Source organism: Pseudotabrizicola sp. (genome assembly GCF_030656345.1).
Classification (GTDB): domain Bacteria; phylum Pseudomonadota; class Alphaproteobacteria; order Rhodobacterales; family Rhodobacteraceae; genus Pseudotabrizicola.
On sequence record NZ_JAUSNR010000010.1, the window covers coordinates 336,689 to 391,776 of the forward strand.

Below are 55,088 nucleotides of genomic sequence, written 5' to 3' on the forward strand. Positions count from 1 at the left end.
TGGAAGGCGTGATCGACATTGCCGAGGAAAAGGCGCGGCTGCAAAAGACCCTCGACAAGCTGGCCAAGGAAATCGGCGGGCTCAAGGGCCGCCTGAACAACCCCGCCTTTGCCGCCTCCGCACCGGAAGAGGTGGTCGAGGAATGCCGCACCAATCTGGACGCCCGCGAGGATGAGGCCGCCAAACTGTCCGCCGCCATGGCCCGTCTGGCCGAAATCGGCTGACCGGAACGCCCCGGACGGGCGGGGGATGCCTCCGGCGGGGATATTTAAGAACAGATGAAATCATCGGCTTTCATCTGTTCACAAATATCCTCGGGGGGATGAGGAGCGAAGCGACGAAGGGGGGCAGACAGCCCCCCTTTACAACACTGACCATGAGGCGCTGACAGACCAAATGTGTTAAGACCACCTCAAGATATAAACCTAACTCATTGATATCATTATGAACATTCCCCTACAACACAGGGGGAAGCCCCCTTGCCCCGCGCCGCATTTCCAGCCACTCTGCCGCGATGATGACCCGCTTTCTCACCCCCCTCGCCACCAGCCTGCCCGCCACCGTCCCCTTCACCGGGCCCGAGACGATGGAGCGGCAGCAAGGCCAGCCCTTCCGCGCCCGGCTGGGGGCCAATGAAAGCCTGTTCGGCCCCTCTCCCCGCGCCATCGCCGCGATGACGGCGGCGGTGGAGGGGGTCTGGATGTATGCCGACCCCGAAAGCCATGACCTGAAACAGGCGCTGGCCCACCACCACGGCGTGACCCCAGCCCATATCGTGGTGGGCGGCGGGATCGACGGGTTGCTGGGTCTGCTCTGCCGGTTGACGCTGGAGCCGGGGGTGCCTGTGGTGACCTCGCTTGGGGCCTATCCGACGTTCAGTTTCCACGTGGCAGGTTTCGGCGGGGCGCTGCACCGCGTGCCCTATCGGGGCGATCATGAAGACCCGCAGGCCCTGCTTGACACCGCCCGCCAGACAGGGGCGCGGCTGATCTATCTGGCCAACCCCGACAACCCGATGGGCAGCCACCACGCAGGCGCGGTGATCGAGGCGATGGTGGCCGACCTGCCCGACCACTGCCTGCTGGTGCTGGACGAGGCCTACGCCGATCTGGCCCCCGAAGGCAGCCTGCCGCATATTCCGGCGGATCATCCGCAAGTCATCCGCCTGCGCACGTTTTCCAAAGGCTATGGCATGGCGGGCGCACGGGTCGGCTATGCCATCACCGAGCCCGGTCTGGCGCGGGCGTTTGACAAGGTGCGGGATCATTTCGGCATGGGCCGGGTGGCGCAGATCGGAGCATTGGCAGCGCTGGCTGATCAGGACTGGCTGGACCAAGTGCGCCTTCGCGTCATCGCCGCCCGCGCCCGCGTGACCGCCATTGCGGCGGCCAACGGGCTGCGCGCCCTGCCCTCGGCCACCAATTTCGTGACGGTAGATTGCGGACGCGACGGTGACCACGCCCGCGCCATCCTGCGCGAGACGGTGGCGCGGGGGGTGTTCATCCGGATGCCGGGGGTGGCCCCGCTGGACCGCTGCATCCGCATCAGCCTTGGCGACGATGCGGCGCTGGATGTGCTGGAAGAGGTGCTGCCGCAGGCCATCGCTGCGGCAGGCTGATCATTCCGCCGCGATTTCCGGCTTTGCCGAACCGATTGCCGGGGCAGGCCCGGGCGGCACCTGCGCGGAGCCAAGTTTCAGCGCGGGCGGCTCTGCCTCGGGCAGCGCGCGCAGGGGGCTGAGGGCGGCCGGTGCCTCTGCCACCGTTGCACTGGCAAGGGTGCGGCGGAACACCAGCATGTTCTGATAGGTGGTTCTGGTTCCGGTCAGGCCCGCGCGTTCGTCGCAGGGCAAGGTATCGGCGCGCACATAATCCCACCCCTCGGCCCCCAGAGCGTTCATCAACTCGGTCAGGGTCAGGGCAAACCGGCCTTCGGTCGTTTTGACACCACGGAGCTTCTCGCCCCGTTTAGGTGCCGGTATGACCTTGTATTCAAAGCGCTGCATGATGGCTCCCGCAGAATTTCCAATGGGCAGAATAGCCGGTTTTAGCGGCAAGGGCCAAGCTTTGGGCGCACTTTTTCGGCATCACCGGCAGTCACGCCACATACACCATATCTGGTTGGGTCTGCCAGTCAAAGCACACTAAATGGTGGGTGCGCCACCGGGTGTGTCGGAAAGCAGCTTCTGCACAGCGGCGTCCAGCGCGTCAGCGGTGCCTGTTTCCTCGGCATCGGGGGCAAGGCTGCGGGCGGCCTGCAGGTGTTGCCGCAGGGTCATCGCAAGTCTGCGCGCGTCAGGGCACAAGGGGGATCGGCACAGGGCCAGCACAATTTCGGCCATTCCCAGATGCGCGGCGGCAGAGGGCAGGACCAGCGCTTCGGTCTGCGCCTCTTGCGCGCGGAGCAGCTGGCGGTAGCTGAGGTCAGCGTCCCCGGCATCCTCGGGCAGCGGCAGCCAGGCTTGTGCGAGGGCCGCCCAAAGGGTTGCCCGTTCGGTCGCGGTGGTTTGCGGGGCCTCGATCATCGTCCGCAGCTTGGCGACAGACCGCGCCCGCAGGTCGCGCGCGGGTTTGCCGGTCAGAACCTGTGCCTTGGCGCGCAAGGCCCGGCCCAGAAGCAGCGCCACCTCTGGCGTGTTCGGCAGGCGTTCCAGCGCGGCAATCGCGCGGTTCAGCGGCGCAAGACAGGCCGGCGGGTTCAGCGCCAGCCCCATCCGCACATCGCCCCGCGCCCGCGCCAGAAGCGAGGCATCGTCACGGCCAAGGGCCGCGCGAATGCGGCCCGGCAATGTCACAGCCCCAGTTTCTGCGCCACCATGGCATTCACGACAGCAGGGTTGGCCTTGCCGCCGGTGGCTTTGAGCACCTGTCCGGTGAACCAGCCTGCCAGCTTTGCATTGAGTTTGGCCTTTTCCACCTGTTCCGGGTTGGCGGCGATAAGGGCGTCAAGCGCGCGTTCGATCTCTCCGGTATCGGTCACGGCCTTCATGCCGTGTTTTGCGGCCTGCTCGGCAGGGTCGCCGCCTTCGGTCCACAGGATTTCAAACAGGTCCTTGGCCATTTTGCCGGTGATCTCGCCCTTGGCCAGCAGGTCCAGCATGCCACCAAGCTGCGCGGCAGAAACCGGGCTGTCGGCAATCGCAAGGCCAACCTTGTTCAGACGGCCAAACAGCTCGTTGATGACCCAGTTGGCAGCGGTCTTGCCGTCGCGCCCCTGCGCGACCGTCTCGAAGAACCCGGCGGAATCCAGATCGGCGGTCAGCACATTGGCGTCGTAATCGGTCAGGCCAAAATCACCCATGAAGCGGGCTTTCTTGGCGTCGGGCAACTCAGGCATCGATGCCGCAATGTCATCGACCCAGGCCTGTTCAATCTCCAGCGGCAAAAGGTCGGGGTCGGGGAAGTAGCGGTAGTCGAACGCCTCTTCCTTGGACCGCATCGAGCGGGTTTCGTTGCGGTCAGGGTCATACAGCCGGGTTTCCTGATCGACCTTGCCGCCGTCTTCCAGAATCGCAATCTGCCGCCGCGCCTCGACATCAATGGCCAGTTGGATGAACCGCATCGAGTTCATGTTCTTGATCTCGCAGCGGGTGCCCAGATGCGAGAAATCCTGCGTGGCCTGATACTTTTCATACTGGCCGGGGCGGCACACGCTTACGTTCACGTCTGCCCGCAGGTTGCCGTTCTGCATGTTGCCGTCGCAGGTGCCCAAGTAGCGCAGGATCTGGCGCAGCTTGGCGACATAGGCCGCCGCTTCCTCTGGCCCGCGTATATCGGGGCGGCTGACGATTTCCATCAGCGCGACGCCGGTGCGGTTCAGGTCAACAAAAGACATCGCCGGGTCCATGTCATGAATCGACTTGCCCGCGTCCTGTTCAAGGTGGATGCGTTCAATCCGCACCAGACGGGCCACACCGGGCGACAGTTCCACCAGCACTTCGCCTTCACCGACGATGGGGTGATAGAGCTGGCTGATCTGATAGCCCTGCGGCAGGTCGGGGTAGAAATAATTCTTGCGGTCAAAGGCCGAGAACAGGTTGATCTGCGCCTTCAGCCCCAGCCCGGTGCGCACCGCCTGTTCAACACAGAAATCGTTGATCACCGGCAGCATGCCCGGCATGGCGGCATCGACGAAGGCGACGTTGGAGTTCGGCTCTGCCCCGAATGTGGTGGAGGCCCCGGAAAACAGCTTGGCGTTGGACGCAACCTGCGCATGGATTTCCATTCCGATGACAAGTTCCCAATCGTGCTTTGCCCCGGCAATCACCTTGGGCGTCGGCGCGGTATAGGTCAGGTCCAGCATGGCGAACTCCTTCACAGCCCCCTCCATGGGGCGTTTGCCCCGTGTTTAGGCGGCGAAGCGCCGTGGAGCAAGGGGTGGTGCGGGCGGATTGACGCCGATCAGCCGGGGCCGGGGTTGCCGCCCCCCGGTCAGACGGCTTAACGCCACAGGGCCGTGCACAAAGGTGCGGTGCTGCCCATGGTCCTATTGATGCGTTTCCCAATCTCGCTTGTTGTCGTTTCGGCCCTTGCTCTTGCCGGCTGTGTGGCCGGGGCCACCGGAAAGGATACAGGCGACCAGCCGGCAATGCGCTGGGACCACCGGCCCGAGGCGGCGACATGGACCCAGACCTCGATGAACATGATTGCCGCCAATGATGCGGTTCTTGCGGCCAAGGTGCCTGCCGATATCGAAGGCTGGTGCCCCGGCTATGATGACGCGACGATGACCGAACGCCGGGCGTTCTGGGCGGGCCTTCTGTCCGCGACCGCCAAGCATGAAAGCACGTGGAACCCCAAAGCCTCGGGCGGGGGCGGGCGCTATATCGGCTTGATGCAGATCTCGCCGCAGACTGCGCGCGCTTATGGGTGTGCCGCCACCAACCCGTCGGACCTGAAGAACGGCGAGGCCAATCTGGCCTGCGCGATCCGGATCATGTCGAAACAGGTCGGACGTGACGGGGTGGTCGCGGGCGGCGGCAACAAGGGTATCGGGCGTGACTGGGGGCCGTTCCGGTCGGCTGCGAAACGGTCAGACATCGCCGGTTGGACCAAGTCACAATCCTATTGCACAAGCTGAGCGTCTTGTCGGGGCCTCCCTCAGGTTCTATGTCACTACAATGTTCGAACGTCTCCTCTCCGGCCTTCTGGCCCCCGTCCCCGCGCGCCTGCCAGAGCCGGATGCGCAGCTTGCCCTTGCGGCGCTGATGGTGCGCGTTGCGCGGTCTGACGGCATTTATGCCGATGACGAGATCGCGCAGATCGACCGGGTGCTTGCCTGTCTGCATGGTCTGTCGCCCTTTGCCGCCGCCGACCTGCGCGCGCGGGCCGAGGTGCTGGAGGCCGAAGCCCCCGACACCGTGCGCTTTACCCGCGCCATCAAGGCCGCCACCGCACAGGAAGACCGCGCAGGTCTGTTGCAGGCGCTGTGGTCGGTTGCGCTGTCCGATGGCGCGCGCGATGCCGAGGAAGACCGGCTGTTGCGGCTGGTGACCAATCTGCTGGGTCTGACGGATGTTGACTCGGCCCTGGCGCGGCAGCGGGCGGCCAAGGCGTGATCGCCTCACTCGGCATGTATGACCTGCCACCGATGATGGCAGCAAATGATGCGCTGTGGTCCCTGATCCGCGACGGCGCACGGGCGCGCGGGATCGCGGTGCCGGATGCACTGACGCGCGGCGATGGGGCCTATTGGCCGGCGTGGCAGTCGCCTGATCTGCTGCTGTCCCAGACCTGTGGCCTGCCGTTCCGGGCAAAGCTGCACCCCCATGTCACGCTGATCGGCACGCCTGACTATGGGGTGGAAGGTTGCCCGCCCGGGTTTTACCGCTCTGTCCTGATTGCCCGCGAAGATAACCCGCGCGCCTCTGAGCCGGATTTCGCACCCGCGCGGCTGGCGATCAACGAGCCTTTGTCGCAATCGGGCTGGGCGGCGGTGTATCAGCACTTTCACGATCTGGGCCTCAGCGTGGCACCCACTCTCCAGACCGGAGGGCATCGGGCCAGCGCTTTGGCGGTGGCCGAGGGACGGGCCGACTTTGCCGCTGTGGATGCCGTGACATGGGCGCTTTTGACCCGGCACACCGATGTCACCCGCAGCCTGCGCGTCTTTGGCCAGACCGCGCCGACGCCGGGCCTGCCCCTGATCACCGCGCAAGTGGCACAGGCCGCTGCGTTGTTCGACTGTGTGGCAGAGGCGATTGCGGCGCTTGATGACGATCAGCGACACACGCTGTGCTTGCATGGGCTGGTCCGTATTCCCGCAAACGCCTACCTTGCCCTGCCCGTCCCGCCCCCGCCTGCCCAATTTGGCGGCACTGTCTGACCAAAGCAGCGGCAAATGCCGCAGGGTTTGTCAGAAAGGGCGTTGCAATGGCGCGGAACTTGCGCCCTATTTGATCAACCTTAATTCCAAGCGAGGCCCAGTGACCGCTGCCCCCCTGCCCCCCAGTCCGGCCATGCAAGACACTCCGGTGATTGATATCCATGGCCTGCACAAAGCCTATGGCTCGCTGGAGGTGCTCAAGGGCGTCGATCTGACAGCCCCCCGCGGCCATGTGATCAGCCTGATCGGATCATCGGGTTCGGGCAAATCCACCCTGCTGCGCTGCTGCAACCTGCTGGAGGACAGCCAGCAAGGCGAGATCCGGTTTGAAGGCGAATCCGTACGCTGGAAGGGTCAAGGGCTGAACCGCCACCCGGCAGACCGGGCGCAGGTCACCCGCATCCGCACCAACCTGTCGATGGTGTTCCAGCAGTTCAACCTGTGGTCCCACATGACCATTCTGCAAAACGTGATGGAGGCCCCCATCACCGTTCTGAAACGCAATCCGGCCGAGGTGGAAGCCAAGGCGCGCGAATATCTGGCCAAGGTCGGCATCGCCGACAAGGCCGATGCCTGGCCTGCGATGCTGTCGGGTGGCCAGCAACAGCGCGCCGCCATCGCGCGGGCGCTGTGCATGGAACCGCGCGCGCTGCTGTTTGACGAGCCGACCTCTGCGCTGGACCCGGAGCTGGAGCAAGAGGTGGTCCGCGTGATCAAGGCGCTGGCCGAAGAAGGGCGCACGATGATTCTGGTGACGCATGACATGAAGCTTGCCGCCGATTGTTCAGACCACGTCATTTTCCTGCATCAGGGGCTGATTGCCGAACAGGGGCCACCCTCGGCACTGTTCACAAACCCGCAAACCACCCGCTTGCGTGGCTTTCTTTCTGCCACAGCCTGAGGTTACACTTGAACCATAACAACAGCTTACCAATGGGGAGACACATATGAAAAAGCTGCTGATCGCAACCGCGCTTGTCGCGCTGACGGCGGGAGGTGCCCTTGCACAACAAACCGTCCGCATGGGGACCGAAGGGGCCTATCCGCCCTTCAACTTCATCAATGACAACGGCCAGGTTGACGGGTTTGAACGCGAGCTGGGCGACGAGCTGTGCGCCCGCGCCGAGCTGACCTGTGAATGGGTCACGACCGACTGGGATTCGATCATCCCGAACCTGCAGTCCGGCAACTATGACACCATCATCGCCGGGATGAACATCAACGAGGAACGGTCCAAGGTGATCTCGTTCACCCAGAACTACACCCCACCGGCCCCGTCGGCCTATGTCGGGCTGACGGCAGATGTTGATATTGAAGGCGGCGTGATTGCGGCGCAGGTCAACACCATCCAGTCCGGCTATCTGGCATCCACCAGCGCCACCTTGCTGGAATTCGCGACCCCGGATGAAACGGTCGCTGCCGTGCGCAACGGCGAGGCAGATGCGGTGTTTGCCGACAAGGACTATCTGGCACCCATCGTGGCCGAATCAGGCGACGCGCTGGTGTTTGTCGGCGAAGACGTGGTGCTGGGTGGCGGTGTCGGCATGGGCCTGCGCCAGTCGGACACCGAGCTGCGCGGCAAGTTTGATGCCGCCATCACCTCGATGAAGGAAGACGGCACGCTGAACACCCTGATCACCAAGTGGTTCGGCGACGACGCGGACGTATTCTGATGACAATGCCCCCGCGCTTTTGCGGTGCGGGGGCAAATCCCCATGTTTGAAATCTGCGCTGATCCCAAATCGCTGGAAGGCCTGACATGGCTGTCGTGCTACCTGACCTCAGGCAAGCACATGAACATGTATTGGGCCTTTGGCACCGTGCTGTTGTTGCTGGCGGTCACCGCACCCATTGCCATGCTGTTCGGCTTTGTCGGGGCGATGGCGGCGCGCAGCCAGTTCTTTGTGCTGCGCCTGATCGGCAAGGGCTATACCGGCATGGTGCGCGGTGTGCCCGATATCGTGTTTTTCCTGTTCTTCGTCATCGCGCTGGATCAGGGCATCGAATACCTGATGCATATTGTCCGCTGCCCGGACTGGACCGACCCTGTGCGCAACGGGCTGGAATTCCGGGTCTGCCCGCAGGCGAAGGTGCCGCTGAATTCCGCGCCGCAGGTGGTGCATCAGTTTTACGGCTTCATGCTGGCGGTGCTGACATTCGCGCTGGTGTTCGGGGCCTTTGCCGCCAACGTGCTTTATGGGGCCATGCAGGCGGTGCCGCGCGCGCAGCTGGAGACCGCCGAGGCCTATGGCCTGTCGCCCGCGCAGGTGTTCCGCCGGGTTCTGGTGCCGCAGATGTGGGTCTATGCCCTGCCCGGGCTGTCGAACCTGTGGCTGATCCTGATCAAGGCGACGCCCTTGCTGTTCCTGCTGGGCGTGCAGGATATCGTCTATTGGGCGCGCGAGTTGGGCAGCGCCAAAACGCAGGCCTTTGACTATCCGCACCCCGACTGGCGGCTGTACTACTTCCTTGCGCTTCTGGTGTTCTACCTCGCCTTCACCCGTGTGTCTGAAATCGTGCTGAACCGGGTGTCGGCCCGTCTGTCCAAGGGGCAGGCCACCGCAGCGGGCGAAGCGATGCGGAAGGCCGGCATATGACCTGTTGGGAAACAATCGGGGCCTATGCCTTCCGCTCGCTCGGCTACGGTGAACGCCTGCTGCCGCGCACCGATTTCACCCTGTGCCAGCAGTTCACGCTGATCGGGTCGGGGATGATCTGGAATGTGTATTTCGGCGTGGTGGCGCTGGCGTTCGGGTTCCTTCTGGCCAATGCCATCGCATTCGCCAAGGCATCGCACAGCCCCTTGGTGCGCAAGCCTGCGGAATGGTTCATCTTTCTGTTCCGCGGATCGCCTTTGTTCATCCAGTTCTTTCTGGCCTATGAGGCGCTGCAGATGCTGCCCCGCGCCGGGATCGACGTGTTCGGCATCACGGTGCAGACCGCATGGACGACGAAAGCCTGGGCCGGGGCGCTGTTTGTGCTGTTCCTCAACACCGCCGCCTATTCGGCCGAGATTTTCCACGGCGCGCTGCGGTCGATCCCCAAGGGCGATCTGGAGGCGGCCGACGCCTATGGCCTGTCAGGTTTTGCCAAATTCCGCCGCATTCAATGGCCGACCATGCTGCGGCTGGCATGGCCCGCCTATACCAATGAGGCGATCTTTCTGTTCCATTCCACCACGCTGGTGTTTTTCTCAGGCTTTCCGGCGTTTCAGCAACGGGGGGATGCGCTGTATTACGCCAGCTATTTTGCAGACAAAACCTTTAACCCCTTTGTGTCATATCCGATCGTGGCCGGTTACTTCATCCTGCTGACATTGCTGTTGATCTGGCTGTTCAGCGCCATCAACACCCGGCTTAACCGGCATTTGCCATCTAATATGGGGGGTAAAATTCGCTTGCGTCCTCAGGTGATCAGATAGTAGCGTCTATTTGATCAAATTATTCGGGCACCCGTCCGGACCCGTGCCCTGCACGGGAGGAAAGATCACAAACCAAGGATGGAACAAGGGCCGCGCCCGGTGCTAGGCCCCGACCAACAATCATGATGAAGGACTACCTGCGTAAACACCCGCAAGTGCGCACGATCCGCGTCGCCGCCGCCGACCTGAACGGTCAGGCCCGTGGCAAACGGATCCCCTCCCGCTATGCCGACAAGGCGGTCAAGGAAGGCACCCGTTTCCCGTTCTCGATCCTGTCGCTGGATATCTGGGGCGAAGATATTGACGACAGCCCGATGGTCTTTGAACAGGGCGATCAGGATGGCGTGCTCAAACCCACCGAACGCGGCTTCATGCCGATGCCATGGCTGGAGGCACCAACCGCGCTGCTGCCAATCTGGATGTTCCGCGAAAACGGCACCCCCTATGACGGCGACCCCCGCCACGCGCTGAATGCGGTGGTCAAGCAATACAAGAAGCGCGGGCTGACCCCCGTGGTGGCGATGGAGCTGGAGTTTTTCCTGATCGACGATTCCGGCAAGACGCTGCAAGTGCCGTCCTCGCCCCGGTCGGGCAAGCGCCGCAAGGCGGCGGAAACCATGTCGATCCGGGCGCTAGACGCGTTTGATACGTTCTTCACCGACCTGTACGACGCGTGTGAGGCGATGGACATTCCCGCCGATACCAGCACATCCGAAACCGGCCTCGGCCAGTTCGAAGTGAACCTGATGCATTGCGACGACGCCCTGCGCGCCGCCGATGATGCGTGGTTGTTCAAGCTGCTGGTAAAGGGTCTGGCGCGCCGCCATGGCTTTGCCGCCAGCTTCATGGCCAAACCCTATGCCGAGTATTCCGGATCGGGCCTGCACACGCATTTTTCCGTGCTGGATGCCAATGGCGACAATATCTTTGACTCTGGCGGGCCCAAGGGCACGGCGGCGCTGAAGCAGGCGGTTGCCGGCTGTCTGGCCGCGATGTCCGATTCCACGCTGGTCTTTGCGCCGCATGAAAACAGCTATGAACGTCTGGTGCCCGACAAGCACGCCCCCACCGCGATCTGCTGGGGCTATGAAAACCGCACCGCAGCTGTGCGTATTCCGGCAGGCAACCCGGCAGCGCGGCGGATCGAACACCGCGTCGCGGGCGGCGATGTGAACCCGTATCTGATGCTGGCCACCATCCTTGGTGCCGCGCTGATGGGGATGGAGGACGAGATGGAGCCGCCATCGCCTGTCAGCGGCAACGCCTATGCGATGGAACTGCCGCAGATTCCCGCCACATGGGAAGCGGCGATTGATGCGTTTGAGAACAGCGATATGCTGTCGCGGTTCCTGCCCAAAGAGCTGATCCGCAATTTCGTGCTGACCAAGCGGCAGGAAATGCACTACATCGCGGAACTGACCCCGGAAGAGCGGATCGAGCTTTATCTCGATACGGTCTGACGCCAGACCTTCCGCGCCCCCTTGACCTGACAGGGGGGCGCGGCACAAAGCTTTCACACCCTTAACTTCGGACAGGTCATGCTGATCGGCATTCTGCAAACCGGGCTCGCCCCCGATGCTCTGGCCCCCGCCATGGGCGATTACCCTGACATGTTCGCCCGCCTGCTGGACGGGCACGGCTTTGCCTTCCGCACCTTTCCGGTGGTCAACGGGGTGTTTCCGGGTGGCGTGCACGACTGCGACGGCTGGCTGATCACCGGGTCCAAACACGGGGCCTATGAGGATCATCCGTGGATACCCCCGCTGGAAGATTTCATCAGGCAAGCCTTTGCCGCCCGCGTGCCGGTGGTGGGCATCTGCTTTGGCCATCAGATCATCGCGCAGGCGATGGGGGGCCGCGTTGAGAAATATGCCGGTGGCTGGTCGGTCGGCCCCACCGAGTATGATTTTGACGGTCAGACCCTGACCCTGAACGCCTGGCATCAGGATCAGGTGGTCAAACGCCCCGAAGGTGCCACGGTGATTGCCAGCAACGGATTCTGCGAAAACGCCGCGCTTTTGTATGACGACCGGGCGCTGACCATTCAGGCGCATCCCGAGTTTCAGGCCGATTTTGTCGACGGGCTGATGAAAACCCGTGCCATCGGCGTGGTGCCCGACCCGCTGTTGCAGACAGCCGCGACAAAACTGGGTACACCCTTGGACGATACCTCTGTCGCCGCCAGGATCGCGGCCTTTTTCAAAGCGCCCCGGACCTGACGTCCGGGGGCAAACACACGGACCAACCCCATGTCCAAATGGACCGAAAAACTGCCCGAAGCCGCGCGTGACTTTATCGGCGACCGCCGCGTGGATGAGGTGGAATGCATCATCGGCGATATCGCCGGGGTCGCACGGGGCAAAGCCATGCCCGCCGCCAAATTCGCCACTCAGAAAAGCTATTTCCTGCCGAATTCGATCTTTTTGCAGACGATCACCGGCGAATGGGCGGACAACCCGTTCGACGCCTTCACCGAACCCGACATGATCCTTGAGCCGGACTTCACCACCGCCACTGCCGCGCCGTGGACGGCAGATGTGACCTTGCAGGTGATCCACGACGCCAAGGATCAGAACGGCGTGCTGATCCCCTATGCGCCGCGCAATGTGCTGCGCCGGATTGTCGATCTCTATGCCGAACAGGGCTGGCAGGCCGTGGTCGCGCCGGAAATGGAATTCTTCCTGACCGCCCGCAACATTGACCCCAACATGCCGGTGTTGCCGCCCATGGGCCGCTCTGGCAGGCGCGCGGCGGGCAAGCAGGCATATTCGATGTCGGCGGTCGATGAATATGGCAAGGTGATCGACGACATCTATGATTTCGCCGAAGCCCAGGGGCTGGAGATTGACGGGATTTTGCAGGAAGGCGGCGCGGGTCAGATCGAGCTGAACCTCGCCCATGGCGATCCGGTGCGGCTGGCCGATGATGTGTTCTTCTTCAAACGCCTGATCCGCGAAGCCGCCCTGCGCCATGATTGCTTTGCCACCTTCATGGCGAAGCCGATTGCAGGCGAACCGGGGTCGGCGATGCACATCCACACCTCGGTGGTGGACAGCAAATCCGGCAAGAACATCTTTTCCGGCCCCAAGGGGGTGGAGACAGAGGCATTTCTGCACTTCATCGGCGGCTTGCAGAACCATCTGGGTGCGGGCATCGCGCTGCTGGCGCCTTATGTGAACAGCTATCGCCGCTATGTCCCCGACTTTGCCGCCCCGATCAATCTGGAATGGGGCCGCGACAACCGCACCACCGGCTTGCGGGTGCCGATCTCGACCCCCGGCGGGCGCCGGGTCGAAAACCGGCTGCCGGGGATGGATTGCAACCCATACCTTGGCATCGCAGCCACCCTCGCCTGCGGCTACCTTGGCCTGATGGAAAAACGCAATCCCCGGCCGGAGTTCATCGGATCAGCCTACATCGACAGTGACGAGATTCCGGTCAACATGGGCGATGCGCTGGATCTGCTGGATGAGGATGCAGCGCTGAAAGCGGTGCTTGGCGACGGGTTCTGCAAGGTCTACGATTCCGTCAAGCGCAACGAATACAAAGAGTTCCTGCAGGTGATCAGCCCGTGGGAGCGTGAACACCTGCTGCTGAACGTATGAACCTTTTGCACGCCAACGACCGGGCTGGGGAGTATCCGCCGTCTTATTACGCGGCGACCGCCACGCCGCTGGACCCCTTCCCCACGCTGCAGGGCCAGACCCGCGCCGATGTCTGCATCATCGGTGGCGGCTATACCGGGTTGTCGGCGGCGCTGCATCTGGCGCAGGCGGGGCTGGACGTGGTGCTGCTGGAGGCGCACCGGATGGGTTTTGGCGCCTCAGGCCGCAACGGCGGGCAGGTCGGCTCCGGCCAGCGGCAGGATCAGGACTGGCTTGAGGCAGCCGTGGGTCGTGAAGATGCGCACCGGCTGTGGGACATGGGCGAAGACGCCAAGACGCTGGTGCGTGGGCTGATCGACCGCCACGCGATGCCGGTCACCTTCCACCCCGGCATCGCCCACGCCTGCCGCTCTGCCGCCGAAGTGCACCACGCCCATGCCTATGCCGAGAAACTGGCGCGCGATTATGGTTACACCCAGATCGAGCCGCTGGACCGCGAAGAAATGCGCGCCATCATCGGATCAGACGCCTATCACGGCGGCGATCTGGATAGGGGCGCGGGCCATCTGCACCCGCTGAACTTCGCGCTTGGGCTGGCAAAAGCCGCAGCCGATGCGGGCGCGCGGCTGTTTGAGCGTGCAGAAGTGCATCACCTCACCCACGGCGACAAGCCGGTGGTGCAAACCGCCAGCGGGCAGGTCACTTGCGACCATGTGATCCTCGCGGGCAACGGCTATCTGGGCGGGCTGGACCGCAAGGTGGCGGCCCGCGTCATGCCGATCAACAATTTCATTCTGGCGACCGAGCCTTTGGGCGACCGCGCCGCCGGTATTCTGTCGCGCCCGATTGCCGTGGCCGATACCAAATTCGTCGTCAACTACTGGCGGCTGTCGGAAGATAACCGGCTGCTGTTCGGCGGGGGCGAAAGCTATGGCTACCGCTTTCCAGATGTCGCGCGCACGGTGATGAAACCGATGCTTGAGGTCTATCCACAGCTGCGCGATGTGCGGGTCGATTATGCCTGGGGTGGCACGCTGGCCATCACCATGAACCGGATGCCCTGCTTTGCAAAGGTCGCGCCGAATGTGCTGTCGGCGTCGGGCTATTCCGGGCACGGCGTGGCGATGGCGACGCTGGCGGGCAAGATGATGGCACAGGCCGTGCAGGGACAGGCTGGCGGCTTTGACCTGATGGCGCGCCTGCCACAACGCCGCTTTCCGGGGGGGGCAGCCCTGCGCTGGCCCCTGCTGGTCGCCGCGATGACATGGTATTCGCTGCGCGACCGGCTGGGCATATAGGCAAACCGCCGCCACGTCATGGATTTGTCACTGGCTTTGAGGGCTGCCAAAGATTAAGCAATGCTTAAACTGACTTTAAGGATTGCCACATGGCGCATGACGGCCAGACCCTGCCCCCGAACGTTTACGACGCCGAACCGATCCCCGACGCCGCCCGCGCCGAGATTGACCGGCTGTTAAGCTCGGGCGATCTGTTCCGCTATACCGCTGCCAAGGATTCGCCGGTCAGCCTGCTGGAACAGGAATTTGCCGATCTGCTGGGCAGCCGCTATGCGCTGGCGGTATCGTCCTGTTCCGCTGCCCTTTTCCTGTCGCTCAAGGCGCTGGACCTGCCACGCGGGGCACGCGTTCTGATCCCTGCCTTCACCTTTGCCGCCGTCCCCTCTGCCGTGGTCCACGCCGATTGCGTGCCGGTGCTGGTCGAGGTTGGCGACAGCTACCGCATTGATATGGATGACTTCGCCGCCAAACTGCCGGGGGCTGCGGCGGTGCTGGTCAGCCATATGCGCGGCCACACGTCTGACATGGATGCGATCATGGCGTTGTGTGATGCCGCAGGCATCCCGGTGATCGAGGATGCGGCGCACTCGCTGGGCACGCTCTGGGCCGGGCGCAATATTGGCACCATCGGCAAGGTGGGCTGCTTCAGCTTTCAGTCCTACAAGATGGTGAACGCAGGCGAAGGCGGGATCATGGTCACCGACGATCCGGAAATCGCGGCGCGGGCGGTGATCATGTCGGGCGCCTATGAGGAGAACTGGAAAAAGCACCCCGGTTTTCAGAACAGCTACTGCGACTGGCAGAACAAGCTGCCGCTGTATAACTTGCGGATGCAGAACCTGTCGGCGGCGGTGATCCGGCCACAGCTGCCGCTGATCGCCCGGCGGGTGGCGGACGGGCGGTGCAATCATGATCATGTGGCAGCGGCGCTGAACGCTTGCGGGCTGCTGCAGGTGCCCCCTGCCCTGCCACCCGAACTGCGCGCCCCGGATTCGATCCAGTTCACGCTGGTGAGCGGATGGACCGATGCACAGGCGCTGCGGTTTCAGGTCGAGGCGAAGGCGCGCGGCGTGTCGGTGCAAATCTTTGGCCTGTCCGAGGGGAATGCGCGTGCGTTCTGGAACTGGCAGTTTCTCGGCGATGCGCCCGACCTGCCGCTGACCCGCGCCATGCTGATGCGGGCCTGCGATGTGCGGCTGCCCGCCCGGCTGACGCTGCCGGAACTGGACTACATCGCCGACGCCTTGACCGATGCTGCACGGGCCGCTCATCCGGCGTGACCGCCGTCTTCGCTCCGAAGCCCGCCACAGCTCAGCGATGACAGCCGTCAGGCTGGAAGAGCGACGCGTCAGGACAGATGCAGATCCGGCCCCAGCCAGGGCCAGAGGCTGACGGCAGGCGTCACGATCGAGGCACCGATCAGGCGGCGCAGATCCTGCGCTACCCGCTCCGGCACATCTCCCATCACCCCGGCGCGGGCGGACAGTGAAATGCTGCGGGCAAGCGGCGCGCCGGGCAGCGGCAGCACCTCGACCTCACCCAGAAACCGGGCGGCGTGGTGCAGCGCCAGCGGGGTCAGGATTGTCCAGCCCGCACCCTGTGCCACCAGCGCCAGAATGGCGTGATAGCTGTCGAGTTCAAACCGGACCTGCGGGCGTTGGTTGGCGCGGGCCAGATGGCCGGCGATCTGACGGCCCATCAGATGGCGGGCGGAATAGAGGATCAGCGGCACCTCGGCACTGGATTTCGGGCCTGCCGTCTTGGGCCGCACCGCGACAAAGGGTTCGGTCAGGATCGGATGCACCTCGCGCCAGCCGGCGTCAGACCCCTCAGACCCCAGCTCCGCCGCGACCGCCAGATCCAGCGCCCGCGCTTCCAGCTTATCCAGCAGCCGGTGGCTGGCCCCGGTTTCCAACAAAAAGCGGCAGTCGGTCATGTCCTGCGCGAGGCCGGACAGCAGGGCGGGGGTCACTTCGGCATCGAAATCTTCGATCATCCCCAGTCGCAGGGTGCTGAGCCGGGCCATGTCGGCGCGGGCAAGGTCGGCGCGGGCTTCGGCTTCGGTGTTCAGGATCACCTGCGCATGGCGGCGGAACAGGTGGCCCCCCGGGGTCAGCACAAAGGGGCGGGCGGTGCGGTCGAACAGGACCGCGCCCAGCGTGGCCTCTGTCGACGCAAGCTGCTGGCTGACCGCCGGGGGCGACACGCCCAGCCGCCGGGCGGCGGCTGAAATCGTGCCTTCTTCCGCGACGGCCAGAAAGACCTCTATCCCCCACAGGGTGACGCGGGTCTGCGGATCGGCCATGATGGCTTACAGCTTGGAGAGTTTCTTTTGCAGCTCGGCCAGCTGCTTCTTGATCTGGGCCAGATCCTCGGCGCTGGTGGCGTCCTCCTTGTCCGGCTCGGGGCCAGAGCCGGACCAGCCCGGAACACCGCTCATCATCGTCTTCATGAAGGCTTCCTGCTGCTTGCGCATCAGATCGAACCCCGGCATTGCGGCCATCGGGTTCGGCAGCACGCCAAGGTTGCCCATCATCTTGGACTGGCCTTCGCGCAGCATCTCGAAGCTGGCGGCGAGGAATTGCGGCACCACCGAATGGACGTTGGTGGTGTAGCTGCGGACCAGGTCGGTCAGCACGGCAATGGGCAGGACGTTTTCGCCCTTGGATTCATGCTCGGCCACGATCTGCAGCAAGTACTGGCGGGTCAGGTCGTCGCCGGACTTTAGGTCGACGATCTGAACCTCGCGGCCTGCGCGGATGAAGCCTGCGATATCCTCCAGGGTCACGTAATCGGAGGTCTCGGTGTTGTACAGGCGGCGGCTGGCGTAGCGTTTGATCAGCAGCGGCTTGTCGGTGTCGGCCATGGCCACCCTCCCCTTCGGTTGTGCACGTGCAGAGAAGCTTATCAGGCCCCGGACAAAAGGGAAGCCTGACTGGTGGGCCTGACGGGGGCAGCCGGGCTTCCCCCTGTGTTACAGAGGGCGATAGTGTTTTAATTCAATGGCTTGGATTTTTCGTTTTGGTGAAAAATTAACGAATGGCGGGATGGTGGAGGGTGCGCAGGAGACAAGCCCCCGCCGCGGCGCGGCTCCTCGCGGGATCCCTCGGGACGGAGAATGCTGCAGGGCGCAGCTTGTGCCGCCTTCGGGACAAGCAAAAAGGCGGGCCCCGGAGGACCCGCCTTTCGCCGATTTGCGCCGAGGGAGGAGGAGAGCGCAAATCAGCAGTGATCAAACACGATCCGAACTGGCACAACACAAGTAACCCGGTCCGACAGGCCGGATCAGGCCCTGATGATCACTTGGCAGCGGTGGAGGTGGCTTTTTTGGCGGCAACGGTCACGTCGTTGGTCGCTTTTTTCACGGCGGCGGTCGCGTCTTCCGACATGTCCTTGCCGGCAGCCAGCATCAGCTCGACGGTTTCCATCTGCACTTTTTTCGCAACTTCTGCGAAAGCGGCCAGATTTTCAGCAGCCATTTCAGCCGCAGCCGATGCAAAATCGGTGACCGATTTGGTGTAATCGGTCGGTTCGGTTTTGGCTTTGGACACGTCGCTCATTTTGGCGATGGTGTCTTTGGTCCATTTGGCGGTGATTTCGGTCGACTTTTCAGCAGCTTCCAGAGCCACTTTCGACATTTTTTCGGCCAGAGCAGCCTGAGTCTTGAACGCGTTCTGCATCGCGGACGAGTCAACCGGGAAGGAAGCCATCATGTCCTGCATCACTTTTGCGAAATCCGGGGTCTTGGTCATAGGTCTTCTCCTGCTTGGCCGGAGGGTCCGACCTGTTTTCCATGAACGCAATATAGATGCTGCACTGCAGCATTTCAACCATTTTTCTGCAATGCAGCATTTATTCCGGAAGGCAAGGCCTAACCCCTTGGCGCTTAATCATTTCCCGCAATCACCGTTGCCGTTACGTAAGTTCCCGGGGCGTCACACAGCACCGGATTGGTGGAATCGCCCGGAATTCTGGCGGGAATCATCTTGCCTGATCTGCCCTTCAGCCAGTCATTCCAGCGCGGCCACCAGCTGCCTTTGTTAAAGCTGGTCGTGGCCTTCCACTCTTCGGGCACGCCTTCAACGGGCGCGTCAGAGGTGTAATGGCCGTATTTGTCCTTTGACGGAGGATTGATGATCCCGGCGATATGGCCGGATTCCGACAGGATGAAGGTTTTGTCCTTCGACCCCATCTGTTTGATGCTGTTGAAGCTGCCGCGCCAATGCGCGATGTGATCGGTCTCGCAGGCAATGGCGCAGAGCGGCACCTTGACGCCGGACAGGCTGACCGGCTCGCCAAATACCGGGAAGGTGCCGCGCGCAAAGCCGTTGCCCTGGCACAGGCCCCGCAGGTATTCGACTGCCATGGTGGCCGGCAGGTTGGTGCCATCGCCATTCCAGAACAACAGATCAAAGGCGGGCGGCGCTTCGCCCATCATGTAGCTTTTGATCGCCGGTTGATAGATCAGATCGTTGGAGCGCAAAAAGCTGAAGGTGCGGCCCATGAAGAATTTCGACAAGATGCCATCGCGCGCTGATTGCCGCTCGATGCCATCGACGAAATCATCTTCCAGAAACACGCCCACTTCGCCCGGATCAGAGAAATCGGCGAGGGTGGTGAAGAAGCTGGCGGATTTAACCGAAGTATCGCCCACCCGGTCCAGATGCGCCAGCGTCAGGCCCAGCGTGGTGCCCGCGATGCAATAGCCGACCGCGTTGATCTGCTTCTGTTCGGTGATCCGCCGCACCTCTGCCATGGCGCGCAAAAACCCGTCGCGGATGTAGTCGTCCATGCTGACATCGGCATAGGACGCGTCGGGGTTGACCCAGGATACGACAAACAAGGTGTACCCCTGATTGACGATCCATTTGATCAACGAATTGGCGGGCTTCATATCCATGATGTAGAATTTGTTGATCCACGGCGGGAAGATCAGCAAGGGCGTCGCATGCACCTTTTCGGTGGTGGGCGCGTATTGGATCAGCTCCATCATCCGGTTGCGGTAGACAACAGAGCCCGGCGTGGTGGCGATGTTCTGGCCGACGTGAAACGCCGCCGGATCGGCCAGCGTGACCAGCACGTCGCCATTGTTCGCCTCGATGTCACGGACAAGGTTCTCCAAGCCCTGCACCAGACTTTCGCCATCGGTCGCCACGGCCTTTTCCAGCGCATCGGGATTGGTGCCCAGAAAGTTGGTGGGTGAGAACATGTCGATGATCTGCTTGGTGAAGTATTCGACCCGGCGACGGTCTGTCGGTTCCAGCTTTTCCAGATCGCCGATGGCATTGGTCATCGCCTCGGCGTTCATCAGATATTGCTGTTTGATGTAGTTGAAGGCCGGGTGAGTCTCCCACAGCGGGTTGGAGAATCGGCGGTCTTTCGGGGTGGGATCGGCGGGGGCCTTCAACTCGCCCGACAAAAGCGCCTGCTGGGCATCGACATAATGCTTTAAACTTTTGCCCCAGAAACTGATCTGCTGTTCCAGGATCTTGGACGGATTTTGCATCATTTCGGCCACATAAGCGGCCGCAGCCTTCATATACACCTCATTCGAGGGGCCGGAGAGTGCATTATCGGCCTGTTTGCGATGCGCCAATGCGGCGAGCAGACGTTGAGAAAGTTCCTCCACCCGTGCCAGATTGGCTTGCATTCTCTGCAACTTTAGTCCCGCGTCGCTGTCGTCAGTTGTCATGATACCAAATCCCCCCTAACCTGCCCACGTGCAGCATAACGTCGCCGGACTGGGGGGGAAAGCGACGAATTGCCGGGGCACCATGGCCCGGAATGGAGATGCAGATGAAATACATGACCACTTACGACATGATGGAAACCGCGCGCAACACCAATGCCTGGATGGGGGCAACCGCGCGGGCGATGGCATCCTATCCGGTGTTTGCGTTGTCGATGAACCCGATGCTGCCGCTGATGGCCGCCTGGGGTGAGGTGACGGAACGGACGTTCGACCGCATGGTCGCCAAGCCCGACTGGGGCATCCGCTCGATCGTCGGGGCCGATGGCACCGACCATCTGGTCGATGTGGTCCCGGTGGTGGAACGGCCCTTTGGCAGCCTGATGAAATTCGACGTGCGTCGGCGGGAGCCGATGAAGCGCCGGGTGCTGATGGTGGCGCCGATGTCAGGGCACTATGCCACGCTGCTGCGCTCTACCGTGCTGTCGCTGCTGCCCGACTGTGATGTCTATATCACCGACTGGCACAATGCGCGCGACATTCCGGTCAGCGCCGGCAAGTTCGATATTGAGGATTATACGCTGTATCTGGCCGAATTCATGCGCGAGCTTGGGTCGGATATCCATGTGATCGCGGTCTGTCAGCCGGTGCCGCTGGCGCTGGCCGCCACCGCCTATCTGGCGGCGGAAGACCCCAGCGCGCAGCCGCGCAGCCTGACGCTGATCGGCGGGCCGGTCGACCCGGATGCCGCCGCGACCGAGGTGACCGATTTCGGCCGCCGGGTGACGATGGGCCAGCTGGAACAGCTGGCGATCCAGCGCGTCGGCTTCAAGTTCAAGGGCGCGGGGCGGCTGGTCTATCCGGGGCTGTTGCAGTTGCAGAGCTTTATCTCGATGAACGGCGAGCGGCATTCCAAGGCGTTCAGCGAACAGATCATGCGGGTCGCGCGCGGCGAAGCGTCGGATCACGACGGGCACAACCGGTTCTACGATGAATATCTGGCCGTGATGGACATGACGGCGGAATTTTATCTTTCGACAGTGGAGCGGATCTTCAAGAACCGTGAAATTGCGAAGAACGAATTCGTGGTTGCCGGTCGCAAGGTGGATTTCGGCGCGATCACCGATGTGGCGGTCAAGATCGTCGAAGGGGCCAATGATGATATTTCCGCGCCCGGACAGTGCCTTGCGGCGCTGGACCTGCTGACCAACCTGCCCGACAACAAGAAGGCAGCACACCTGGAACCCGGCGCGGGGCATTACGGGATTTTTGCAGGCAAGTCCTGGCGGCTGAACATCCGGCCGCTGGTGCTGGCCTTCATCGACGCAAATTCCGACGCGCCGAAGACGGCCAAGGAAAAGACCCCTGCTGCAAAGCCGGACCAAGGGGAAAACGTGATCAACCTCGCGTCAGCGTAGGATCATCGGACCGGAGAGAAAGCCCTCGATCGCCGTGGTCACGGCATCGGGGGCCTCCAGCATCGGCAGGTGGCCTGCCTCCTCAATCCGTTTCAACACCGACGACGGCATCAGGTCACGCGCGAATTCCTGACGGCGTAGCGGCAACAGGGTGTCATGGATGCCGGTCAACAGCAGCGCGGGCACGGTGGCGCGGCGCAGGGTGCGTTGCTGATCCGGGCGGCGTTGCAGGGCGCGGCACTGGCGCAGATAGACCCCTTCGCCCAGCCCCAGCGCCATATCCTGCAGCAGCGCCAGCACTGCATCACGGTCCGGCGTATCGGCAAGGGCGTTGGCGGGCACATCCTCGGCCATCGCGGCCTTGATCCGGCCCGATTGCGCGGCGACCATCCGCGACTCTCGCTGTGCGGCCATCTGCGGTGCCTCGGCCAGCGGGTCGGTGGCGATCAGCACGATATGGGTCACCCGGTCAGGCGCACGGCGCAGGATATCAAGCGCCACAACCCCGCCCAGACCATGGCCGACCAGCGCAAAGCGTGGCGGGGCGTGGCGCAAGGCATCCTCGCTCATCTTCTCGACCGAATCCTGCACCGGCAGATAGATCTGTGCGGGATGACATGTGCCAAGGGCCACAACCTGCGGCAGGAAGGCGCGGGCGTCCTGCATCAACCCGGGGATGAAAAGGATGGGGTCCGGCATCAAGCTGCCCTGGTCCGGAAGAAGACAGATATGTTCGAATGTGGCAAGCGATGGCGGGAAGTTAACAAAATTTTAACCGAAAATATTGGAAAATGACAATCGCTGAAGATCATTCCGACACCCGGTTCAGAATATCAGTGATCGCCTGCGGGATCATCGCCAGACAGTCGGGGGTGGAAAAGCGGTGGTCTGTGCCCTTGACCAAAGTCAGCCGCAGATCGGGGCTGGTGGCGTGATCCAGCAGCCGCACTGCCACCGAGGGCGGCACATCGGTATCAGCTGTGCCTTGCAACAGCCTGACCGGAAACGGCAAATCCAAATCGTCGCGCAGGACCAGACGGCTGCGGCCCTCCTCAATCAACCGGCGCGTGATGATATAGGGCTGATCGGCGTAGTCTGAGGGCAACTCGACCCGGCCCGCAGTTTCCAGCGTCTGGCGCTGTGCATCGGAAAACCCGGCCCACATGCTGTCTTCGGTAAAATCCGGCGCGGCGGCGATGCCGACCAGACCAGCCACGCGCTGCGGCATGGCGCGCGCCAGCAACAGCGCGATCCAGCCGCCCATGGAAGATCCGACGAGGATCTGCGGCCCGGCGGTCAGGGTGGTGATGGCGGCCAGAGCATCTTCAAACCAGTCACCAATCGCGCCATCCAGAACATCGCCCGAAGACTGGCCGTGGCCCGAATAGTCAAACCGCAGGAAGGCGCGGCCCTGCTGTGCCGCCCAGTCCTGCAAAAACAGCGCTTTGGTCCCGGTCATATCGGATTTGAACCCGCCGAGGAACACCACACCCGGCCCCTGCCCTGCCATCCGGTGAAAGGCGATGCGCCGGTCCTGCGGGGTGGTCAGAAATTGCGGCTGTGTCATGGCGTCCCCCTGTCCCCGCCCTTCTACGCGAGGGGCGTTGACTTTGCCAAGCGCGGCGGGCAGAAACGCGCCCGATATAACCCGCAACCGGGCGTTTCGTAGGCGCCAAAACGACGAGGAGGCCGATATGGCACCGATTTCTCTGACCTTTCCCGATGGCAATGTGCGTGAGTTTGACGCGGGCGTGACGCCTGCCGAAGTGGCGGCATCTATCGCGCCCAGCCTCGCCAAGGCCGCGATTTCGGCGCAGGTCGATGGCCAGCACTGGGATCTGGCGTGGCCGATCCCGGGTGATGCGAAACTGGCGATCAACACGCTGAAGGATGATGCAGCGGCGCTGGAACTGATCCGCCACGATTGCGCGCATATCATGGCGCGCGCGGTGCAGGAGATCTGGCCCGATGTAAAGGTTACCATCGGCCCGGTGCGCGATTACGGCTGGTTTTACGATTTTGACCGGGCCGAGCCATTCACGCCCGACGATCTGGGCCAGATTGAAGCGAAGATGAAGCAGATTATCAACGCCCGCGAGCCGGTGAAGACCGAGCTGTGGGACCGCGCCCGCGCCCGCGCCTATTATGAAGAGCGCGGCGAGCCGTTCAAGCTGGAGCTGCTGGACCGGATTCCGGCGGGTGAAGACATCCGCATGTACTGGCATGGGCCGTGGCAGGATCTGTGCCGGGGGCCGCATCTGCAACACACGGGGCAAGTGCCTGCCGATGGCTTCAAGCTGACCCATGTGGCGGGGGCGTACTGGCTGGGCGATTCCACGCGCCCGATGCTGCAGCGCATCTACGGTGTGGCGTTCCGCAACCGCGACGACCTGAAAGCCCATATGACCATGCTGGAAGAGGCCGCCAAACGCGACCACCGCAAGCTGGGGCGTGAGATGGGCCTGTTCCACATGCAGGAAGAAGCACCGGGCCAGATCTTCTGGCACCCGAACGGCTGGAACATCTATGTCGCCTTGCAGGATTACATGCGCCGCAGGCAGCGGGCCGATGGCTATGTCGAGGTGAACACGCCGCAGGTGGTAAACCGCAAGCTGTGGGAAGCCTCGGGTCACTGGGAGAACTATCAGGAAAACATGTTCATCGTTGAAGTTGACGAGGAACATGCCCGCGAAAAGACGGTGAACGCGCTCAAACCCATGAACTGCCCCTGCCATGTGCAGATCTTCAACGTCGGCCTGAAAAGCTATCGTGATCTGCCGATCCGGATGGCGGAGTTCGGGTCTTGTGCCCGCTATGAACCCTCGGGTGCGCTGCATGGCATCATGCGGGTGCGCGGGTTCACGCAGGATGACGCGCATATCTTCTGCACACTGGCACAGGTGGAGGAAGAGTCGAAGAAGTTCATCCAGCTGCTGGCGCGGGTCTATTCGGACCTTGGCTTTGACAAATGGCGGGTGAAGCTGTCGACGCGGCCGGAAAAGCGGGTCGGGTCTGATGAGATCTGGGACAAGATGGAAGAGGCGCTGGCCAATGCCTGCCGCGCGGCTGGTTATGAGTTCGAACTGTTCCCCGGCGAAGGCGCGTTCTATGCGCCCAAGCTGGAATTCGTGCTGACCGACGCGATTGGCCGTGACTGGCAGTGCGGCACCCTGCAGTTGGACCCGAACCTGCCCGAACGGCTGGATGCGGCCTATATTGGCGAAGACGGCGCGAAACACCGGCCCTTTATGCTGCACCGCGCGGTTCTGGGCAGTTTTGAGCGGTTCATCGGCATTCTGATCGAGAACTTTGCCGGCAAGCTGCCGTTCTGGCTTGCCCCGCGTCAGGTGGTGGTGGCGTCGATCGTGTCGGACGCCGACCCCTTTGTCGAAGAGGTGGTGACGGCGCTGACGCTGGCGGGCATCCGGGCCGAGGCTGACATGCGCAACGAAAAGATCAACTACAAGGTGCGTGAGCATTCGGTGGGTAAGGTGCCGGTCATCCTCGCCATCGGGATGAAGGAAGTGGAAGAGCGCACGGTTTCGGTGCGGCGCCTTGGAGAGACCCAGACCCGCGTGGCGGCGCTGGATGCGCTGGTGGCAGAGCTGAAGGCCGAGGCGTTGCCGCCCGATCTGCGCTGAGGCGATTGCGGGTGATCACAGACCAGGGGGCTTCGCGCCCCCCGGACCCCCGCGGGATATTTTCAGACCGAAAATAAGGGCCAGGAAGGTCGGCCCGATCTTGCCAGATGCATGGGCCCTTTAAGGCGACCCGGTCGTGTGCGGACGTTGTGGTAGTCCCCTTGCCGCTGATGGGGGGCCGGGTGGATCGGTTTTTGGCGGGTCGGTGGGTGCGCAAACTGCGCAGAAAACTGCCGACGGACCAGAAAACCTGCCCCCGGGGCAATGTTGCGGAAGATGAAACCGCGAAACCTCTTGATTTTAAGCGAAAGTGAGTCATCCTTGGGTCAAGTGATGACAGACTTTCTGACCGCCTCGCAGACCGAAGGCCGTAGAATCTGGCGGAACGGCTTGCGGCAATTCCGCTGCGAGGTGAGTTGAGAGGAGAGACGGCATGCCCACCGGCACAGTGAAATGGTTCAATGCAACCAAGGGGTTCGGCTTTATCGCACCCGATGATGGCGGCAAGGACATCTTCGTTCATATTTCTGCGGTTGAACGCGCCGGGCTGCAAGGCCTGAACGACAACCAGAAGATTGCCTATGAACTGCAGTCGGGCCGTGATGGCCGGGAATCGGCCAGCGACCTGCGGCTCCTTTGACTGTCGGCCTGTGAAGACACGGGCCTTTTCAGGACTGATTCGACAAACCAAACGGTCCGCTGTGCGGGCCGTTTGGCATTTCGGGCGGCGTCAGCCGGTGGTCAGCGCATCAATGGTGGCCTGATCCCAGCCCAGATACCATTTGCCACCCGCATCAATTACCGGGCGTTTCATCACGGCGGGTTGGCTGCTGATCTGTGCCTCGGGGTCTGACGCCTTAAGAAAATCGCTGAACCCCCGGTAGGTGGTCGAGGTCTTGTTGATGATCCGGTCACCGAATTCGGTGACAATCTTGTCGATCTCGGCTTCATTCAGCGGATCTTTGCGCACGTCGCGGAAGGTGACGGGGTGGCCTGCGGCCTCCAGCGTCTTGATCGCCTTTTTGCAGGTGTCGCAGGTGGAAATGCCGTACAGGATCATTGGGGGCCTCATAAGATCTGGTCTGGGGGATGTGTAACCCGGCGTGGCGCGCGCGGCCACCCCCCTGCGCTTTCAGCCGAGCAGTGCGCGGGTGATCGTCACCCCAGCCCAAGCGGAAAACGCGGTCAGCACGGTGCCCCAAAGCGTATCGGTGATCACCATCGACCAGTGCCAGTCGCGCAAAATGGCATAGCTGGTGAATTCATAGGTGCCGTAAGCCATGGCCCCGATGATCGCGGCGGGCAGGATCAACGGCGCGCCGTCGCGCAGGGCGGGCAGGCTGACCAGATACAAAAGACCCGCAACATAGGCCGCATAGAACAGCCCGGCGGGCGCATAGCGGATCGGTTCAGCCATCAGCGCGCCGATGTGGCGGGTAAACAACGGCTTCATCACCAGCGTCAGCATGATCGCATCGACGATCAGAAACACCAGCGCGGTGGACAGATAGAGGGTCACAAGTTGCATCGGAAACTCCCTTTTCCACGATGATAGGTCGCAGAAGAGAAAGGTCACGCTTTGCTTTGCAGGGCTGTGGCAAAGCTGCCTCAGCCGGGGCGGCGACCCTGGCACCGGCAGGGCGCACGGCGCGGAGGGACCGGGATGCCGGGGGAGCCTCTCGCCGAAGTGGTGCGCCAATGCGCAGCAATCGCGACGCTGACGCCGCGATTGCTGCTGAGCCCTGCGTTGTGCAACACCGCCTGTTGGCGGTGCGCCTACCAGTTACGCTCGAACCGCGATCGCAGGTAAATCGCCGCAGCATTCATCATCACAAGAAAGCCCAGCAGAACCAGAATGGCGGCAGAGGTCCGGCTGGCAAAGCCGCGTTCCGGGCTGTCGGCCCAGATGAAGATCTGGGTTGGCAGGGCGGTCGATGCGTCAAACGGGCTTGAGGGTGCGGCCGTGACGAAAGCGTTCATGCCGATCAGCAGCAGCGGTGCGGTTTCCCCCAGCGCCTGCGCCAGCCCGATGATCGTGCCGGTCATGATACCCGGCATGGCGAGCGGCAGAACGTGATGGAACACGACCTGCTGCTTGGAGGCACCCACGCCAAGGGCTGCCTCGCGGATCGACGGCGGCACGGCCTTGAGGGCGGCGCGCGTGGCGATGATGATGGTGGGCAGCGTCATCAGCGCCAGCACCAGACCCCCGACCAGCGGAACCGACCGGCCCATCCCCAAGGCCCCCACAAACACCGCAAGCCCCAGCAGACCGAACACAACAGACGGCACAGCCGCAAGATTGTTGATGTTGACCTCGATAAAATCGCTGATCTTGTTCTTGGGGGCGAATTCCTCAAGATAGATCGCGGCACCGATTCCGATCGGGAATGACAGGACAAAGCAGGTCAGCAGCGCCCAGAAGGACCCCATGATCGCCCCGCGCAGACCGGCAAGCTCTGGGAAGCGGGAATCTGCGTTGTTGATCAGCGCAGTGTTGAGCGGCTTGGTCACCCGGTTGTCGGCGATCATCCGGTCAAAGATTGCAATCTCATCATCCTTGAGGCGACGGAACTGCTCGGGCGTTTCGCGGTCGATCAGGCCTTTGGCCAGTTGGTCGAACGCGTCGGATGTCGGCACGTTCAGCTTGACTGTCTGCCCCATAAGCCCCGGTTCAGCGACGATCCGGTCGCGCGCGGTGAATTGCGCCGCATTCGACAGAACGCCAACGGCCTTGCGCTGCTCATCTGCGGCCAGACCGGGCAGCGAGGCCGCGACCGAGGCCTGCATCAGCCCACGATAATCGGATCGTGCAAGGTTGTCAGGGTTGATGAACTCGGGGCTGAAGGTCACGTCCAGTGTGACGTGGGTCTGGGTGAAGGCATGTCGCCCGGTCAGCACCAGCGAGCCGATCAGAATGGCAAGCATGGCAAAGGCAAAGCCGATGGCACCAAGGCCGATGTATTTCAGCCTGGCCTCAGACCGGTTGCGCTTTTTGACGAGTGCGCTGCTGGCAGACGAGGTCAGGTTGATCTTGCCGGACGGAGAGGCGGCGGACGCGGAGGTTGTATCGGTCATTTCCTGATCCTCAATCGTAGACTTCGCGGTACTTGCGCACGATGCGCAGTGCCAGAACGTTGATCCCCAGCGTCACGATGAACAACATCATGCCGAGCGCGAAGGCTGCGAGGGTTTTAGGGTTGTCGAAGGAACTGTCGCCGATCAACAGCGTCACGATCTGCACGGTTACCGTGGTGACCGAATCGAGCGGGTTGATCGTCATCTTGGCGATCAGGCCCGCTGCCATCACCACAATCATCGTCTCACCAATGGCCCGGCTGACCGCCAGAAGCACACCACCCACAATGCCCGGAATGGCCGCCGGAAACAGGACCTTGGTGACCGTTTCGGCACGGGTGGCACCCAGCGCCAGCGAGCCATCGCGCAAAGAGCGCGGCACAGCCGACAGCGCGTCATCGGCAAAGGACGAGATGAACGGGATCAGCATGACCCCCATGACAATCCCCGCCGCCATCGCGGTATTGGGGGCAATGGGAAGGCCCGACCATTCGCCAAAGCCGCGCAGGGCGGGTGCAATGGTCAGCACGGCGAAGAACCCGTACACAACCGTCGGGATTCCGGCCAGAACTTCCAGCACCGGCTTGGCAATCTTGCGAAATGTCGGCGAAGCGAATTCGTTCAGATAGATCGCCGACAACAGGCCCACAGGCGTTGCGATGAACAGGGCGACAGTGGAAATCACCAGCGTACCCAGCAGAACCGGCAACCATCCGAAGGCACCCGCAGCCGCAATCTGGTCGGCCCGCAGCGGGATCTGCGGTTCCCACTTGGTGCCGAACAGGAATTCGTACCAGGGCACCAGGGTGAAAAAGTGATAGGTCTCGAACATCAGCGAGGCGATGATGCCGACGGTTGTAAAGATCGCGACCGTCGAGCAAAAGATCATCAGCCCCGACACAATGCCTTCGGCACCCTGACGGGCGCGAAAATCCGGCGCAACCCGGCGCCATGAGAAAAAGGCAAGCCCGCCCGCGATGGCCAGCGTCAGCACCACCATTAGGGTCGACGCCGTTGAACGCAGCGCGGTCATCCGCTCGGCCGCTTCGATTTTCCACGGATCGGGGGTTCCGAACATCCGCCCGCCGGCAATCTGTTTGATTTCTGACAGGATCAGCTGCACGCCGCCCGTATCAAGGCCATCGGTCACGCCGACAGGCAGACCCGCCATCGTCATGCGATCGATCACATTGCCTTGCAGCATCTGCCAAAGCAGCAGGAACACAAGCGTCGGAACCAGCACCATCAGCGCCGCATAAAGCCCGTGAAACCCTGCAAGGGAATGCAGCCGGAAGCCCTTGGCGCGCAACTGGTTCGCCGCCGCGCGGTTCAGCATGTAGCCAAACACGACGACGACAAAAAGAATAAGAAATGCAAGCGATGTCATGGTCGCTCCGGACTCTGGGTTTCATGGGCCGACATGGAAGAACGTGCCGCCCGGAGGCTCCGGGCGGCACGCTAGGTCAGAGCAGGATCACTGGGTCACAGGTGCCATGTTGACGGCACCGGTCACGCTGGCCTGATACTCTTTCATGTTGGCTTCCGGCAGCGGGGTCATGCCGCGCTCGGCCAGATAGCCACCAGCCTGCAGGGCGGCATCCGACATGTATTCGTCGATGAATTCCTGAAGGTTCGGGATCACGCCGCGGTGGGCGTTCTTGACGTAGAAGTACAGCGGACGCGACACTTCGTAGTCGTAGGCGGCGATGGTGTCGAAGTTTGGCTCGATGCCGTCGAACTTCACGCCTTTCAGCTTGTCGTTGTTCTCATACAGGAACGAATAGCCGAAGATGCCCATTGCGTTCGGGTTGGCTTCAATTTGCTGAACGATCAGGTTGTCATTTTCGCCGGCTTCGATGAACGGGCCATCGGTGCGCATGCGCGAGCAGTTTTCGGTGACCCAGGCCGAGTCAAAGCCGCCGGCTTTCACGAAGTCCAGCTGCTTGCAACCTTTGTGCATCGCGATTTCGACCCAGGCGTCGCGGGTGCCCGAGGTGGGTGGCGGGCCATAAACGGTGATCGGGGTGGCCGGGAACGCCGGGTTCACTTCGCTCCACATCGTGTACGGGTTGTCTTTCCACTCGCCGTCAACCGGAACCTGAGCAGCTAGAGCCATATACATTTCGCCCAGCGTCATATCCCAGTCAAAGGTGTTGGCGCGCGAGACTGACATCGACAGGCCGTCGTTGCCGATCAGGGCTTCGGAGATATCGGTCACGCCGTTCGAGACGCACAGATCGTATTCCGACTTTTTGATGGCGCGCGAAGCGCCGGTGATGTCGGGATGGGCTTCGCCGATGCCGCCGCAGAAGGCCTGAAAGCCGCCGCCGGTGCCGACCGATTCAACGATCGGAGCCGGAGCGCCGGTCTGGTTGGCGAATTCTTCGGCCACAGCCTGCGAATAAGGGAACACGGTCGACGAGCCGGTGACGCGGATCTGGTCGCGGGCAGAAGCGACGGTCGCGGAAGCGGCGATCAGCGCAAGCCCGAAACGGTGATGTGAGTGAGTTTCATGTGACTCTCCTGAATGTCTCGTGGCCCTTCTAGATGGCCTGACCCGGCCATAGGGTGACTGCGTGACATTCATATTTCGGTATTGTGAAACTACGGTGACAGTCTCTGTCCGGTGGTCTTGCAAAGCCGCCCGGATGCGGCAGCGCTTGTCCCGGAACCGTCCAGGCGGCCCGGCGGCGTCCGGCGATCCGTCCAGCCGGGTCGGAAAGCCCCCCTGAAACGCAACGGTGTGACCGGCAATGACGCATGCGCCCCGAGTCAGGACGGCGGCTCGCCCAGCGTATGCTCGACCCAAAGTTTTTGCACGGCGACCATCGCCACAATCGTCAGGGGGGCGGCCAGGATCAACCCGGCCACGCCAAAGATCAGGGTCAGAACAACCTGCACCGCGATCAGCAGCGCCGGTGCAAGGTTGACTGCCCGTTGCTGGATCAGCGGCGTCAGGATTTCGCCCTCTATGGTCTGGATCACGATATAGCCGCCCAGCACGATCGCCCCGGTCACCGCGCCCTCGGCAAAGCCCACCGCCACGATGGGCACCGTGGCAATCAGGGGGCCGATGAAGGGCACGACAGCCAGAAGCGCCGTCAGCACCGCAAGCGCAAGCCACAGCTCGATGCCCAGAAGGAACAGCCCCAGCCCCACCGTCACCCCCAGCATCACCATCGCCACGACCTGCCCCAGAAACCACCAGCGCAGGGCCAGCGCGATGGCGGAAAGGGTTTCCTGCACCACGGGGCGCCGGGCCGGCGGCACCAGAATGACGGCGCCCCTGCGATACAGCCCCGGGTTTGCCACCAGAAACAGCGTGAGGATGATGATAAGGCTCAGGCTGCTGACCGCGCCGACCGCGCCCATGCCCCATGTCATGACCGTTCCGGCCAGATCGCCCATCGAACCGGCAAGGCCCGCGCTCTCTGCATCGATGTTTTCCACCACCTCCATCGCGCCCAGATCGTCCACCCAGCGGTGCAGGCGTTGTGCCAGATCGCCGACCTTGTCGCCCACCTGCCGCATTTGCCGGAACAGGCTGACGGCGGACAGACCCAACGCGCCAAGGATGAACGCGGTGATCCCCAGACAGACCCCGGTAACCGCCCAACCGCGCGGCAGGCGCGTCCAGTCCGAGACCACGCGTCCCAGCCCGTCAAGCCCCACCGCAAGCAGCACCGCGGCAAAGATCAGCAGCAGCACATTCCCCAGCAGGTAGACCAGCAGCAGCAGCCCCGCCGTCAGAAGGATCGTGTCGGTCCTGATCCGGTGACCGGGGTGCCTGTCGCGGTCCATGTCTGTGCATCCCCCTGCCACGCGCTTTTTACCGAAAGCTGACAGGTAACGCCCCGGCCCCTGCCGGGTTCCGCAGGGACCGCGCTTGTGACAGGTCGGTCGCAGGACTGCGCCGCCCGAACTGGGGCCTCAGGTGGTGCTTCTACAGCCCCGTCGCACCCGCATTCAGAATGGCATTGCGAAGACTGGCATCCCCCGCTGGCGACAGGGGGACAAGGGGAAGGCGCACATGGTCGCCCATCAGACCAGAGAAGGAGAGCGCGCGTTTGACCGGGCTGGGGCTGCTTTCGATAAACATCGCAGCCGCCAGCGGCGACAGGCGTTCGTGCAGCGTCAGGGCATCTGCCCAACGCCCCTCGCTCCAGGCGGTATAAAGCGCAACCACCTCTTTGGGCGCATAGTTGGAAAGCACCGAAGTCAGCCCCACCGCACCAAGCGCAAAGAATGGCAGCGCAAGCCCGTCATCGCCGCAATGAACGGCAAGCCCGGCACCGCAGGCGGCACGCAGAGCGGTGACGCGGGCAGGATCACCGCCAGCCTCTTTGAGTGCCACGATGTTCTGATATGTCCGGGCCAGATGTGACGCGGTCTGCGCCTCGATGGCAACCCCGGTGCGACCGGGGACAGAGTACAGCATCAGATCCAGAGATGTCGCCTCGGCGACGGCTGAGAAGTGGGCGATCAGACCGTCCTGCGTCGGCTTGTTGTAATAGGGCGTGATCAGAAGCGCGCCATGCGCGCCAGCGTCAGCCGCTTTCCGGGTGGCTGCAACCGTCTTTTTCGTCACATTGCTGCCAGTTCCGGCCAGCACATAGCAAAGGTTTCCCGCACGTTTGACGGTATGGGCGATCACGGCCAGCGCTTCGTCTTCGTCCAGCGTCGCCGCTTCGCCTGTGGTGCCCACGGGCACGAGGCCGACAATCCCGGCCTCGAGCTGTTGATCGATCAGGCGGTCGTAGGCCGACCAGTCTATGCTGCCGCCTTCGGTGAACGGGGTGACAAGGGCGGTGAAAACACCGTTGAACGGGGTGGATCGGGTCATTGGATGTCCTTTCAGGATATGTCGGCGGGCGTGTAGGCACCGTTTGCCTGAGCGCAGAGCCAGCGGGCAGCCACCAGCGCACCGGCTGCATAGGCTGCCCGACTGCCCACTTTCAGGGTCAGCGAGATTTCGGCAACGCCCAGATCCAGGCGAATGGTGTTGATGCCGGGCGTGTCGCCCAGGCGGTTGATCTGCGTGGCGACGGTGCGGCCGTTTGCAGCAAGGTCCGCAATCAGGCCTTGCGTCGTGCCAGAGGCGACAGGCTTCTTGGCTATGTTGTAGGTTTCCTCGACGGTCAGATCCGCCCCGGACAGATCCGCGGCAAGCTGCAAGCCGCAGCGACGAAAGGCTTCGAACCCGAGTGTGAAGTTCGCACCGACAAGGATGGGCCTGCGCGCGCCCTCTGCCCGAAGCCGTGCGGTCTGATCGGCAGAAAAACCCGTGGTGCCGATCACGAGAGGCAAGGGGCACCCTGCCAGCGCGTCCAGCAGATCCATCGTTGCGCAAGGCGACGAAAAATCGACCAGAACATCGGCATCAAACCCGGCTGCAGCCAGTGTCGTGCCGGTCCGGCCTGAAATTGCCCCGGCCAGCGACAGATCGCGGGCAGCTGTGATCTGCGCGACCAGTTCGCGCCCGACCTTGCCACCGGCCCCAAGAACCGCGACCCGCATCAGTCGATCACGACACGGGTTTCGGACATCTCGCGCATTGCGATGCGAACGCCTTCGCGACCCAGACCCGATCGTTTGATGCCCCCGAAGGGCACATGTTCGGCGCGGAAATCAGGGCCTTCGTTCACCATGATACCGCCGACCTGAAGCCCCCGCGTCAGCTTGCGGATCGCGGCGTGATCATTGCTGAAGATCCCGGCCTGCAGCCCGTATTCGCAACTGTTTACCTCGGCCATCGCCGCATCAAGATCCGAGAAGGGCCGCAGCGCCAGAACCGGGCCAAAGGTTTCTTCGGCCACCAGCTTCATGTCCGGCAGAACCTTTGCAACAACGGTGGGAGCGATCAGATTGCCCTCGGCTGTGCCGCCGGTCAGCACCCGCGCACCCATCGCCTGTGCCTGACCAAGCCGCGCCAGAATTTCATTCTTTGCTGCCGCGTCAATCACCGGGCCCATCTGGGTGGCGCTGTCGGAAGGATCGCCAAAGTGATGCGCTGCAACCTTGGCCAGCAGCCGTTCGGTAAAGCTCTTTTCGATATCGGCGTGCAGATACAGCTTCTTGACCGCCGCACAGCTTTGACCTGCAATCTCGAAGCGATGGCCGACCGCAGTTTCGACAGCGGCATCCAAATCTGCATCTGACAAGACAAACAACGGGTCATTGCCGCCCAGTTCCATCAGGCAGCGCACCAGACCACTTGCGCGTTTCAGCGCAAGACCTGCATCCGGGCCGCCGGTAAAGGACAGCAGGTCAATCCGGGCCTGAGCCAGCGTCAGCGCAGCCTCTGCGCCTCCGTGGATGATCTGCACCAGATCCTGCGGGAAACCCGCCTCGACCGTCAGCCGGACCAGCATGTCGGCCGCCAGCGGTGCCTTTGGCGAGGGCTTCACCACCACGGCATTGCCCGCACCAATCGCTGGCCCAAGTTTGTGGCACAACAGGTTGATCGGATAGTTGAACGGCGTGATTGCGGCGACAACGCCCGTTGGCGCGTAGGTGACCACAGCCTGCCGGTCGACGCCGCCCGAGACGATGGCGCAATGCATGACTTCGCCGTCCAGAAAGGTGGCAGCGTCGCCTGACAGCCGCAGGGTATTCTGCGCCCGGCGGATTTCGTTGCGCGCCTCTGTGATGGTCTTGCCCATCTCTGCGCAAACCATCTGCGCAAGGTCCTCGGCATCACGGGCCACCAGATCAGCAAGCCGGTTCAGCAAGGCGCGGCGTTGATATGGGGCCGAGATGCGGAACTCTGCGGCGGCGGCCCGGGCGCGCGCGACCCTGACATGAATTTCGGCAGGCGGGGTGGCAGGCAATTGGCCCACCACTGCGCCGGAAAACGGGTTGCGAATGTCAAAGCAGTCTGCCTTCACGCTGCGCAGAGGGGTGGCAAGGGTCATCGGTCATCTCCTGATGTCTGGTCGGTTGCGGCCAGAATGTCCGCAACGGCAATGGGTCGGGCGGGCCATCGCGGCGCGCCGATCCCGGATGAAACGGCTTGCGGATCAATCATCCGCGCAACCCAGTCGGCGCAGAACCGGCCCTGACACGGCCCCATGGCAAAGCGCCCGTCGAGCCGGAGTTGTCTTGCCCGTGGTGCCGGTCCAAGGGCGCGCAGATCATCGACGGTGCGCCCTTCGCAGCGACACAGCACGGTGTCGCCCGGCAAGTCCGACAGGCGCGCCAGGCTGTCGCTGGCATAGATCCGCGCAAGCCGGGTCTGGGCCGCGCGCTGCCGGCCGATCTCTGGGTCCTCTGCGGGCTCCGGTCGGCCCAGCAGTTTTGCCGCCAGAGCCCGCCCCTGCCCCCGTCCGTCCGCGACTGCAGCCTGCGCCCCCAGCGCCTCCCGGCAATCACCGACACGGATCACCGGCAGCATTGCACAGGGCGGCAGGCCAATGTCATTGGACCGTATCCCGTCGTGCAGCCCGACACGATCTGCGGTGAACTGCCTGGGGCCGCGCCGGCTGTCGACGCTGATCTGCAACGCCCCATCCTGAACGCAGATCTGGCTGACATGCGCCCCCGTCAGGACCGGCACCCCGGAACGCCAAAGCCGGGACAGATAGCGGCACGCTTCGGCCAGATAGCCGGGCGGCAGGCAAAGCGACTGCAGCGGGTGCGCAAACGGCGATGCGGCCTCGATGACGGCAACGGGCGGATTGCCCAGCCTTGTCATCTCTGCCGCCAAAGCCAGCAGCAGCGGCCCTGATCCGGCCAGCAGAACCCGGCCTTCCGGCGGTTTTCCCTCGATTTTCATGCGGATCTGAAGACTGCCCACCGTTTCCACACCCGCAAGGGTCCAGCCGGGTCGGGGCTGAACCGACTCGCGCGCGCCAAGGGCAAGAACAAGCGCACGGGGGCGGAGAAGACAGGTTTTCTCTCCGCTGAGAAAAACCGTTCCGGTGTGATCAAGCCCGCCGAATTTGGTGGACGTGCTGATTGTTATCCGGCCCTTTTGTGCATTGAACGCCGTCATGACGGTCTGCCAACGTTTCTTAGGGGCACCCACAGCGATGGATTCGACGCCCGGCATCGGCTGACGAAACACCGCGCCGCCCAGTGTCGGGGCCTGATCGACCACCAGAACAGACACTCCGGCACGGGCCAGTTCGGTGGCCGCTGTCAGACCTGCGGGCCCCGCCCCGACAACAAGCACTGGAGAGTCAGACATCTGTCGCTCCGGTCTCTGAGGTCAGGTTCAGGCCAGCGCGGGCTGGCAAAAGACAGGCCTCGGTCAGGTGCCCGTTGGCGCGGATCAGGCAGCTCTGACACAGACCGATGCCACAAAAAACCGATCTGCTCTGCCCCGTGGGTCCGGTGCCAAAAGAGACGATACCGTGCCGCATCAAGGCATTGGCAACCGAGTCGCCTGCAAGAAAGGGAACCGGAACGCCATTCCACACCATCGCACCCTTCATGCCCGCACCTCTCTGGCAATCGAGAAGAATCTGTCGGGCGACAGCATGGCCAGATCGGCGGCAAGCGCCTCGGTCGGGGCAAGACCGCGGACCATACGGGCCACTTCATGACCAACCAGCGCCGACAGACAAATGCCGTCACCTTCAAACCCCGTAGCAAAGGTGATCCGCGGATCACCCGAACGGCAGCCGACGATGGGCAGGTTGTCAGAAACCGCGGCGCGGACCCCGGCAAAGGCCCGGATCACCCGACGCTCGGACAAGGCCGGAAAAGCCCCTGCCGCCCGGCGCATGAGCTGACACAAGGTGGCGAAATCGACCCGGTGCGGATCGGCATGGTTTTCACGGCTTGACCCGACCAGAAACTGCCCGGTGCGCAACGGGTCTATGACCACCGGCGGCAGGTCCAGATTGCCGCAAGTTTCTGTCTTGGCCACCAGATAGGCGGCCGCAGTCAGCGACCCCGGCAAGGCATCGACCGGCCCGCGATCTGTCACGAACAACTGCCCCGCCCGGGGCGAGATCGGCAAAAACGGAAACAGGGTTGAGGTGGAAACCCCCAAGGCAACCACCAGCTGCCCGACGCGCAAGCGCCTGTTGCCCAGATCGATGGTGACGCCGGCATCATCGGAACCGATCTCGACGATCTTTGCAGGCCAGATCGGGGTGATCGCCGGATGGTCCAGATAGGCGCGCACCGCCTTGTGGCCGGGCATATGCCCCTCTCCCGTCATTGTCACCAGACGCTCTACCTCGGGGCCAAGACCCGGAAGCGCGGCCGCCGTGCCATCGCCTGTCACACGAACCGGCCCGGCGATCTGGCGGAGTTTGTCGATCAGGGTGTCGAGTGCGGCAAGTTCTGCGGTCCCCCGGCCAAAGACAAAAGAGGGACGTGCATGAAACGCTTCGGCCAACAGGCCTTGTGCCGCGAGATCACGGGTGTAAAGCAAAGAGGCCGAGGCCAGCCGCGCGAGCGGGCCGGGTTTCTTGGATGCCACAGAAACGGCACCATCCGAGGCCCCCGACGCCGCCGCCGCCGGGCCTTCGGCGTCAATCACCGCAACGCGGAGCCCGGCTTTTGCCAGATGCCACGCCACCGAAGCACCGACTATTCCGGCACCCGCAATCGCGACATCATGGTGCAATGGGTTGGACAAGGCGGACTCCGCTTTCAGATCGGGTGGGCACCAAAGCGGTGACGCAGGCACCCGTTTCAAAAAGGCTAGCCCGGTTTGTCAGCACGCACGATGCAAAATCACGCAGCGTAGTTACAAATTAAATTGGATCAATGCAGGTATAGCTTCGGGTATGGCGAGTAAATTACGGCGCTCTGCAAAATAATTTATATGATGACCCGGCAATCTTGTATTGATCGGCGACCGGAAACACGGTGGTCTGTTCCTCACGGTCCAATACAAAACAAAAGACCGCGCGGCATCTGCGGCGTTCCGGATCGGAACCACGCATCGCGCCAACAAGGAGGATGATGACAATGACGGCTTTCCTGAAACGACTGGCGACGGGGGTCGCCGCCACGGCGATCGCACTGGGTGCCAGCTTTGGCACCGCACAGGCGCAGCAAGCATCCAAGGTCGATGAAATCCGCGACCGGGGTGTGCTGCGTATTGCGGGTATCCTGAACGAAGACCCCTATTTCTCGAAAGATCCGCGCACCGGCGAATGGCGTGGGTTTGTGGTGGAAATGGGCAATGACATGGCAGCAGAGCTGGGTGTCACGCTGGAGGTTGTCGAATCCAGCTGGGCGAATTCCATCCTTGATGTGCAGTCGAACAAGGTCGATCTGGCCTTTGCCCTGACCGCGCTGCCCAAACGCGCCCTGTCGGTGGAGTTTTCGGCCCCGACCTATTACAACAGCTTTGTCATCATCTCGCCGAATGCCGAGCTGAAAGGCAAGACCTGGGCAGAATTGAACGATCCGGCTGTCACCATTGCCGTGGATATGGGGTCGTCTCAGGACCAGATCACCAAGGCCTATCTGGCCAGGGCGAACATCCTGCGCTTCAAGACCCGCGACGAGGCGGTTCTGGCGGTCACCACCGGCAAGGCGGACGCGATCATCAACACCGTCTTCAACGGTATGGTGATGACCAAGAAAAACGCGCAGATCGGTGCGGTCTATGTGCCGACCCCGATCCTGTCCTCGCCCTCGGTCATCGGCATGAGCCATGAGACGGACGATGTGTTCCGGGGCTTTGTTTCGGCCTGGGCCGATTACAACCGCCGGGTGGGGAACAATCAGACCTGGATTCTCAAAGGCCTTGAGCCCTTTGACATCACGATAGACGACCTGCCCGAAGGCTTTGACATCAACGGCTGAGCAGGGCTGTGCGGGCCGCAAGGCCCGCGCCCACCGAAAACAGGGAGGAGACAGGCCGAATGTACAACTGGGATTTCTATACGGTCCTGCAATCCTTTGATCTTTTCGTCCACGGGATCTGGATCACGTTCCTTTATACGGTGGGCTCGGTTGCACTGGGTGTGATCATTGGCCTTGCGGCCTGTTTCGCGCGCCTGTCCCGCTTTGCGCTGCTGCGCATAACCGCGCGCAGCTATCAGGAACTGTTTCGCTGCACACCGCTGCTGGTGCAGATCCTGTGGGCCTATTACGCGCTGCCGATGCTGCTGGGGGTCAGCATCTCGAACACCACCGCCGGATTGCTGACTTTGTCGCTGTATGTCGGGTCGTTTTATGCCGAAATCTTTCGCGGCGGCATCAATGCCATCGACAAGGGCCAACGCGAAGCCGCTGCGGCAATCGGCATGTCCGGCGCGCAGGCCATGCGCCGGATCGTTCTGCCACAGGCGGTCAAGAAAATGCTGCCTGCGTTCATCAACCAGTCCGTGATCCAGGTAAAGAACACCTCGCTGCTCTATGCGATTTCGGTTGCCGAACTGACCTATATGACTGCGGTGGTGAACTCTGAGACCTACCGCCCGCTGGAGGCCTATTCGCTGGCGGCAATCATGTATTTCGTGATGCTGTTCCCGCTGACGCAGATTGCAGACCATTTCGAACGCCGTATGCGGCGCAGCGACTGACACGGGAGAACACAGATGACAGATACCGTCCCCGCAATCGCCACACGCGGCCTGACCAAATCCTTTGGCACACTCGAAGTGCTCAAGGGCATCAACCTGACCCTGATGCCCGGCGAAGTGCTGGGCCTGATCGGCCCGTCCGGATCTGGAAAATCCACGCTGATCCGCTGTCTGAACATGATGGAAACGCCGACCACGGGCAGCGTTCTGTTCCGGGGCCGCGAGGTCACCGGCCGGTTTCGCGGAACCGGCAGCAAGATCGGCATGGGCGAGTTGCGCCGCAATGTCGGCATGGTGTTCCAGCATTTCAACCTGTTTCCGCATCTGAGCGTGATCGACAACATCACCGAGGGCCCGCGCACCGTGCTGCGGCAATCGCGGCCAGAGGCCGAGGCAGTGGGCATGGATCTGCTGGAGCAGGTGGGACTGGCGGATAAGGCAAAGGCCTATCCGGCGCATCTGTCTGGCGGGCAAAAACAACGCGTCGCCATCGCCCGCGCCCTTGCCATGAAACCGGCCGTTCTGCTGCTCGACGAAGTCACCTCTGCGCTTGACCCCGAACTGGTGGGTGAGGTTCTGACGGTCATCAGGCGCCTTGCCGATACAGGGATGACAATGGTTCTGGTCACCCATGAAATGGGCTTTGCTGCCGATATTGCCAGCCGGGTCATTTTCATGGAGCAAGGCAGCATCGCAGAAGAGGGCAGCCCCGAAGACATTCTGCGCAACCCGAAATCCGACCGGCTGCGTGGCTTTCTTTCGCGCTTTCATGGATGAAGCCGACCCAATGAACACTCCTTTTCCGGTGCTGATCCTCGGTGCGGGCCGCATGGCAAACCGCATCGGGCACATGCTTGCGCAAAGCACACGATTTGCCCCGGTCATCGGGACGCGTGGGGGCGATGCCGCGCCAGCAGATGACACGCTGCCACGACTGCCCCCGCTGACCGGCACGTTGCCTGACCTCCTCACAAGCGCGCTGCGGGGACAGCGCGCGGTCATTCTGGCAGATCCGTCACTGCCAGCCTCTGACGTCGCGCGCGCGGCCATCAGTGCCGGGTGCCACTACCTTGATATTTCCGAAAATGCAGCCTCGGGCGCAGGCGTGGCCGCCCTTGGGGACGCCGCGCGCGCGGCCGGGGTGACGCTCGCGCCCGGGTGCGGACTTGCACCGGGGTTCGTGACCGCCCTGGCCGCCGAGGCGCTGGAGTCCGCGGCGCCGGATGAAGACATCACGGTGTTTGTCGGCGTCTTGCCCGCCCGCCCGGAAAACCGTCTGGGCTATGCCAACATCTGGGGCATCGAAGGCCTGATCAGCGAATACTCCACGCCCTGTCTTGCCCTGCGCAACGGCCGCCTGATCGAAGTGAGGCCGCTTTGTGAACCCGAGGCGATTTCCCTCGACGGCACGGCATTCGAAGCCTTCACCACAGCCGGAAGTCTGGACGCACTGGCACGATCGCATCAGGGCCGTGTTGGTGGTCTTGTCTTCAAGACATTGCGCTATCCCGGCCATCTCGACTATGTCCGCTTTTTGCTGGAGGATATGGGACTGGCAAAACGGCTTTATCTGTTTCGCAGCCTGCTCTCGACCGCGATGCCGCATGTTGAAGATGACCGGGTACTGATTTGCATCCGCCGCCGTTCAGGCAATACTGAAAGCTCCCGCACGTTGACACTTGCCGCCCGGCCTGATGCCAAAGGCACGCTTGTCAGCGCGGTATCGACTGCGACGGCAGCGCATGTCTGCGCCACGCTGGATCTGATCGCTCAGGGCCGGACCGGAGGCGGCTTTGTCGCCCCCGGCGCAATTGCGCTAAAGGCCTTGCAGATGTCGGCTTTCCTCGATCACTTGGACCCTGTGAATGCGGCAGTCCAGCCCGATGACCTGCACAGAGGACGACATGGAGCGAAACAGCCGGAGAACCAGCAAAACGCCGAAAAGTGCAACAGTCCCATCCGATGAGAAGCGGCCAAAGATCGATATTTCGCTGCTTCAGACGTTTCACCTTGTGGCGCGCACCGGATCATTCTCGGCGGCCTCACGTGAGCTGAATATCTCTTACCAGTCAGCGGCCAACCATGTGCGCCGACTGGAACAGATTTATGGTGCGCGCCTGATCGAAGCCGAAAAAGGTTCGCGCCAGATCACACTGACGCCTCAGGGCCGCGCTCTGCATGCATCGCTTGGCGAGGAACTGGAAACCATTCTTTCCCGGATATCCGTGCTGTTGCATGACGTCAGATCCGTTCTGCGCGTCGGGGTGCCCCAGGCATTGTTCCATCATTTTTTCCCCGGCATCCTGCAGGATTTCCGTGCCGTATCGTCCGAAATTGAGCTGGCCTTTTTCGAGCGCGATACAACTCTGGAAAAGATGATGATGGAAGGTGCGCTTGATGCAGCGGTCAGCGAGCGGAGCTTCAGCCATCCTGCGATCACACAACATCTTCTGGGCACGTACAGACTGGCTCTTGTGTGGCCAAAAGCATGGGACATTCCCGAAACCGCCCCCGAACTGAGCGCGTTCCGAGAACGGCCCTTTATTTCCTACGAAAGCGGGCAGATCGTCAGAGAGCGCGCGTTCGACCACCTGACGCGGGAAATGGGCGCCCCGCCAAGACTGGCGACTTCAGCGTCCGGAACCACCAGTGTCATGCGGCTGATCGAGGCAGGACTTGGGTTTGGGGTCGTTCCGGAATGGGCAGCCTCTGATGAGGCGCTTGGCGTCAGTCGATGCGTGCTCAACGGAATTGCGCCGATGAAACTCTGGTTCGCCCACACGGCTTTTCTGGGAAACAACTCTTACGTCCGCGCGCTGCACAAGTGTTGCCACAAAGCATTCGAGACCATGCCGGAAAGTTAATGGGTGTGCCCGCAAGAGGCGGAAGGCGCCATCTTGGCAGCTGCGCTGTCGGAAAACCGCCAAACCCGTGCCTCCCTATGCCGGTTTGGCAGCGGGCGAAAGGACTGGCGATCCCGGAGGGACTCGAACCCCCGACCCGCTGCTTAGAAGGCAGCTGCTCTATCCAGCTGAGCTACGGGACCGACGCGCCCTTTTTGCGGCAAGCGCGGGCGTTAGACAAGGCTGCGCGTCATGAAAACCGAGTTCGGATCGTCGGTATAGCCTTCAAACGGCGGGCATTCGGTGAAGCCTGCGTTGGAATAGAGCGCGCGGGCGGCGACAAAGGTGGGCTGCACCCCGGTTTCCAGCGACAGGCGGGCAAAGCCTTCGGCGCGGGCGGCATCGACCAGATGTTCCAGCATCCGGCGCGACAGGCCCCTGCCCCGCACCTCGGACAGGATGTGCATCGACTTGATCTCGGCATGGCCTGCGTCGATCCGCTTGAAGGCACCCATGCCGATGGGGTCACCCTCTTCACGCATGACGAAAAACCAGATGCCGGGGCTGGCAAGCTGGCTGGCATCCATCATGTGGATGCTTTCAGGCGGCGTATCGGCGTGCATTTCAAGCGTGTGGCGGTGCATCAGCACGGCAAGGTCGCTGCCAAGTGGCGATTCCAGCGCGATTGTGGGGCTCATGGTAAAAACTCGGTTCTGGCGTTGCGCCTACAGAGACCGAATTTGTTAACACAATCAATATGGCATCGGCATCCCGGCAGCGATTAGTGCGTTTATGGTGAATCACGCGGGTATGTTAAATCAGCCGGGCTTGGTAAATCAGCCGGGGCGGGCCAGATCCTCCAGCAGGCGCGCCACCGCCTCTGCCCCCGGATCGTTGTGACCGGCCAGCTTGTCAGCCGACAGATAGCTGGACCGCCCGGCCTTGGCCCGGGTCATCGTGCCGGTGCTGTCAGCCCCGACGCGCGCGGCGGCGGCGGCGGCGGCCACGCCCTGCGGCAGGGCCGCCAGCGCCGGGGCGAGTGCGTCGATCATCGTGCGGTCGCCCGGCTGCGCGCCCCCCACCTGCCGCACCCGGTCCAGCCCGGCGGACAGCGCGCCGATCCAGTTCCTGCCGCTTGCCGCCGCATCGCCCGCGGCGGTGAAAAAAATTGCCAGCAGCACACCCGAAGACCCGCCCATGGTCTGGCTGAGCGCCGATCCGATGGCGCGGTACAGCTGCGTGGTGTCGGCCAGCGGCATCCGGTCCAGCGCGCCCGCCAAGGCGCGGGCGGCCCCGGCAAGCGTCGACCCGGTGTCGCCATCGCCCGATTTGGCATCCAGCGCGTTCAGATCCGCCTCGGCCGCGATCAGCGCCTGACAGCAGCGCGCGATCAGCGCGGCGCGCGCCGGATGGCCCGAAGGCTCGGGCTTAATCGGGGTCAGCCCGTCGGGCAAGGGGCGCAGGCCGGGCTTGCCCAGCCGGTGCAGCCCCGGCCATGCCGCCGGCCCGACCGGGGCGGCCAGCGCCTGTTCCTGCTCCGGCGTCACCGGCAGCAGTGACAGCGAAAACCCATGCATATCGAGCGAGGTCATCAGAGCCGCCGGCCCAATGATCCACCTGATCCGGGGGGCGAGCGACGACCGGCACAGCTCCTGCGCCAGCACGCTCATTTCCAGCGGCGTGGTGGAGCCTAGGTTGTTGAGCAGCGCCACATGGTCGGCGCTGCCCAGATGCGGGGCCAGACGGTCTGCCACCTGTGTCATCGCCGATGCGGCCCCGGCAAAGGCCACCTGTTCCACCCCAGCCTCACCATGGATGCCAAGGCCAAGCTCGGCCTTGCCGGGGTCAATCCGCTGTTCCTTGGGGCTGCCCGGCACCGTGCAGGTGTCCAGCGACATGCCGATCGACAGGGCCGATCCGATCACCGCCTGCGCGGCGGTGGCAATGGCATCCAGCCCGGCCCCGGCTTCGGCCATCGCGCCCGCAATCTTGTGCACGAACAGCGTTCCCGCCAGCCCGCGCGCCTGTGGCAGGTCGGGAAGGGCTATGTCGTCATCGACGATCACCATTTCCACCTTCAGCCCGAAGGCGCGGGCGCGCTCTGCCGCAAGGCCGAAGTTCAGCCGGTCGCCGGTGTAGTTCTTGACGATCAGCAGGCACCCGGCGGGACCCGTCACCGCCAGAATACCCGCCAGCACCGCATCCACCGACGGGCTGGCAAACACATCGCCGCAAACCGCCGCCGTCAGCATCCCCCGCCCGACAAAGCCCGCATGGCTGGGTTCATGGCCAGACCCGCCACCAGACACCAGCGCGACCTTCGATCTGTCCCAGTCGGCGCGCAGCACCACGCGGATATGCGGGTAGCCATCCAGGCGCACCAAGGCCCCGCCCGAGGCACAGATCAGCCCGTCAATGGCATCGGTGACCAGGCTTTCGCGGGAATTCATGAACTGTTTCATGGGCGTGATCCTTGAAGTCGGTTGCCGCTGGCGTCAAACCACAGCGGGGTCTGCGGGCGGATGGCGATGCTGTCCCCCGGCCCCAGCGGGGTGTGGGGATCGGCCAGTGTGACAATCTCATGCGGGCCAAGGCCAAGGTGCAGCCGGGTCTGATCGCCCAGCCGTTCTACCCGACGCACCGTTGCGGGCTGACCCTCACCGATTACAATATGTTCGGGGCGCAGGCCCATCTGCGTGGCCCCTGCGGGCGCACCGGGGCCAAAGGTACCTGCGGGCAGCAGGGTGATGCGCGGCTGGCCCAGACGGCTGGCAACATAGGTGCTGACCGGGTCCTCGTAAATCTCACGCGGGGTGCCGAACTGCACCAGACGGCCCTGATCCAGCACGCCGACATGGGTGGCCATGGTCATCGCCTCGATCTGGTCATGGGTGACATAGAGGAAGGTCGCGTCCAGCTCGGCATGAATGCGCTTCAGCTCGACCCGCAGATCGGCGCGCAACTTGGCATCCAGACTGCTGAGCGGCTCGTCCATCAGATAGATCCGGGGCTGGCGCACCAAAGCGCGCCCGATGGACACCCGCTGCATCTCGCCCCCCGACAGCGCGGTCGCCTTGTTGTCCAGCTTGTGCGCGATCCGCAGCGACTCGGCCACCGCCTGCACGCGGATAGCGACATCCGGCTCGGGCATGTTGATGACCGGGCTGCGCAGCGGAAAGGCCAGATTGTCGCGCACCGACAGATGCGGATACAGCGAGTACTGCTGGAACACCATCGCCACATCGCGCTGTGCCGGCATGTCGGGCAGCACCGAGGCCCCGCCGATGGCAATATCGCCGCTGTCAGGCCGGTCCAGCCCGGCAATCAGCCGCAGGGTGGTGGTCTTGCCCGCCCCGGTCGGCCCCAGCAGCACCACGAAAGCCCCGTCGGGAATGGTCAGCGACACATCCATCAGGGCGCGGGTCGCGCCAAACGACTTGGATACGTTGGACAGCACAACCTCAGCCATGGAACACCCCCGCATTGGCCGCCGTGCGCAAGGCCCGCCCGGTGCCCGCATCAAACAGCGACAGCGTATCCGCCCGGAACGCCAGCCCCACGGTATCGCCGCTGCGCACCGCCTGAGCGGAGGGCGCGCGGGCCTTGACCACGCCATGCGCAGTGTCCAGCGTGATGATCTGCGAGGTGCCCAGATATTCGCTGGCCAGAATGCACCCACGATAGGCCGCATCATCGGCCAGCGTCACATGCTCGGGCCTGACCCCCAGCACCAGATCGCGGCCTGCCGGGTCCTGTTGCAGCTGCGGCAGGGTCAGCACCACATCGCCCAGACGGACAGAAGTGTCACCGGCCTGCGCAGCCCCCTGAAACCGCAGCACATTCATCGACGGGCTGCCGATGAAATCAGCGACGAACAGCGTGGCGGGGTGGTCATAGATGTCCTGCGGCGTGCCGAACTGTTCAACCACGCCGTGGTTCATCACCACAATCTTGTCGCCCATCTGCATCGCCTCCAGCTGGTCATGGGTGACATAGACCGTTGTTGCCCCCATCCGGTCATGCAGGGCCCGCAATTCCTCGGCCATATGCTCGCGGAACTCGGCGTCCAATGCGCCCAAGGGTTCATCCATCATGAACGCCTTTGGGTTGCGCACAATGGCGCGACCCAGCGCCACCCGCTGCCGGTCGCCGCCCGACAGGCCCCCGACAGGCTTGTCGAGAATATCGGTGATGCCCAAGATCCGCGCCACCTCGGCCACCTTGGCCTGCACCTGCGCGCGCGGCACGCCCTGACTGACCAGCGGATAACTGATGTTGCGGCGCACGTTCATATGCGGGTAAAGCGCGAACATCTGGAACACCATCGCGATATCACGCTTTGAGGCCGGCCGCTGCGACACATCCTCGCCATCGATCAGGATCTTGCCACTGGTCGGCAGCTCCAGCCCGGCAATCATCCGCAGCGTTGTGGTCTTGCCGCAACCCGACGGCCCCAGCAGCATGAAGAATTCGCCGTCAGCAATGGTGAAGGACGACCCCTGCACCGCCGTAAAGGCCCCGAATTCCTTGCGCAGATTGCGGATCACGATTTCGGCCAAGGGATTACTCCGGGAAATGGCTGGTGATGATGAACATCACGGTGCCAACAAGGGTCACGATGAAACTGTAGGTGAACGCCCACAGAAAGAACGGCTGCATCAGCATCACCACGCCCAGCGCGATCAGAACCGTCGACAGGTTCTCCCACGGCCCGCGCCGCAACCGCATAAGCCCGGATACAAATGTGCTCATGTCCCTGCCCCTTCATCTGTTCTCAAATATCCCCGCCGGAGGCTCCTAAAGCAGGCCACAGGTGCCTCCGGCGGGAGTATTTTTATCAAGATGAATGCGGAAGCAGCAGATCCGGGCGGGCCGGATTTTTCGCAGAAAAATCGTGTCATTTGCGCACCGCGCCAAAGGTGATCCCGCGGAGCAGGTGCTTGCGCAGCAAGATGGTGAAGATCATCACCGGCAGCAGGAACAAGGTCGCCCCGGCGGCCACCGCCGGCCAGTCCTGACCACCGACGCCGATGATGGTGGGGATGAACGGCGGGGCGGTCTGCGCCTTGCCAGAGGTCAGCAGCACGGCAAAGGCGTATTCGTTCCATGCAAAGATCAGGCAAAAGATTGCGGTGCTGGCAATGCCGGTGGCGGCTTGCGGCAGCACCACCTTGCGGAAGGCCTGAAACCGGGTGTAGCCGTCGATCAGCGCCGCTTCTTCGTATTCGCGCGGAATCTCGTCGATGAAGCCTTTGAGCAGCCAGACCGCAAGACTGATGTTCACCGCCGTATAAAGCAGGATCATCCCCAGATGGGTGTCTGACAGGCCCAGCTCGCGGTACATCAGGTAGATCGGGATGGCGACGGCGATGGGCGGCATCATCCGGGTCGACAGGATGAAGAACAGCAGATCATCCTTGAACGGCACCCGGAAGCGCGAAAACGCATAGGCCGCCAGCGTGCCCAGAAAGATCGACAGCGCGGTCGAGCCAAAACCAATGATCACCGAATTCATGAACCGCTCGCCGAACCGGCTTTTCCCGGCAATCACAGTGCCGCTTTGCCGCACGATCTCATCATACCAGGTCTCGGGCGGTGGCAGGGCGGCGAACTGTTCAGCCCCGATGCGGGTGCGGGTCGTGAACAGGTTAACGTAGCCTTCGAGGGTCGGCTCGAACAGAACCTTTGGCGGATAGCTGATGCTGTCGGGGCCGGATTTGAACCCGGTGGAGATGATCCACAACAGCGGCAGCAGGGTGATGATGGCATAGACCACCACCAGCACGGCGGCGATGGATTTGGACGCGCGCGAGGGTTCGGTGACGGAATAAGCGCTCATCTTTCCTTCACCTTATTCAGGGCTTTGACGTAGATTGAGGCCAGACCAAACACGGTCACGAACAGGATGATTGCATAGGCGCTTGAATAGCCGGTGCGCCATTTCTCGAAGGCCTCGCGCTTCAGGTCGATCGATGCCAGCAGCGTTTCATTGCCCGGCCCGCCCCCCGTGAGCAGCACCACCATGTCGAACATCTTGAAATTCTCGATCCCGCGGAACAGCACAGCCAGCATCAGGAAGGGCAGCACCATCGGCACGGTGATGGTCCAGAACTGCCGCCATTTGCTGGCGCGGTCGACCTCGGCGGCCTCATAAATATAATCCGGGATTGACCGCAGCCCGGCCAGACAGATCAGCATCACAAACGGTGTCCACATCCAGGTGTCGACGATGATGATCGACCATTTCGCCAGCCCCCCCGCGCCCAGCATGGAAAACGAACTGGCGGGGATGCCGGTGAACAGCTCGACCATGTAATTGAACAACCCGATCTGCGGCTGGTACAGAAAGGTCCAGAAATTGCCAACCACCGCCGGCGACAGCATCATCGGCAGCACGATCAGCGTGGTCAGAAGGTCATTGCCCCTGAATTTGCGGTTGATCAGCCAGGCGAGGGTAAAGCCGATCAGCACCTGCAGCGTGATGGTCCAGATCAGGAAATGCGCCGTGGTCTGCATATTGGCCCAGATGCCTTCACTGGTCAGAATGCGTTCGTAATTGCGCAGGCCGACCCATTCCACCTCGCGCCCCGGGCGGTTGGCGGCGAAATTGGTGAAGGACAGCCGCACCGTCCAGATCAGCGGAAAGATGTTGATCGCCAGCAGCAGGAAAATCGTGGGGGCCACGAACAGCCAGGCAATGGCGCGGTCAGACAGCCCGCGCACGCGGCGTGCCAGAGGGGCGGGCGTTGCGCGCGCCATTCGGTCGATCGGCGTATCGGTCATGGGGATGGTCCTGCGGGGGACATGAGGGGTGGGTGCGCCGATGGCCTCGGCGCACCCGGAAGGCGGCTTACAACTTGCCTTCGTCTTCAAACACTTCGGTCCAGTCGGCGATCAGACCGTCCAGCGCCTCTTGTGCGGTGCCCTGATCGGCCACCACATAATTGTGCAGCCGGTCCTGCATTGCCAGCAGCAAGGACGCATAGGCCGGTTCCTGCCAGAAGTCATAGACGTTATCCATCGCCGCCAGGAAGTCGGCGGCAAAGGGGGCAGAGTTGACGAAATCAGGATCGTTCAGCACCGCAAGGTGGCAGGAATAGCCACCCATCGACCACCACTTCTTCTGCACATCCGGCTGGGCGAACCATTTGATATACTCCAGCGCGCCGTCGATGTTGTCGGAATAGCTGACGACCGAGATGCCCTGCCCACCAAGGGTCGACGCGGGCTGGTTCTGGGCAGGATTGACGAAGAAGTCGATCTTGTCGCCCCCCACGGTCGGATCTGCGGCAAGGCCGGGGAAGAAGGCGAACCAGTTCATCGCCATCGCCACCTGGCCGGATTTGAACGCATCCAGCGACTGTTCCATATAGGCGTTGTCATAGCCGGGGGGCGTCGCGGTCTTGTACAGCTCCTTGTAGAATTCCAGCGCCTCGACCTGCTCGGGTGAGTTTACCGCGCCTTCCATGTCATAGGCACCGGGGGTGTTTTCATACTTGAACCCCCAGGCATACAGCGCCCCGGTGGCCCCCATGGTAATGCCCTCGGACCCGCGTTCGGTGAAGATCGACGCGCCATAGACGGTCTGGCCGTCAATCTCGCGGCCTTGGAAGAACTGGGCGATTTCCAGCAGCTCTTTCTGGGTCTGCGGCTCGCCCAGTTCGCGCCCCGTGGCCTCCATGAAGGCGGCCTTGATGTCTTCGCGCTCAAACCAGTCCTTGCGGTAGAACCAGCCGTTCGCATCACCCATCGCGGGCAGCGCGTAATAGTTCGGCTCGCCCTTGGGCCAGGTCGAATAGGCGTAAACCGTGGCGGGGGCGAAATCATCCATGCTGATCGATTCAGCTTCGAAGAAATCGTTCAGCTTGATGTAATGGCCGTTTTCCGCGCCGCCGCCGATCCACTGGCTGTCGCCGATCAGCAGATCGCACAGCTGCCCGCCCGAATTCAGCTCGTTCAGCATGCGGTCGGCATAGTTGGGCCATGGCACGAATTCGAAGGTCATCTTGGTGCCGGACTGTGCCTCGAAATCCTTGGACAGTTCCACCAGCGCGTTGGCCGGGTCCCATGCGGCCCAGCACAAGGTCAGTTCATTGGATTGGGCCGAGGCGACGCTGGCCGTCAGCACGGCGGCAGACAGCACAGCGCCGACCGCGGTTGCGGTCAAAAATCTTGCCTTCATTGGTTATCCTCCCTGAATGCAAACGCGCAAGGCGCCCCTCCTCTGGCCGCCATCGTGAGTGCTGAACCAGACGATAGGCACTCAAATCCGCCCTGTCCATCATTTTTGAGGTACGCACATCATTTTGACGCGACGGGCGGATCAAACCGCTTTGATTCTGCGGATCACACCGCCTGAGGCAGGTTTTCGCGCAGGATGATCTCCAACCGCAGGCGTTCCTGCGATTCGTTAATGGGCTGATGATCGGCCTTCGCCTGCAACACCCGCAGGGTGCTGCGCGCCACATGGCCGACATTCTGCGCAATCACCGCATCCAGCCAGCCCGATTGCAGCGCCGCAATGGTGTGCGGCGTCAGCTCATGCCCGATGGTGACGACGCGGCCCAGCAGTCCCAGTTCCGACAGCACCTGCGCCAGGGCACGGTGGCCGCTGCCGAGCAGATAAATGCCGCCGACCGGCCCGTCAGAGCGCAGCGATTCGCGCATCACCTGACGCAGGGTGTCGGCCTCGCCGTGCGTTTCCAGCGTCTGGCCCACTGTGACGCCGGGAAAATCGGCCAGCATCACCGCATCAAACCCGCGCCGCCGTTCAATACTGTCGCGCAGCAGCATGGATTGGGCGATCACCATCACACGCGGCATTTTCGCCCCCAGAAACCGCCCCATCAGCACCCCTGCCGTGCGCCCGGCGGTGTGGCTGTCGATTCCGACATAATGCGCGGCCCCACAATTGGGCAGGTCAGCCACCATCGCCACCACCGGGATTGCAGCGACATGCAGGGCGCGCAGCGCATCGCGTACCACCGGGGTTTCCGGGGCCATCAGTGCCACGCCCGAGATGCCCGCCGCCGCCAGATCGGTCAGCATCGCGGCCAGCCGGTGCAGGTCTGCCGCCGGATAGCGCAGCAGATCCACCTGCATCCGCGCGGATGTCGACAATGCGGCGGCTTCGGTCAGTGCATCCTCCAGCGTCTGGATGAACTGGCTTTCGGTATCGGGCAACAGCACCGCTACCCGGGTGTTGCGCCCGCGCGCGAGGTTCGCCGCCGCCATGTCACGCACATAGCCCAGCCGGGAAATCGCCTCCTGCACCGCCGCAATGGTCTTGGCGCGCACGCCGGGACGGGCGTTCAGCACCCGGTCCACCGTGGCAAGGCTGACCCCGGCTTCGCGTGCGATATCTGTAACGGTTGGCCTGCCCATTTCTTACGCATATCGCCAAAGGCTGAGGTACGTCAATCAGGCGCGGCTGTGGTTGGTCAGGGCGTGATCAGGATGGCGCGGAAATCGTTGACATTGGTCAGCGTCGGGCCGGTGACCACCTGCCCGTCGATGGCGCCGAAAAAGCTGTGGGCGTCGTTGCGGGCCAAGGCGGTGGCGGGGTCAACGCCTGCGGCCTGCGCGCGGGCAAGGGTTCCGGGGCCGATCAGTGCGCCCGCCACCTCGGCCGCGCCGTCTACGCCATCGGTGTCGCAGGCAATGGCATGGATGCCGGGCGCGGCATCCAGCGCGATGGCCAGCGCCAGCGCAAATTCTGCATTCGGTCCGCCGATCCCGTCACCACGCCGCGTCACCGTCAGCTCGCCCCCCGACAGAAGCAGAACCGGCGCGTCGCCGGGGCGCAGTCTGGCCTTAACCGCCAGCGCCTCGGCCGCCTGCACGGCAGCCACCTCGCGCGCCTCACCTTCCAGCGCATCGCCCAGCAGGCGCACGTCGCAGCCCACCTCGCGTGCGATGGTGGCGGCGGCCTCCAGCGACTGGATGGGCGCGGCATAGATCCGGTTGGTCACCTGTGACAGGCGGGCATCCCCCGGCGGCACCACGCCCGACCCGGCCTGCAACGCCGCCTGCACCGATGGCGGCACGGCGATCTGCCAGCGATCCAGTATCGCCTGCGCATCAGCGGGGGTGCTGGCATCGCCCACCGTGGGGCCGGACCCGATAAAGGCCGGATCATCCCCCGGCACGTCGGAAATCATCAGCGCCATCATCTGCGCCGGATGCGCGGCGGCCGCCAACTGCCCGCCCTTGACCCGGCTCAGGTGCTTGCGCACCGTGTTCATCCGGTCAATCGGCGCGCCAGAGGCGAGCAACGCCGCATTCACCGCCTGTTTCTCCGCCAGCGTTACCGCATGGCTGGGGGCCACCAGCAAAGCCGAGGCACCGCCCGAGATCAGCGCCAGCACAAAATCCCCCTCGCCCAGCCCGCCCAGCAGATCCAGCATCCGCGTGGTGCCCACCTGCCCGGCGGCATCGGGCACCGGGTGTGCGGCCTCAACAATCTCTATTCCCCGGCAGGGGCGGCCATAACCATAGCGGGTGATCACCAGCCCCTCACACGGGCCCCATTCCGCCTCCACCGCCTCGGCCATGCGCGCACTGGCCTTGCCCGCGCCGACCACCACAACGCGGCCCGCAGGGCGCGGCGGCAGATGCCCGGCCAGCGAACGCATCGGATCGGCCACCTCGACCGCGCGGTCGAGCAGGCGGCGCAGAAGGCTGGGCGGGTTGGTGATCATCTGGCATCCTCGGCTTTGGCTGCCGTCTGTATAGGGCGGGCCGGACCGGGCGGGCAAGGATGTCATGCCAGCCATGGGCGCTGTTCAGCAGCGCAGCCGCCCCCGCATTTCGCCACTGTCGCCCTGCAGGGTCGATGCGATCAGCGCACAGCCAGTCACCTCGGGGATCAGCGCGATCATCGTGGCGCGGATGCCCTGATGCTCCCCCCGCCGCGCATAGCCCAGACGGATCACCTCCACCGCAGTGCCCTTTTGGTAAACCGTATACTTGCGACCGTCGCGGACCACATCGGTGCGATCCGCGCCAAAGAACTGTGGCGCGGGCTGCGGCCCGCAGGCGGAGAGAAAAAGGACAAGGGCAAGGGCACGCATACCGGGCAGTTTGCGCGCAGGATGGTTAACCGCCCGTTAAAGCCCGGCTGAACCGACAAACAGCGAAATAATTCTGCCAAGCCGCCCCATGCGTGGAACCAAAGTCCCGCCCGCGCGTTGGCCCGCGAAATCACCGAGAGGATACCCGATGAAAAGCCGCCTGACCCTTCTGTCCCTGCTCGCCGCCCTGACCCTTTCCGCCTGCGGCACTGTCGCCGGGGCCGGCCGCGACCTTCAGGTCGCCGGTGCGACGATCACGCAGGAAGCGCGTCAAGCGGCGAACTGATCCGGGCCTTCGCGGCCTGTGGAAAGGCGGGACAATGGCCCCGCCTTTTTGGTTTGGCGGGCAAGACCGGCACCCGACGATCCGTCAGGCGGTTGGCACCGTCGCGAAGAGCCGGAGCCATGCAGCAACTGGCGGACACGGACCCGTTCAATCCAATCGTGCAGCAAGAAATGCGCGCCAGCCACCATAGCTGGTTGTGTCTTCGGATTGGTCCAGCCCTGCCTGCTCGACCACAAAGCCCACCACATTCCGACCATCGGCAAGCGCGACGCGCCCCAGCCCGAGCGGAGACGGTATCTGCACGAGGAGCGCACCGAGCATCGGCGTCGACACGGACCAGAGTTCAAGAGCAACCGACGCGCCCTGTGCCGCCACCCGGAAAAGCCCGGGACGCGCAGGTGGTCCCCCGGCCAGAGCGAAAAGCCGGTAGCAGGGCGCGGTTTCGGTCGCTTCCAGAAACCGCCCGCCAAGGCTTGTGATCTGGGGGTTGAGCGGCAGGCCCGCCATATGTGCCCCGACAGGCGCGATGGCCGTCTCGCCCGGCAGGGGCGCGGGTTGTGGCAGGGCAGTGGCGGGCAGTGGCTTGCCGGTCGCCCCCATCGGCACCTGCGCATCGGCCTGCAGCGCCTGCGCCAGCCCTTCCGTCAGCGCATCCTGACCCGACCGTGCCAGAAGCGTCACGTTTCCGGGCCCGCCATCGCTGCGCGCCGCTATGGGTTCGGTGCGTGGTGCCCGCAGGATTGAGAACAAGTGCGCCCGCGCGATAAGTGCCCCGCTCGTCCGATTGCGCGCCGCTCAGGACAAGGATCGTCTCAAGACCCGGGTGAAAATAGGCCGGTATGCTCGCGCCCGGAGCATAGCGTAACAACGCGACATCTGGCGGGCCATCATAAATCTTCGCAATCTCGACCCCGTCGC

At 63.1% G+C, this 55,088-nt stretch carries 56 protein-coding genes, 1 tRNA gene and 1 pseudogene (2 of these 58 running past the window's edge); 23 read left to right on the plus strand and 35 right to left on the minus strand.

Features of this window, described 5'->3' with window-relative positions; genetic code table 11:
- Together Q7J44_RS05340 and Q7J44_RS05345 are read left to right on the plus strand one after the other, a co-directional pair.
- Positions 1–224, plus strand: partial view of a valine--tRNA ligase gene (locus Q7J44_RS05340; protein ID WP_304877743.1) — the 3' end only. The gene continues 2,887 nt to the left of window position 1, outside the view; 224 of the gene's 3,111 nt are visible here — the last part of the coding sequence; the start codon falls outside the window, past its left edge; it ends in the stop codon at positions 222–224.
- Positions 225–517: 293 nt separating this feature from the next.
- On the plus strand, positions 518–1,618 hold the full coding sequence (locus Q7J44_RS05345) for a pyridoxal phosphate-dependent aminotransferase (RefSeq protein WP_304877745.1): 1,101 nt from the start codon (positions 518–520) through the stop codon (positions 1,616–1,618).
- Here Q7J44_RS05345 and Q7J44_RS05350 read toward each other — a convergent pair whose 3' ends face one another.
- From Q7J44_RS05350 to gatB, 3 genes are all read right to left on the minus strand, one after another.
- The gene (locus Q7J44_RS05350) at positions 1,619–2,005 is read right to left on the minus strand and encodes a DUF4177 domain-containing protein (RefSeq protein WP_304877747.1); all 387 of its coding nucleotides are present in this window, start codon (positions 2,003–2,005) and stop codon (positions 1,619–1,621) included.
- A 138-nt stretch (positions 2,006–2,143) separates the two neighbouring features.
- Positions 2,144–2,794: a hypothetical protein gene (locus Q7J44_RS05355; protein WP_304877749.1), complete on the minus strand. Its 651-nt coding sequence runs from the start codon at positions 2,792–2,794 to the stop codon at positions 2,144–2,146.
- The gene (gatB, locus tag Q7J44_RS05360) at positions 2,791–4,302 is read right to left on the minus strand and encodes an Asp-tRNA(Asn)/Glu-tRNA(Gln) amidotransferase subunit GatB (protein ID WP_304878045.1); all 1,512 of its coding nucleotides are present in this window, start codon (positions 4,300–4,302) and stop codon (positions 2,791–2,793) included. Before gatB ends, Q7J44_RS05355 begins: the two co-directional genes overlap by 4 nt.
- 189 nt (positions 4,303–4,491) lie before the next feature.
- Between gatB and Q7J44_RS05365 the strand changes: the two genes are divergently transcribed.
- The 12 genes from Q7J44_RS05365 to Q7J44_RS05420 all read left to right on the plus strand — a co-directional run bounded on the left by Q7J44_RS05365 (position 4,492) and on the right by Q7J44_RS05420 (position 15,928).
- Positions 4,492–5,079, plus strand: coding sequence for a transglycosylase SLT domain-containing protein (locus Q7J44_RS05365; RefSeq protein WP_304877751.1), 588 nt, complete (start codon positions 4,492–4,494; stop codon positions 5,077–5,079).
- Between the two features lie 40 nt (positions 5,080–5,119).
- On the plus strand, positions 5,120–5,557 hold the full coding sequence (locus Q7J44_RS05370; RefSeq protein WP_304877753.1) for a TerB family tellurite resistance protein: 438 nt from the start codon (positions 5,120–5,122) through the stop codon (positions 5,555–5,557).
- Complete coding sequence (locus Q7J44_RS05375) at positions 5,554–6,324, plus strand: phosphate/phosphite/phosphonate ABC transporter substrate-binding protein (protein WP_304877755.1); 771 nt, start codon at positions 5,554–5,556, stop codon at positions 6,322–6,324. Before Q7J44_RS05370 ends, Q7J44_RS05375 begins: the two co-directional genes overlap by 4 nt.
- 133 nt (positions 6,325–6,457) lie before the next feature.
- The gene (locus tag Q7J44_RS05380) at positions 6,458–7,225 is read left to right on the plus strand and encodes an ABC transporter ATP-binding protein (RefSeq protein ID WP_304878047.1); all 768 of its coding nucleotides are present in this window, start codon (positions 6,458–6,460) and stop codon (positions 7,223–7,225) included.
- Between the two features lie 46 nt (positions 7,226–7,271).
- Positions 7,272–7,997 carry a transporter substrate-binding domain-containing protein gene (locus Q7J44_RS05385; RefSeq protein WP_304877757.1) on the plus strand — a complete coding sequence of 242 codons (726 nt, stop codon included), beginning with the start codon at positions 7,272–7,274 and terminating at the stop codon, positions 7,995–7,997.
- A gap of 42 nt (positions 7,998–8,039) precedes the next feature.
- The gene (locus tag Q7J44_RS05390) at positions 8,040–8,921 is read left to right on the plus strand and encodes an ABC transporter permease (protein ID WP_304877759.1); all 882 of its coding nucleotides are present in this window, start codon (positions 8,040–8,042) and stop codon (positions 8,919–8,921) included.
- Positions 8,918–9,745, plus strand: a complete 828-nt coding sequence (locus Q7J44_RS05395) for an ABC transporter permease (protein ID WP_304877761.1) — start codon at positions 8,918–8,920, stop codon at positions 9,743–9,745. Before Q7J44_RS05390 ends, Q7J44_RS05395 begins: the two co-directional genes overlap by 4 nt.
- A 125-nt stretch (positions 9,746–9,870) precedes the next feature.
- Positions 9,871–11,205: a glutamine synthetase family protein gene (locus tag Q7J44_RS05400; RefSeq protein ID WP_304877763.1), complete on the plus strand. Its 1,335-nt coding sequence runs from the start codon at positions 9,871–9,873 to the stop codon at positions 11,203–11,205.
- Between the two features lie 78 nt (positions 11,206–11,283).
- Positions 11,284–11,964, plus strand: coding sequence for a type 1 glutamine amidotransferase (locus Q7J44_RS05405; RefSeq protein WP_304877764.1), 681 nt, complete (start codon positions 11,284–11,286; stop codon positions 11,962–11,964).
- 30 nt (positions 11,965–11,994) lie between these two features.
- The gene (locus Q7J44_RS05410; protein ID WP_304877766.1) at positions 11,995–13,350 is read left to right on the plus strand and encodes a glutamine synthetase family protein; all 1,356 of its coding nucleotides are present in this window, start codon (positions 11,995–11,997) and stop codon (positions 13,348–13,350) included.
- Positions 13,347–14,648 (plus strand): FAD-binding oxidoreductase, encoded by a 1,302-nt coding sequence (locus Q7J44_RS05415; protein WP_304877768.1) that lies wholly within the window; start codon positions 13,347–13,349, stop codon positions 14,646–14,648. Before Q7J44_RS05410 ends, Q7J44_RS05415 begins: the two co-directional genes overlap by 4 nt.
- 89 nt (positions 14,649–14,737) lie before the next feature.
- Entirely contained in the window at positions 14,738–15,928 is a 1,191-nt protein-coding gene (locus Q7J44_RS05420) for a DegT/DnrJ/EryC1/StrS aminotransferase family protein (protein WP_304877770.1), read from the plus strand.
- 68 nt (positions 15,929–15,996) lie between these two features.
- Here the strand turns inward: Q7J44_RS05420 and Q7J44_RS05425 are convergent, their stop codons facing one another.
- The 4 genes from Q7J44_RS05425 to Q7J44_RS05440 form a co-directional block, all read right to left on the minus strand.
- Positions 15,997–16,953, minus strand: a complete 957-nt coding sequence (locus Q7J44_RS05425) for a LysR family transcriptional regulator (protein ID WP_304877772.1) — start codon at positions 16,951–16,953, stop codon at positions 15,997–15,999.
- Positions 16,954–16,959: 6 nt separating this feature from the next.
- The gene (gene phaR, locus Q7J44_RS05430; protein WP_304877774.1) at positions 16,960–17,514 is read right to left on the minus strand and encodes a polyhydroxyalkanoate synthesis repressor PhaR; all 555 of its coding nucleotides are present in this window, start codon (positions 17,512–17,514) and stop codon (positions 16,960–16,962) included.
- A 433-nt stretch (positions 17,515–17,947) separates the two neighbouring features.
- Complete coding sequence (locus Q7J44_RS05435) at positions 17,948–18,400, minus strand: Phasin (protein ID WP_304877776.1); 453 nt, start codon at positions 18,398–18,400, stop codon at positions 17,948–17,950.
- A 134-nt stretch (positions 18,401–18,534) separates the two neighbouring features.
- Positions 18,535–20,340 (minus strand): alpha/beta hydrolase, encoded by a 1,806-nt coding sequence (locus Q7J44_RS05440; protein WP_304877778.1) that lies wholly within the window; start codon positions 20,338–20,340, stop codon positions 18,535–18,537.
- Positions 20,341–20,444: 104 nt separating this feature from the next.
- On the opposite strand from Q7J44_RS05440, the gene phaZ reads away from it, so the two are divergent.
- Positions 20,445–21,755: a polyhydroxyalkanoate depolymerase gene (gene phaZ, locus Q7J44_RS05445; protein WP_304877780.1), complete on the plus strand. Its 1,311-nt coding sequence runs from the start codon at positions 20,445–20,447 to the stop codon at positions 21,753–21,755.
- Here phaZ and Q7J44_RS05450 read toward each other — a convergent pair.
- A complete protein-coding gene (locus Q7J44_RS05450) occupies positions 21,747–22,454 on the minus strand; it encodes an alpha/beta fold hydrolase (protein ID WP_304877782.1) in 708 nt (235 codons plus the stop codon). The genes phaZ and Q7J44_RS05450 overlap by 9 nt on opposite strands.
- 109 nt (positions 22,455–22,563) lie before the next feature.
- The gene (locus Q7J44_RS05455) at positions 22,564–23,322 is read right to left on the minus strand and encodes a carboxylesterase (protein WP_304877784.1); all 759 of its coding nucleotides are present in this window, start codon (positions 23,320–23,322) and stop codon (positions 22,564–22,566) included.
- Positions 23,323–23,449: 127 nt separating this feature from the next.
- Between Q7J44_RS05455 and thrS the strand changes: the two genes are divergently transcribed.
- A complete protein-coding gene (gene thrS / locus Q7J44_RS05460) occupies positions 23,450–25,396 on the plus strand; it encodes a threonine--tRNA ligase (RefSeq protein ID WP_304877786.1) in 1,947 nt (648 codons plus the stop codon).
- A gap of 433 nt (positions 25,397–25,829) precedes the next feature.
- Positions 25,830–26,036, plus strand: a complete 207-nt coding sequence (locus Q7J44_RS05465; protein ID WP_103332975.1) for a cold-shock protein — start codon at positions 25,830–25,832, stop codon at positions 26,034–26,036.
- A gap of 90 nt (positions 26,037–26,126) precedes the next feature.
- Here the strand turns inward: Q7J44_RS05465 and Q7J44_RS05470 are convergent, their stop codons facing one another.
- From Q7J44_RS05470 to Q7J44_RS05520, 12 genes are all read right to left on the minus strand, one after another.
- On the minus strand, positions 26,127–26,456 hold the full coding sequence (locus Q7J44_RS05470; RefSeq protein WP_304877789.1) for an arsenate reductase family protein: 330 nt from the start codon (positions 26,454–26,456) through the stop codon (positions 26,127–26,129).
- A 72-nt stretch (positions 26,457–26,528) separates the two neighbouring features.
- A complete protein-coding gene (locus tag Q7J44_RS05475) occupies positions 26,529–26,924 on the minus strand; it encodes a DUF2177 family protein (RefSeq protein ID WP_304877791.1) in 396 nt (131 codons plus the stop codon).
- A gap of 248 nt (positions 26,925–27,172) precedes the next feature.
- On the minus strand, positions 27,173–28,474 hold the full coding sequence (pstA, locus tag Q7J44_RS05480) for a phosphate ABC transporter permease PstA (RefSeq protein ID WP_304877793.1): 1,302 nt from the start codon (positions 28,472–28,474) through the stop codon (positions 27,173–27,175).
- Between the two features lie 10 nt (positions 28,475–28,484).
- Entirely contained in the window at positions 28,485–29,861 is a 1,377-nt protein-coding gene (gene pstC, locus Q7J44_RS05485) for a phosphate ABC transporter permease subunit PstC (protein ID WP_304877795.1), read from the minus strand.
- 87 nt (positions 29,862–29,948) lie between these two features.
- Complete coding sequence (locus Q7J44_RS05490) at positions 29,949–31,061, minus strand: substrate-binding domain-containing protein (RefSeq protein ID WP_304877797.1); 1,113 nt, start codon at positions 31,059–31,061, stop codon at positions 29,949–29,951.
- A gap of 185 nt (positions 31,062–31,246) precedes the next feature.
- On the minus strand, positions 31,247–32,275 hold the full coding sequence (locus Q7J44_RS05495) for an AI-2E family transporter (protein ID WP_304877799.1): 1,029 nt from the start codon (positions 32,273–32,275) through the stop codon (positions 31,247–31,249).
- A gap of 142 nt (positions 32,276–32,417) precedes the next feature.
- Positions 32,418–33,317 carry a 4-hydroxy-tetrahydrodipicolinate synthase gene (dapA, locus tag Q7J44_RS05500; RefSeq protein WP_304877801.1) on the minus strand — a complete coding sequence of 300 codons (900 nt, stop codon included), beginning with the start codon at positions 33,315–33,317 and terminating at the stop codon, positions 32,418–32,420.
- An 11-nt stretch (positions 33,318–33,328) separates the two neighbouring features.
- A complete protein-coding gene (locus Q7J44_RS05505; RefSeq protein WP_304877802.1) occupies positions 33,329–33,991 on the minus strand; it encodes a dihydrodipicolinate reductase C-terminal domain-containing protein in 663 nt (220 codons plus the stop codon).
- Positions 33,991–35,388 (minus strand): aldehyde dehydrogenase family protein, encoded by a 1,398-nt coding sequence (locus Q7J44_RS05510; RefSeq protein ID WP_304877803.1) that lies wholly within the window; start codon positions 35,386–35,388, stop codon positions 33,991–33,993. The genes Q7J44_RS05505 and Q7J44_RS05510 overlap by 1 nt, the downstream gene beginning before the upstream one ends.
- Positions 35,385–36,662, minus strand: a complete 1,278-nt coding sequence (locus tag Q7J44_RS05515) for an FAD/NAD(P)-binding oxidoreductase (RefSeq protein ID WP_304877805.1) — start codon at positions 36,660–36,662, stop codon at positions 35,385–35,387. The genes Q7J44_RS05510 and Q7J44_RS05515 overlap by 4 nt, the downstream gene beginning before the upstream one ends.
- Positions 36,655–36,909, minus strand: a complete 255-nt coding sequence (locus Q7J44_RS23255; protein WP_370692957.1) for a 2Fe-2S iron-sulfur cluster-binding protein — start codon at positions 36,907–36,909, stop codon at positions 36,655–36,657. The genes Q7J44_RS05515 and Q7J44_RS23255 overlap by 8 nt, the downstream gene beginning before the upstream one ends.
- Positions 36,906–38,066: an FAD-binding oxidoreductase gene (locus Q7J44_RS05520; RefSeq protein WP_304877807.1), complete on the minus strand. Its 1,161-nt coding sequence runs from the start codon at positions 38,064–38,066 to the stop codon at positions 36,906–36,908. Before Q7J44_RS05520 ends, Q7J44_RS23255 begins: the two co-directional genes overlap by 4 nt.
- 329 nt (positions 38,067–38,395) lie before the next feature.
- Between Q7J44_RS05520 and Q7J44_RS05525 the strand changes: the two genes are divergently transcribed.
- From Q7J44_RS05525 to Q7J44_RS05545, 5 genes are read left to right on the plus strand one after another with little or no spacing between them, the layout of a single operon-like run.
- Positions 38,396–39,247, plus strand: coding sequence for a transporter substrate-binding domain-containing protein (locus tag Q7J44_RS05525; RefSeq protein WP_304877809.1), 852 nt, complete (start codon positions 38,396–38,398; stop codon positions 39,245–39,247).
- A 59-nt stretch (positions 39,248–39,306) separates the two neighbouring features.
- Positions 39,307–39,969 (plus strand): amino acid ABC transporter permease, encoded by a 663-nt coding sequence (locus Q7J44_RS05530; protein ID WP_304877811.1) that lies wholly within the window; start codon positions 39,307–39,309, stop codon positions 39,967–39,969.
- 15 nt (positions 39,970–39,984) lie between these two features.
- Positions 39,985–40,746 (plus strand): amino acid ABC transporter ATP-binding protein, encoded by a 762-nt coding sequence (locus tag Q7J44_RS05535; RefSeq protein WP_304877812.1) that lies wholly within the window; start codon positions 39,985–39,987, stop codon positions 40,744–40,746.
- Positions 40,747–40,756: 10 nt separating this feature from the next.
- Positions 40,757–41,935, plus strand: a complete 1,179-nt coding sequence (locus tag Q7J44_RS05540; RefSeq protein WP_304877814.1) for a saccharopine dehydrogenase C-terminal domain-containing protein — start codon at positions 40,757–40,759, stop codon at positions 41,933–41,935.
- On the plus strand, positions 41,874–42,833 hold the full coding sequence (locus Q7J44_RS05545; protein ID WP_304877816.1) for a LysR family transcriptional regulator: 960 nt from the start codon (positions 41,874–41,876) through the stop codon (positions 42,831–42,833). Before Q7J44_RS05540 ends, Q7J44_RS05545 begins: the two co-directional genes overlap by 62 nt.
- Positions 42,834–42,938: 105 nt before the next feature.
- Here the strand turns inward: Q7J44_RS05545 and Q7J44_RS05550 are convergent.
- From Q7J44_RS05550 to Q7J44_RS05605, 12 genes are all read right to left on the minus strand, one after another.
- Positions 42,939–43,015 (minus strand) — tRNA-Arg (locus tag Q7J44_RS05550).
- Between the two features lie 30 nt (positions 43,016–43,045).
- Complete coding sequence (locus Q7J44_RS05555) at positions 43,046–43,510, minus strand: GNAT family N-acetyltransferase (protein ID WP_370692958.1); 465 nt, start codon at positions 43,508–43,510, stop codon at positions 43,046–43,048.
- Positions 43,511–43,648: 138 nt separating this feature from the next.
- Positions 43,649–45,274 carry a dihydroxyacetone kinase subunit DhaK gene (locus tag Q7J44_RS05560; RefSeq protein ID WP_304877818.1) on the minus strand — a complete coding sequence of 542 codons (1,626 nt, stop codon included), beginning with the start codon at positions 45,272–45,274 and terminating at the stop codon, positions 43,649–43,651.
- Positions 45,271–46,281 (minus strand): ABC transporter ATP-binding protein, encoded by a 1,011-nt coding sequence (locus Q7J44_RS05565; RefSeq protein ID WP_304877820.1) that lies wholly within the window; start codon positions 46,279–46,281, stop codon positions 45,271–45,273. The genes Q7J44_RS05560 and Q7J44_RS05565 overlap by 4 nt, the downstream gene beginning before the upstream one ends.
- Positions 46,274–47,371, minus strand: coding sequence for an ABC transporter ATP-binding protein (locus tag Q7J44_RS05570; RefSeq protein WP_304877821.1), 1,098 nt, complete (start codon positions 47,369–47,371; stop codon positions 46,274–46,276). Before Q7J44_RS05570 ends, Q7J44_RS05565 begins: the two co-directional genes overlap by 8 nt.
- A 4-nt stretch (positions 47,372–47,375) precedes the next feature.
- Positions 47,376–47,564 carry a hypothetical protein gene (locus Q7J44_RS05575; RefSeq protein WP_304877823.1) on the minus strand — a complete coding sequence of 63 codons (189 nt, stop codon included), beginning with the start codon at positions 47,562–47,564 and terminating at the stop codon, positions 47,376–47,378.
- A 145-nt stretch (positions 47,565–47,709) separates the two neighbouring features.
- Positions 47,710–48,651: a carbohydrate ABC transporter permease gene (locus Q7J44_RS05580; RefSeq protein ID WP_304877825.1), complete on the minus strand. Its 942-nt coding sequence runs from the start codon at positions 48,649–48,651 to the stop codon at positions 47,710–47,712.
- Entirely contained in the window at positions 48,648–49,595 is a 948-nt protein-coding gene (locus tag Q7J44_RS05585) for a carbohydrate ABC transporter permease (RefSeq protein WP_304877827.1), read from the minus strand. Before Q7J44_RS05585 ends, Q7J44_RS05580 begins: the two co-directional genes overlap by 4 nt.
- A gap of 67 nt (positions 49,596–49,662) precedes the next feature.
- Positions 49,663–50,994, minus strand: a complete 1,332-nt coding sequence (locus Q7J44_RS05590; protein WP_304877829.1) for an ABC transporter substrate-binding protein — start codon at positions 50,992–50,994, stop codon at positions 49,663–49,665.
- Between the two features lie 164 nt (positions 50,995–51,158).
- Positions 51,159–52,196 (minus strand): LacI family DNA-binding transcriptional regulator, encoded by a 1,038-nt coding sequence (locus Q7J44_RS05595; protein ID WP_304877831.1) that lies wholly within the window; start codon positions 52,194–52,196, stop codon positions 51,159–51,161.
- Positions 52,197–52,252: 56 nt separating this feature from the next.
- A complete protein-coding gene (locus Q7J44_RS05600; protein ID WP_304877833.1) occupies positions 52,253–53,512 on the minus strand; it encodes a glycerate kinase in 1,260 nt (419 codons plus the stop codon).
- A gap of 84 nt (positions 53,513–53,596) precedes the next feature.
- A complete protein-coding gene (locus Q7J44_RS05605) occupies positions 53,597–53,884 on the minus strand; it encodes a hypothetical protein (protein WP_304877835.1) in 288 nt (95 codons plus the stop codon).
- Between the two features lie 148 nt (positions 53,885–54,032).
- On the opposite strand from Q7J44_RS05605, the gene Q7J44_RS05610 reads away from it, so the two are divergent.
- Complete coding sequence (locus Q7J44_RS05610) at positions 54,033–54,170, plus strand: entericidin EcnA/B family protein (RefSeq protein ID WP_135432133.1); 138 nt, start codon at positions 54,033–54,035, stop codon at positions 54,168–54,170.
- Between the two features lie 147 nt (positions 54,171–54,317).
- Here Q7J44_RS05610 and Q7J44_RS05615 read toward each other — a convergent pair whose 3' ends face one another.
- Together Q7J44_RS05615 and Q7J44_RS05620 are read right to left on the minus strand one after the other, a co-directional pair.
- Positions 54,318–54,920: a hypothetical protein gene (locus Q7J44_RS05615; RefSeq protein WP_304878061.1), complete on the minus strand. Its 603-nt coding sequence runs from the start codon at positions 54,918–54,920 to the stop codon at positions 54,318–54,320.
- Positions 54,921–54,939: 19 nt separating this feature from the next.
- Positions 54,940–55,088, minus strand: a pseudogene (locus Q7J44_RS05620) (cupin domain-containing protein) (its annotated part continues 70 nt past the right edge of the window); the annotation flags it as partial.

Excerpts from the sequence above, each read along its gene's own strand:
- Q7J44_RS05345 (WP_304877745.1), top strand. The coding sequence starts at position 518 with ATGACCCGCTTTCTCACCCCCCTCGCCACCAGCCTGCCCGCCACCGTC.
- Q7J44_RS05350 (WP_304877747.1), bottom strand. The coding sequence starts at position 2,005 with ATGCAGCGCTTTGAATACAAGGTCATACCGGCACCTAAACGGGGCGAG.
- gatB (WP_304878045.1), bottom strand. The coding sequence starts at position 4,302 with ATGCTGGACCTGACCTATACCGCGCCGACGCCCAAGGTGATTGCCGGG.
- Q7J44_RS05365 (WP_304877751.1), top strand. The coding sequence starts at position 4,492 with ATGCGTTTCCCAATCTCGCTTGTTGTCGTTTCGGCCCTTGCTCTTGCC.
- Q7J44_RS05370 (WP_304877753.1), top strand. The coding sequence starts at position 5,120 with ATGTTCGAACGTCTCCTCTCCGGCCTTCTGGCCCCCGTCCCCGCGCGC.
- Q7J44_RS05380 (WP_304878047.1), top strand. The coding sequence starts at position 6,458 with ATGCAAGACACTCCGGTGATTGATATCCATGGCCTGCACAAAGCCTAT.
- Q7J44_RS05385 (WP_304877757.1), top strand. The coding sequence starts at position 7,272 with ATGAAAAAGCTGCTGATCGCAACCGCGCTTGTCGCGCTGACGGCGGGA.
- Q7J44_RS05390 (WP_304877759.1), top strand. The coding sequence starts at position 8,040 with ATGTTTGAAATCTGCGCTGATCCCAAATCGCTGGAAGGCCTGACATGG.
- Q7J44_RS05395 (WP_304877761.1), top strand. The coding sequence starts at position 8,918 with ATGACCTGTTGGGAAACAATCGGGGCCTATGCCTTCCGCTCGCTCGGC.
- Q7J44_RS05400 (WP_304877763.1), top strand. The coding sequence starts at position 9,871 with ATGAAGGACTACCTGCGTAAACACCCGCAAGTGCGCACGATCCGCGTC.
- Q7J44_RS05405 (WP_304877764.1), top strand. The coding sequence starts at position 11,284 with ATGCTGATCGGCATTCTGCAAACCGGGCTCGCCCCCGATGCTCTGGCC.
- Q7J44_RS05410 (WP_304877766.1), top strand. The coding sequence starts at position 11,995 with ATGTCCAAATGGACCGAAAAACTGCCCGAAGCCGCGCGTGACTTTATC.
- Q7J44_RS05415 (WP_304877768.1), top strand. The coding sequence starts at position 13,347 with ATGAACCTTTTGCACGCCAACGACCGGGCTGGGGAGTATCCGCCGTCT.
- Q7J44_RS05420 (WP_304877770.1), top strand. The coding sequence starts at position 14,738 with ATGGCGCATGACGGCCAGACCCTGCCCCCGAACGTTTACGACGCCGAA.
- Q7J44_RS05425 (WP_304877772.1), bottom strand. The coding sequence starts at position 16,953 with ATGGCCGATCCGCAGACCCGCGTCACCCTGTGGGGGATAGAGGTCTTT.
- phaR (WP_304877774.1), bottom strand. The coding sequence starts at position 17,514 with ATGGCCGACACCGACAAGCCGCTGCTGATCAAACGCTACGCCAGCCGC.
- Q7J44_RS05435 (WP_304877776.1), bottom strand. The coding sequence starts at position 18,400 with ATGACCAAGACCCCGGATTTCGCAAAAGTGATGCAGGACATGATGGCT.
- Q7J44_RS05440 (WP_304877778.1), bottom strand. The coding sequence starts at position 20,340 with ATGACAACTGACGACAGCGACGCGGGACTAAAGTTGCAGAGAATGCAA.
- phaZ (WP_304877780.1), top strand. The coding sequence starts at position 20,445 with ATGAAATACATGACCACTTACGACATGATGGAAACCGCGCGCAACACC.
- Q7J44_RS05450 (WP_304877782.1), bottom strand. The coding sequence starts at position 22,454 with ATGCCGGACCCCATCCTTTTCATCCCCGGGTTGATGCAGGACGCCCGC.
- Q7J44_RS05455 (WP_304877784.1), bottom strand. The coding sequence starts at position 23,322 with ATGACACAGCCGCAATTTCTGACCACCCCGCAGGACCGGCGCATCGCC.
- thrS (WP_304877786.1), top strand. The coding sequence starts at position 23,450 with ATGGCACCGATTTCTCTGACCTTTCCCGATGGCAATGTGCGTGAGTTT.
- Q7J44_RS05465 (WP_103332975.1), top strand. The coding sequence starts at position 25,830 with ATGCCCACCGGCACAGTGAAATGGTTCAATGCAACCAAGGGGTTCGGC.
- Q7J44_RS05470 (WP_304877789.1), bottom strand. The coding sequence starts at position 26,456 with ATGATCCTGTACGGCATTTCCACCTGCGACACCTGCAAAAAGGCGATC.
- Q7J44_RS05475 (WP_304877791.1), bottom strand. The coding sequence starts at position 26,924 with ATGCAACTTGTGACCCTCTATCTGTCCACCGCGCTGGTGTTTCTGATC.
- pstA (WP_304877793.1), bottom strand. The coding sequence starts at position 28,474 with ATGACCGATACAACCTCCGCGTCCGCCGCCTCTCCGTCCGGCAAGATC.
- pstC (WP_304877795.1), bottom strand. The coding sequence starts at position 29,861 with ATGACATCGCTTGCATTTCTTATTCTTTTTGTCGTCGTCGTGTTTGGC.
- Q7J44_RS05490 (WP_304877797.1), bottom strand. The coding sequence starts at position 31,061 with ATGAATGTCACGCAGTCACCCTATGGCCGGGTCAGGCCATCTAGAAGG.
- Q7J44_RS05495 (WP_304877799.1), bottom strand. The coding sequence starts at position 32,275 with ATGGACCGCGACAGGCACCCCGGTCACCGGATCAGGACCGACACGATC.
- dapA (WP_304877801.1), bottom strand. The coding sequence starts at position 33,317 with ATGACCCGATCCACCCCGTTCAACGGTGTTTTCACCGCCCTTGTCACC.
- Q7J44_RS05505 (WP_304877802.1), bottom strand. The coding sequence starts at position 33,991 with ATGCGGGTCGCGGTTCTTGGGGCCGGTGGCAAGGTCGGGCGCGAACTG.
- Q7J44_RS05510 (WP_304877803.1), bottom strand. The coding sequence starts at position 35,388 with ATGACCCTTGCCACCCCTCTGCGCAGCGTGAAGGCAGACTGCTTTGAC.
- Q7J44_RS05515 (WP_304877805.1), bottom strand. The coding sequence starts at position 36,662 with ATGTCTGACTCTCCAGTGCTTGTTGTCGGGGCGGGGCCCGCAGGTCTG.
- Q7J44_RS23255 (WP_370692957.1), bottom strand. The coding sequence starts at position 36,909 with ATGAAGGGTGCGATGGTGTGGAATGGCGTTCCGGTTCCCTTTCTTGCA.
- Q7J44_RS05525 (WP_304877809.1), top strand. The coding sequence starts at position 38,396 with ATGACAATGACGGCTTTCCTGAAACGACTGGCGACGGGGGTCGCCGCC.
- Q7J44_RS05530 (WP_304877811.1), top strand. The coding sequence starts at position 39,307 with ATGTACAACTGGGATTTCTATACGGTCCTGCAATCCTTTGATCTTTTC.
- Q7J44_RS05535 (WP_304877812.1), top strand. The coding sequence starts at position 39,985 with ATGACAGATACCGTCCCCGCAATCGCCACACGCGGCCTGACCAAATCC.
- Q7J44_RS05540 (WP_304877814.1), top strand. The coding sequence starts at position 40,757 with ATGAACACTCCTTTTCCGGTGCTGATCCTCGGTGCGGGCCGCATGGCA.
- Q7J44_RS05545 (WP_304877816.1), top strand. The coding sequence starts at position 41,874 with ATGGAGCGAAACAGCCGGAGAACCAGCAAAACGCCGAAAAGTGCAACA.
- Q7J44_RS05555 (WP_370692958.1), bottom strand. The coding sequence starts at position 43,510 with ATGAGCCCCACAATCGCGCTGGAATCGCCACTTGGCAGCGACCTTGCC.
- Q7J44_RS05560 (WP_304877818.1), bottom strand. The coding sequence starts at position 45,274 with ATGAAACAGTTCATGAATTCCCGCGAAAGCCTGGTCACCGATGCCATT.
- Q7J44_RS05565 (WP_304877820.1), bottom strand. The coding sequence starts at position 46,281 with ATGGCTGAGGTTGTGCTGTCCAACGTATCCAAGTCGTTTGGCGCGACC.
- Q7J44_RS05575 (WP_304877823.1), bottom strand. The coding sequence starts at position 47,564 with ATGAGCACATTTGTATCCGGGCTTATGCGGTTGCGGCGCGGGCCGTGG.
- Q7J44_RS05580 (WP_304877825.1), bottom strand. The coding sequence starts at position 48,651 with ATGAGCGCTTATTCCGTCACCGAACCCTCGCGCGCGTCCAAATCCATC.
- Q7J44_RS05585 (WP_304877827.1), bottom strand. The coding sequence starts at position 49,595 with ATGACCGATACGCCGATCGACCGAATGGCGCGCGCAACGCCCGCCCCT.
- Q7J44_RS05590 (WP_304877829.1), bottom strand. The coding sequence starts at position 50,994 with ATGAAGGCAAGATTTTTGACCGCAACCGCGGTCGGCGCTGTGCTGTCT.
- Q7J44_RS05595 (WP_304877831.1), bottom strand. The coding sequence starts at position 52,196 with ATGGGCAGGCCAACCGTTACAGATATCGCACGCGAAGCCGGGGTCAGC.
- Q7J44_RS05600 (WP_304877833.1), bottom strand. The coding sequence starts at position 53,512 with ATGATCACCAACCCGCCCAGCCTTCTGCGCCGCCTGCTCGACCGCGCG.
- Q7J44_RS05605 (WP_304877835.1), bottom strand. The coding sequence starts at position 53,884 with ATGCGTGCCCTTGCCCTTGTCCTTTTTCTCTCCGCCTGCGGGCCGCAG.
- Q7J44_RS05610 (WP_135432133.1), top strand. The coding sequence starts at position 54,033 with ATGAAAAGCCGCCTGACCCTTCTGTCCCTGCTCGCCGCCCTGACCCTT.